Origin of the sequence: Rhodohalobacter sulfatireducens (assembly GCF_022012475.1) — a bacterium.
Lineage (GTDB): Bacteria > Bacteroidota > Rhodothermia > Balneolales > Balneolaceae > Rhodohalobacter > Rhodohalobacter sulfatireducens.
Map to the genome: position 1 here is coordinate 1 of NZ_JAKLWS010000032.1, position 49,975 is coordinate 49,975.

At 40.6% G+C, this 49,975-nt stretch carries 50 protein-coding genes and 1 tRNA gene; 30 read left to right on the forward strand and 21 right to left on the reverse strand.

The window, feature by feature from the left end:
- Positions 1 to 433 precede the first annotated feature (433 nt).
- From L6773_RS17470 to L6773_RS17520, 11 genes are all read left to right on the forward strand, one after another.
- Positions 434 to 1,651, forward strand: coding sequence for a tyrosine-type recombinase/integrase (locus L6773_RS17470; protein WP_237855774.1), 1,218 nt, complete (start codon positions 434 to 436; stop codon positions 1,649 to 1,651).
- Between the two features lie 6 nt (positions 1,652 to 1,657).
- Entirely contained in the window at positions 1,658 to 2,215 is a 558-nt protein-coding gene (locus tag L6773_RS17475) for a hypothetical protein (protein WP_237855775.1), read from the forward strand.
- 91 nt (positions 2,216 to 2,306) lie between these two features.
- Positions 2,307 to 2,516: a helix-turn-helix transcriptional regulator gene (locus L6773_RS17480; protein ID WP_237855776.1), complete on the forward strand. Its 210-nt coding sequence runs from the start codon at positions 2,307 to 2,309 to the stop codon at positions 2,514 to 2,516.
- 96 nt (positions 2,517 to 2,612) lie between these two features.
- The gene (locus L6773_RS17485) at positions 2,613 to 2,891 is read left to right on the forward strand and encodes a hypothetical protein (protein WP_237855777.1); all 279 of its coding nucleotides are present in this window, start codon (positions 2,613 to 2,615) and stop codon (positions 2,889 to 2,891) included.
- The gene (locus L6773_RS17490; RefSeq protein ID WP_237855778.1) at positions 2,888 to 3,631 is read left to right on the forward strand and encodes a hypothetical protein; all 744 of its coding nucleotides are present in this window, start codon (positions 2,888 to 2,890) and stop codon (positions 3,629 to 3,631) included. Before L6773_RS17485 ends, L6773_RS17490 begins: the two co-directional genes overlap by 4 nt.
- A 277-nt stretch (positions 3,632 to 3,908) precedes the next feature.
- A complete protein-coding gene (locus tag L6773_RS17495) occupies positions 3,909 to 4,616 on the forward strand; it encodes a hypothetical protein (protein ID WP_237855779.1) in 708 nt (235 codons plus the stop codon).
- Positions 4,617 to 4,858: 242 nt separating this feature from the next.
- Positions 4,859 to 5,047 (forward strand): hypothetical protein, encoded by a 189-nt coding sequence (locus tag L6773_RS17500; protein ID WP_237855780.1) that lies wholly within the window; start codon positions 4,859 to 4,861, stop codon positions 5,045 to 5,047.
- A complete protein-coding gene (locus L6773_RS17505) occupies positions 5,022 to 5,405 on the forward strand; it encodes a hypothetical protein (RefSeq protein ID WP_237855782.1) in 384 nt (127 codons plus the stop codon). Before L6773_RS17500 ends, L6773_RS17505 begins: the two co-directional genes overlap by 26 nt.
- A complete protein-coding gene (locus L6773_RS17510) occupies positions 5,402 to 5,716 on the forward strand; it encodes a hypothetical protein (RefSeq protein ID WP_237855784.1) in 315 nt (104 codons plus the stop codon). The genes L6773_RS17505 and L6773_RS17510 overlap by 4 nt, the downstream gene beginning before the upstream one ends.
- Positions 5,706 to 6,098: a hypothetical protein gene (locus L6773_RS17515; protein WP_237855785.1), complete on the forward strand. Its 393-nt coding sequence runs from the start codon at positions 5,706 to 5,708 to the stop codon at positions 6,096 to 6,098. Before L6773_RS17510 ends, L6773_RS17515 begins: the two co-directional genes overlap by 11 nt.
- A gap of 24 nt (positions 6,099 to 6,122) precedes the next feature.
- Positions 6,123 to 6,362 (forward strand): hypothetical protein, encoded by a 240-nt coding sequence (locus L6773_RS17520; protein WP_237855786.1) that lies wholly within the window; start codon positions 6,123 to 6,125, stop codon positions 6,360 to 6,362.
- Positions 6,363 to 6,372: 10 nt separating this feature from the next.
- Here the strand turns inward: L6773_RS17520 and L6773_RS17525 are convergent, their stop codons facing one another.
- From L6773_RS17525 to L6773_RS17540, 4 genes are all read right to left on the reverse strand, one after another.
- A complete protein-coding gene (locus tag L6773_RS17525) occupies positions 6,373 to 6,828 on the reverse strand; it encodes a zinc ribbon domain-containing protein (RefSeq protein WP_237855787.1) in 456 nt (151 codons plus the stop codon).
- Between the two features lie 406 nt (positions 6,829 to 7,234).
- A tRNA-Leu gene (locus tag L6773_RS17530) sits at positions 7,235 to 7,322 on the reverse strand.
- 113 nt (positions 7,323 to 7,435) lie between these two features.
- Positions 7,436 to 8,773 carry an APC family permease gene (locus tag L6773_RS17535; RefSeq protein WP_237855789.1) on the reverse strand — a complete coding sequence of 446 codons (1,338 nt, stop codon included), beginning with the start codon at positions 8,771 to 8,773 and terminating at the stop codon, positions 7,436 to 7,438.
- Complete coding sequence (locus L6773_RS17540) at positions 8,773 to 9,663, reverse strand: SAM-dependent methyltransferase (RefSeq protein WP_237855790.1); 891 nt, start codon at positions 9,661 to 9,663, stop codon at positions 8,773 to 8,775. Before L6773_RS17540 ends, L6773_RS17535 begins: the two co-directional genes overlap by 1 nt.
- 366 nt (positions 9,664 to 10,029) lie before the next feature.
- Between L6773_RS17540 and L6773_RS17545 the strand changes: the two genes are divergently transcribed.
- The 3 genes from L6773_RS17545 (at position 10,030) to L6773_RS17555 (ending at position 12,865) form a co-directional block, all read left to right on the forward strand.
- A complete protein-coding gene (locus tag L6773_RS17545) occupies positions 10,030 to 11,121 on the forward strand; it encodes an aldo/keto reductase (protein ID WP_237855791.1) in 1,092 nt (363 codons plus the stop codon).
- A gap of 163 nt (positions 11,122 to 11,284) precedes the next feature.
- Positions 11,285 to 12,223 carry an NADP-dependent oxidoreductase gene (locus L6773_RS17550; protein ID WP_237855794.1) on the forward strand — a complete coding sequence of 313 codons (939 nt, stop codon included), beginning with the start codon at positions 11,285 to 11,287 and terminating at the stop codon, positions 12,221 to 12,223.
- Between the two features lie 45 nt (positions 12,224 to 12,268).
- The gene (locus L6773_RS17555) at positions 12,269 to 12,865 is read left to right on the forward strand and encodes a short chain dehydrogenase (RefSeq protein WP_237855795.1); all 597 of its coding nucleotides are present in this window, start codon (positions 12,269 to 12,271) and stop codon (positions 12,863 to 12,865) included.
- Between the two features lie 148 nt (positions 12,866 to 13,013).
- Here the strand turns inward: L6773_RS17555 and L6773_RS17560 are convergent, their stop codons facing one another.
- From L6773_RS17560 to L6773_RS17590, 7 genes are all read right to left on the reverse strand, one after another.
- Entirely contained in the window at positions 13,014 to 13,358 is a 345-nt protein-coding gene (locus L6773_RS17560; RefSeq protein ID WP_237855796.1) for an L-rhamnose mutarotase, read from the reverse strand.
- Between the two features lie 119 nt (positions 13,359 to 13,477).
- Complete coding sequence (gene fucP / locus L6773_RS17565) at positions 13,478 to 14,737, reverse strand: L-fucose:H+ symporter permease (RefSeq protein ID WP_237855797.1); 1,260 nt, start codon at positions 14,735 to 14,737, stop codon at positions 13,478 to 13,480.
- A 138-nt stretch (positions 14,738 to 14,875) separates the two neighbouring features.
- A complete protein-coding gene (locus L6773_RS17570; RefSeq protein WP_237855798.1) occupies positions 14,876 to 15,661 on the reverse strand; it encodes an L-fucose dehydrogenase in 786 nt (261 codons plus the stop codon).
- 6 nt (positions 15,662 to 15,667) lie between these two features.
- Positions 15,668 to 16,498, reverse strand: coding sequence for an amidohydrolase family protein (locus tag L6773_RS17575; RefSeq protein WP_237855799.1), 831 nt, complete (start codon positions 16,496 to 16,498; stop codon positions 15,668 to 15,670).
- 2 nt (positions 16,499 to 16,500) lie between these two features.
- Entirely contained in the window at positions 16,501 to 17,355 is an 855-nt protein-coding gene (locus tag L6773_RS17580) for a fumarylacetoacetate hydrolase family protein (RefSeq protein ID WP_237855800.1), read from the reverse strand.
- Between the two features lie 141 nt (positions 17,356 to 17,496).
- Positions 17,497 to 18,243 carry an SDR family NAD(P)-dependent oxidoreductase gene (locus L6773_RS17585; RefSeq protein ID WP_237855802.1) on the reverse strand — a complete coding sequence of 249 codons (747 nt, stop codon included), beginning with the start codon at positions 18,241 to 18,243 and terminating at the stop codon, positions 17,497 to 17,499.
- 65 nt (positions 18,244 to 18,308) lie between these two features.
- On the reverse strand, positions 18,309 to 19,640 hold the full coding sequence (locus tag L6773_RS17590; protein ID WP_237855804.1) for an L-fuconate dehydratase: 1,332 nt from the start codon (positions 19,638 to 19,640) through the stop codon (positions 18,309 to 18,311).
- 204 nt (positions 19,641 to 19,844) lie between these two features.
- Between L6773_RS17590 and L6773_RS17595 the strand changes: the two genes are divergently transcribed.
- Positions 19,845 to 20,771, forward strand: a complete 927-nt coding sequence (locus L6773_RS17595) for a 1-phosphofructokinase family hexose kinase (protein WP_237855806.1) — start codon at positions 19,845 to 19,847, stop codon at positions 20,769 to 20,771.
- Positions 20,772 to 20,798: 27 nt separating this feature from the next.
- Positions 20,799 to 21,173, forward strand: a complete 375-nt coding sequence (locus L6773_RS17600; protein ID WP_237855807.1) for a VOC family protein — start codon at positions 20,799 to 20,801, stop codon at positions 21,171 to 21,173.
- Between the two features lie 13 nt (positions 21,174 to 21,186).
- Here L6773_RS17600 and L6773_RS17605 read toward each other — a convergent pair whose 3' ends face one another.
- Positions 21,187 to 22,470, reverse strand: coding sequence for a sensor histidine kinase (locus tag L6773_RS17605; protein WP_237855808.1), 1,284 nt, complete (start codon positions 22,468 to 22,470; stop codon positions 21,187 to 21,189).
- Positions 22,471 to 22,602: 132 nt separating this feature from the next.
- Between L6773_RS17605 and L6773_RS17610 the strand changes: the two genes are divergently transcribed.
- The gene (locus L6773_RS17610) at positions 22,603 to 23,517 is read left to right on the forward strand and encodes an endonuclease/exonuclease/phosphatase family protein (protein ID WP_237855809.1); all 915 of its coding nucleotides are present in this window, start codon (positions 22,603 to 22,605) and stop codon (positions 23,515 to 23,517) included.
- A 173-nt stretch (positions 23,518 to 23,690) separates the two neighbouring features.
- On the opposite strand, the gene galE is transcribed toward L6773_RS17610, so the two are convergent.
- The 6 genes from galE to L6773_RS17640 form a co-directional block, all read right to left on the reverse strand.
- The gene (gene galE, locus L6773_RS17615; protein ID WP_237855810.1) at positions 23,691 to 24,701 is read right to left on the reverse strand and encodes a UDP-glucose 4-epimerase GalE; all 1,011 of its coding nucleotides are present in this window, start codon (positions 24,699 to 24,701) and stop codon (positions 23,691 to 23,693) included.
- Between the two features lie 85 nt (positions 24,702 to 24,786).
- Positions 24,787 to 26,241 (reverse strand): sensor histidine kinase, encoded by a 1,455-nt coding sequence (locus L6773_RS17620; RefSeq protein WP_237855811.1) that lies wholly within the window; start codon positions 26,239 to 26,241, stop codon positions 24,787 to 24,789.
- Complete coding sequence (locus L6773_RS17625; RefSeq protein ID WP_237855812.1) at positions 26,234 to 26,962, reverse strand: response regulator transcription factor; 729 nt, start codon at positions 26,960 to 26,962, stop codon at positions 26,234 to 26,236. Before L6773_RS17625 ends, L6773_RS17620 begins: the two co-directional genes overlap by 8 nt.
- Positions 26,963 to 27,038: 76 nt before the next feature.
- Complete coding sequence (locus L6773_RS17630) at positions 27,039 to 27,386, reverse strand: taurine dioxygenase (RefSeq protein ID WP_237855814.1); 348 nt, start codon at positions 27,384 to 27,386, stop codon at positions 27,039 to 27,041.
- Between the two features lie 3 nt (positions 27,387 to 27,389).
- On the reverse strand, positions 27,390 to 27,761 hold the full coding sequence (locus L6773_RS17635) for an acyl-CoA thioesterase (protein ID WP_369431593.1): 372 nt from the start codon (positions 27,759 to 27,761) through the stop codon (positions 27,390 to 27,392).
- Positions 27,762 to 28,069: 308 nt separating this feature from the next.
- Positions 28,070 to 29,545 carry an esterase/lipase family protein gene (locus L6773_RS17640; protein ID WP_237855816.1) on the reverse strand — a complete coding sequence of 492 codons (1,476 nt, stop codon included), beginning with the start codon at positions 29,543 to 29,545 and terminating at the stop codon, positions 28,070 to 28,072.
- A gap of 211 nt (positions 29,546 to 29,756) precedes the next feature.
- Here L6773_RS17640 and L6773_RS17645 point away from each other — a divergent pair, with 211 nt between their 5' ends.
- The 11 genes from L6773_RS17645 (at position 29,757) to L6773_RS17695 (ending at position 45,095) form a co-directional block, all read left to right on the forward strand.
- A complete protein-coding gene (locus L6773_RS17645) occupies positions 29,757 to 30,797 on the forward strand; it encodes a glycosyltransferase family 4 protein (protein WP_237855817.1) in 1,041 nt (346 codons plus the stop codon).
- A gap of 226 nt (positions 30,798 to 31,023) precedes the next feature.
- The gene (locus tag L6773_RS17650) at positions 31,024 to 32,907 is read left to right on the forward strand and encodes a polysaccharide biosynthesis protein (RefSeq protein WP_237855818.1); all 1,884 of its coding nucleotides are present in this window, start codon (positions 31,024 to 31,026) and stop codon (positions 32,905 to 32,907) included.
- 174 nt (positions 32,908 to 33,081) lie between these two features.
- Positions 33,082 to 34,410, forward strand: coding sequence for a nucleotide sugar dehydrogenase (locus tag L6773_RS17655; protein ID WP_237855819.1), 1,329 nt, complete (start codon positions 33,082 to 33,084; stop codon positions 34,408 to 34,410).
- Positions 34,411 to 34,499: 89 nt separating this feature from the next.
- Positions 34,500 to 35,522 carry an NAD-dependent epimerase gene (locus L6773_RS17660; RefSeq protein ID WP_237855820.1) on the forward strand — a complete coding sequence of 341 codons (1,023 nt, stop codon included), beginning with the start codon at positions 34,500 to 34,502 and terminating at the stop codon, positions 35,520 to 35,522.
- A 193-nt stretch (positions 35,523 to 35,715) separates the two neighbouring features.
- Positions 35,716 to 37,584: a polysaccharide biosynthesis protein gene (locus L6773_RS17665; protein WP_237855821.1), complete on the forward strand. Its 1,869-nt coding sequence runs from the start codon at positions 35,716 to 35,718 to the stop codon at positions 37,582 to 37,584.
- A gap of 84 nt (positions 37,585 to 37,668) precedes the next feature.
- A complete protein-coding gene (locus tag L6773_RS17670; RefSeq protein ID WP_237855823.1) occupies positions 37,669 to 38,949 on the forward strand; it encodes a Wzz/FepE/Etk N-terminal domain-containing protein in 1,281 nt (426 codons plus the stop codon).
- 2 nt (positions 38,950 to 38,951) lie between these two features.
- Entirely contained in the window at positions 38,952 to 40,754 is a 1,803-nt protein-coding gene (locus L6773_RS17675) for an ABC transporter ATP-binding protein (RefSeq protein WP_237855824.1), read from the forward strand.
- 58 nt (positions 40,755 to 40,812) lie between these two features.
- Entirely contained in the window at positions 40,813 to 41,751 is a 939-nt protein-coding gene (locus L6773_RS17680; RefSeq protein WP_237855825.1) for a glycosyltransferase family 2 protein, read from the forward strand.
- A complete protein-coding gene (locus L6773_RS17685) occupies positions 41,727 to 42,971 on the forward strand; it encodes a glycosyltransferase family 4 protein (RefSeq protein ID WP_237855826.1) in 1,245 nt (414 codons plus the stop codon). Before L6773_RS17680 ends, L6773_RS17685 begins: the two co-directional genes overlap by 25 nt.
- A 61-nt stretch (positions 42,972 to 43,032) precedes the next feature.
- Complete coding sequence (locus L6773_RS17690; RefSeq protein ID WP_237855827.1) at positions 43,033 to 44,115, forward strand: glycosyltransferase family protein; 1,083 nt, start codon at positions 43,033 to 43,035, stop codon at positions 44,113 to 44,115.
- A 53-nt stretch (positions 44,116 to 44,168) separates the two neighbouring features.
- Complete coding sequence (locus tag L6773_RS17695; protein ID WP_237855828.1) at positions 44,169 to 45,095, forward strand: glycosyltransferase family 2 protein; 927 nt, start codon at positions 44,169 to 44,171, stop codon at positions 45,093 to 45,095.
- 7 nt (positions 45,096 to 45,102) lie between these two features.
- Here L6773_RS17695 and L6773_RS17700 read toward each other — a convergent pair whose 3' ends face one another.
- Positions 45,103 to 46,530 (reverse strand): T9SS type A sorting domain-containing protein, encoded by a 1,428-nt coding sequence (locus tag L6773_RS17700; protein WP_237855829.1) that lies wholly within the window; start codon positions 46,528 to 46,530, stop codon positions 45,103 to 45,105.
- 258 nt (positions 46,531 to 46,788) lie between these two features.
- Between L6773_RS17700 and L6773_RS17705 the strand changes: the two genes are divergently transcribed.
- Positions 46,789 to 47,565 (forward strand): sulfotransferase family 2 domain-containing protein, encoded by a 777-nt coding sequence (locus tag L6773_RS17705; RefSeq protein ID WP_237855831.1) that lies wholly within the window; start codon positions 46,789 to 46,791, stop codon positions 47,563 to 47,565.
- A 13-nt stretch (positions 47,566 to 47,578) separates the two neighbouring features.
- Here L6773_RS17705 and L6773_RS17710 read toward each other — a convergent pair whose 3' ends face one another.
- Positions 47,579 to 48,847 (reverse strand): alginate lyase family protein, encoded by a 1,269-nt coding sequence (locus tag L6773_RS17710; protein WP_237855833.1) that lies wholly within the window; start codon positions 48,845 to 48,847, stop codon positions 47,579 to 47,581.
- Between the two features lie 355 nt (positions 48,848 to 49,202).
- Here L6773_RS17710 and L6773_RS17715 point away from each other — a divergent pair, with 355 nt between their 5' ends.
- Entirely contained in the window at positions 49,203 to 49,697 is a 495-nt protein-coding gene (locus L6773_RS17715) for a class I SAM-dependent methyltransferase (RefSeq protein ID WP_237855835.1), read from the forward strand.
- Between the two features lie 83 nt (positions 49,698 to 49,780).
- On the opposite strand, the gene L6773_RS17720 is transcribed toward L6773_RS17715, so the two are convergent.
- On the reverse strand, positions 49,781 to 49,975 hold a 195-nt coding region (locus tag L6773_RS17720; RefSeq protein WP_237855837.1), incomplete at its 5' end, for a hypothetical protein.

Here is a 49,975-nt window from a genome sequence, read left to right on the forward strand (position 1 = left end):
CCGGCTGGTTGCTATCAAATAAAAAAACCCTTACGAGTATGGAAGCTCATAAGGGTTTTGGAAAAGTACCGTGGGCCGGGCTTCCCGATTCGCTTCACTCATTTCCCTTCGGCGGGACAGGCTTCTCGCCCGGCGTGCTAATATCAAAATAAAAAAACCCTTACGAGTATGGAAGCTCATAAGGGTTATGAAAAAGTACCGTGGGCCGGGCTCGAACCGGCACTGGCATTTTGATGCCAATTGGATTTTAAGTCCAAAAAAGGTGCATTTCATAGTATTTCAGGTTTATTGCAAAAAACTGCCAATCCGTTGTAAATAAGCCGTTTAACCCTTACTTTAGATTACAGTTGAAACAACGTTCACGGCTTAAAATGTTGTGCCATTGTTGTGCCGGGATCGCTGGCACAACAAAACCTGAATAAAATCTGTTACTATGGAAACCGAAAAAAAACAGTTGAATCACAAACGTTTAAAATTCTATCCTAAACCAGACAAGAGAGTTACTCTTACCGATCATGAAGTAGGTGGCCTTTCTGTTCGTATCTATCCATCTGGAAACAAGGCTTTTTACTACCGTTACCGATGGAATGATTCAGTGATTGATTACAAAGTTGGTGACTATCCAGATACCAGCCTCTCAGATGCCAGAGAGGAAGCGAGAGAATTAAAAGGCAAAGTACAGGATGGCTTAAATCCAATGGCTGAAAAGAAAGCCAGGAAACAAGCTCCAGACGTTATCACAGTTCGCGATCTAATCGAAGATTTTAAAAGGGATTATCTGCCAAAGAAAAAAGCATCAACTCAGAGTTCATACAAAAGCAGAATCAATAAAATTGAAAAGAAATTTGGCAAAAAGTCCATTGAAGAACTTACCAGACGAGATGTAAAACGGTGGTTAAAAAAAGTTGCTAAAAAACACCCTGTTAACGCCAATCGAATACAAGCTATATTTTCAAAGATTTATAGCTATGCAGTTAAAGAAGATTACACAAACAACCATCCAATAAAAGGATTGGACAAGGTTGGTGGAAAAGAGAAAAACAGGGAATTGAACTACACTCATGATGATATTCGCAATTTATGGAATGCATTTGAGACACAACGGGAACCGATGCAAAGCGTTTTAAAAATGCTACTTCTTACTGGCCAGCGATTAGGGGAAACATCCCGGATGAAGTGGAGGGATATTGACCAGCACAATGCGTTATGGATTATTCCGAAAACAGAGACAAAAGGCGGTGAAACTCATATTGTACCATTAACTGAAATGGCTATTGAATTACTTGAAAATGTTCATCAAATAACCGGAAAGAAAGATTATGTTTTTGCCAGTCCGAAAAAGGAAAATTCACCTTTAGCCTTTTTTGGCAATGTAACCGATCGAATCAGACCAATAGCAGAATTACCAGATTTTAAAATACATGACTTACGGCATATCGTAATTACCGGAATGATAAGTTTAGGCGTTGATATGGTTCATGTTGGTAAGGCCGTATCACACAAAGGATTAGCCAAAGAGTATGCTATCACTAACCGATACAGCCATTATGAGTTTCTGGATGAAAAACGAAAAGCCCTGGAGCGTTGGAATTTCCATCTTAAAGAGATCCTGGAAGGTGAAACTGAAACGAAATTTTTCAAAATAGGGTAAAATGTTATGAAGCCTACAAATTATAAAGAAACGGATCATTTTTTGGCTGATGAATCTATTCCTTTAAATGAAAAAATAGACTATCTGGAATCGTTTATTATTAAGTATAAATCAGATTTAGGGGAACTCAGACAACAATACGATAACTTTAAATTTTATGGGCCGAATACACCATCTGATGATGATTTGGAGTTATGGGAGGGAGATATTGAAAAGGCTGAATTTCATCAGAAAGCCAAATGGGAAAGCAAGGTTAGAAGTATTGAAAGGCAAATAAAAAATAAAGAGAATGCTATTTATAAACTGAATGTAAAGCTGAAATACTATCAGAAACTTAAGCGAGATACTAACGAAACTATAAATAGCTCTGTAAAGCCACACAAAGATGATATTTATAGAAAATATGGAGCCTTGAAGGGGGAATTTGGAGTTGATAATGCCTTTTACAAGCTATGTGATTGGATCAAGAATTTAGAATGTGATGTAGGTGTAACTGATTACATAAAAACGGACACTCCACAAAACTTTGATAAATCATATCGGGTATGGTTGAAAAGGAAATAGCTTTCCTAATTTTCGGAAACCCAATTCTCTAATCTTTCGCACCTCTTGCACTATCATTCAAGTGTAATCAATCGCAATAAACACTTGAAAGATGGAAAATCAACTCTCAATAATTCGGCCATCCCAATTGGCTGAAATCCTATCTGTAAACCCCGTAACCGTTTGGAGAATGGAAAAACGGGGGGAACTGCCACCCCGGAAGAAAATTTCTAACCGCTGTGTAGGGTGGCTGGAATCTGATATAAGGGAATGGCTTGAAAACAGGCCCAATGCAACCGAACCCGAACCCGCAACGGCATAAAAAAGCCCGACTGTTGGAAGCAGTCAGGCAGGAAGCGACACTGTTTAAAAATAGTGAAATCGCTTCCGATATGCACATAATCATTGAGGCGACACTATGGATCAACAAACTTTCAATAACCAATTAGAAGAGACTAACAGAGCTTTTAGGAATGCACCAAAAACGATGAAGCAGGTTTCTGTTGAAACTGGTATCGACCGGCCAAATATCTGCCGTTACGTTGCATATTTGAGGAAACGAAACAAGATAGCAGTTGTAAAAAAAGACATTTGCCCGGTTACCAGGCATTCAGCTCAATTTTTTTCAACCGATCCCGAATTAATTCCGAAACCGGGTCAGGCAGAACTTTTCAAAGCTGAAAGGTGCAGAGTATGATAATCCCGGTTGAAATATCGCATTTCGCATTGAGTGAGGGTAAAGAATATCCCATTCATTGCTTTCACCTGCTAAAACACGTAACCCCCGGCCATACCTATTTGAACAAACGTCAAATTTCCGTTTTAAGCGCTTATCTCAATCGAAGCAATAGAACGGTAAGGCGTTACCTTCAATATCTTGAGGGAATAGGCTGGATTGAGCCTAACGGCAAGGTGCACGTGATTAAGTCCTGGAAAAAAGTATTTCACCAGATGGGATTTCGATATGTGATTGGTGTAGAAATCAATCCAAAGATTATTAAGAATCCACGTGCTTTTTTTGCAGGTGTAGTATTAGGCAGGCTTACGAACTTTCAAAAATATAAACGGAATAGCACGGGCAAGGGTAAGACCGCAATTTCAAGCCACGGTGGTTCTGCCAGGCCCGGCTATTCCAATTATTTTCCCGTTGCAGATCGGGCATTGGCTTCAATTTTAGAAATAAGCAGATCGAAAGCAAATAAGCTAAAAAAACTGGCTAAGCTACATGGTTACATAGAATTGAAGTACAATTTTTATCCGTATGAACTAAATGGCAATTTCATCAAAATTGACAACCTGGATAAACATCTTTTCAGGAAAATATTTGAAGATGTTGGCCACAAAATGAGAATTGACAAGGCAGGCCGTGTAACGGTTCAGGATTCAGATTTAGTCCGGGCAAATTTGAAGTATAAAAAGAGCTGGAATTACCTATGACAAAAAAAAGGCAATACATGTACCACATGTTCCAAGTACTCTAAAACTCATTAATAATACATCTGCATAAATGATGATTCAGAAAACAAATTATAGAGTGTTATTGGATATTAAATCCAATTGGAGTTAATCAATCAAAAAAAATTATTTTAATGTAAACTATTGATAATAAACCGATTACAAATAAAACTGATTAAAGATTATTCAGAGACATTATTCTCTGGCACAACAATAACCCAACAAATAACTAAGTAAAACTAAGATAATGGCTAAACCAATGGAACAGAAATCAGCAATATCAGAAATCCCAAAAACTCCGTTGCATTTGAAAGCGGAGGGAATCCGTAGCGAATTACCAGAAAATCTCAAAGTTAACTCAACGATTAGTACAGGACTGAAAGCTCTTGAAAAGGCAGATCAGATCATTCAGGAGACGTCGGAAACGATTCAGAAATTGAACCAGGATCGGACCAGGAACTCGATTGATAAAAGGGTGACGGCATACGAATATTCAAGTAAGAAACTGGAAAAGATCCGAGACTTTGGGAGCCGGGCTGAGCGAGACCTTCGAGATGTAGTGAACTCCATAAACAGCCGAATAGAGGAAGGAATTGAAGATAACGCCTCGCGGAAGCCTCTTGCAAAAGAGACGCGAGCCCTCTTCCGTGAAATGGATGACTCCAAGAAACATAGTTTCCTGAACAAGGCCATCGACAGTGGTAAGTTTGAACTGGCTGAATATGTGCTTGGAGTACCTTCAGAATTGACCGGATTTGATGACGAAACACGAGACCGGTTTATCGAACACTTTAAGCAAACCAAGTTCAAAGATGAGATCGAAAAACGCGACCACATAAAATCGGTTGCAGATAGTGTTGGACAACTTTCCAATTATTTTGGCCGGTATGTTCAAAAGTTGGACAACTACGAGGTTCAACAATCATTGAAGTTGAGAAATGACGTTGATACAGCACTGAAAAGATAATGTTTTAGGCCAGGTGCCCGGTTGGGGTTATCGCACCTCAGCCGGGTTCTTTTTAAGCTCCAGCCCCTCTAAACTAATTTTCAAGCGGGGGTATAATGATCCTATTTAATTGTTAAAAAACAGTTATTTACAATTATTTCAACCCTTGTTTGAATCGAACTTAATAGCATAAAAGAATGGCAAAATCTTATAAATACAGTAGATCCAGAAAGCCCCTCACATTAACAGAGGCAAAGCTACGCATGACTGACTCGATAAAAGCCATTGAGAAAATCGTACTTACCAGCGACGACGACGAGAAGCAGATCCGAAGCGCGTATGCAATGGCTGGGCTTATCGGAAAATATCAAAAACTAATCGAAACAACGGATCTTGTGGAAAGGATCGAAAAACTTGAGCAAAATTATGAATCTATCAAACAGAGTAAATAAAATTGAAGAACAGGCTGGACTAAAGGATTTCTACCAGGAATCGTGCAACCTCATATTTGATTTAATGTACCCGGCTGTTAATGAATACGAGCATTCACCAGCCATGACCAAAGAAGAGGCCCGGCAATGGATTCAAACGCGGAAAAAAATTCATGAACATGAACAAAACTATCACCACGGCACATTCTTTAAATTAATGCTTGAACTTAATGACTGGATGCATGGTGAATTGTTAAGCGAGATAGCTCCCCGATTTCCACAATGGCCCAATCATCTTAAGCCGTACCGCGATGAAATCGAATGTATACTTACTGCACACTTACTTCACAAACACGAACTCAAATTCTCAGAAATATGAACCTGAATAAACGCGTTGACAAGATCGAACAGAAATCAACCATAAATGAAACCTCTACATTTTTGGTAGTGACACTTGACGAAAAGGGTGTTCATATTCCAAATGAACCCCAGACCAGAGATAAGGCTATTCATGCCATTCGTAGAATGAGAACAGCCACAGGCCCTGCTAAAAGGTTAGTCTTAAAAGGTGTTGGTGTTGATGCATGGCCCGCGAACCTCTTACCGTACAAAGAAAGAACCAACGATGTTGTGGAAGCCTATTTAATGCATAAATTCAAAATTACAGAGGCAGAGATCAATGCAGTATAGTAAAGAAGATATTGTCACAGTAGCACCCTCACGCGGTAGCTGGACCGGGATAATTATTCAGGTAACAACCATTGGCGACAGGTGGGCATATCTTGTCCAGCCTCTTGAATTATTTCATGAACCAGAGGCAGAAAAAGCCCGGACTGCTCAAACCGTTCTTGAAGATGAGATTGTTTCAGCGAACCGAAATTACCCGGAATTTTCAGTTGGTGAACAGGTCTTTCTGTTTGGCCTTGCTGGAGAGATTAAAAGTATTAATGGCGACATTTACAGGGTTAAAACCCAAACTCCAAAGCGACATTATACACAAATACGTCACCACAATGTTTACAGGTGGCAGTTAATGATATGGAACTCCGATTTATACGAACCTCCAGCATAGTAGAACCTAAAAAAACCTAAGATTTTGGAAACCTCAACTATGCTTCAAATTGCAGAAATCCGGAAACTTAGAGCCAAAGCAATAAGGTGTATTCCTAACCCTTCCACAATCCTTCGAGAGATCGACAAAGCAGAGATTAAATACATCATTGAAAAGAACCATAAAGAAACCGGCGTCTGCTTACCTAAAATGCTTCGAGAAACCTTAGCCAAAAAGTATAATTACAGTGAAAAACTTATTGAGAGAATAGCTTACGGTGGTTAGCCCGATCTTATCATTCTATTCTAAGCTCTAAGAGCTTCCAGTTATCTTCTGATGTTTGTTGAATCCTTGCAAAAAAAGGAGTTCGTACCATGGCGCCCATTTGGTTTTGAGAATCAACGTAGCTATCTATTTCATAAATCTGATCTGGAAGTCTTGATATGTGATCCCGATACTCAAGCGTTCCGGGAAATTCTGCCGTTGACGGGCTTATCAATCTATCCTTTACCCAATTTTCAGCCATAATATAGGCCATTGTTGAATTATCCCGTTCGTTCCAAGGCTTTTCATTAGAAGAAGATTCAGGCCAAAAGTAAAACCCAGCAATAATAATGAACACTACAATTAAGCATCCTATTGCAGATTCTTTTTCTTCACGTTCTTTTTTTATTGAATATCCGCAATGAGGGCAAGTATCTGCATCACTGCTAATTTCTCTTTCACATTCTTTGCAATTCACTAAAGCCATAATCCCCTCTTTTAGATAAGTGTTTATACCAACTGCAACATTAATTACTAAAAAACTGCTACTCTAAAAAATTAGAATCCTTGAATATAAATTTTTTGGGGTACTTTCTGATTTTGAAGAGACGGAGGATAATAAGTAGCAAAAAAAAATTTTGTAAGGGATTCCGTTTTTTCGGTTCATACAAGTAATGATGAATAGTCCTGGCCGTGTGAGTTGATAGCTTGTACGGCCAATCTTTTTGATGCTCAATTTCCTTTACTTGGAGCGCTTATAAAGAAATTCCAATATGTTTTTACGGCTTAAAATGTTGTGCCATTGTTGTGCCGAAAAAGATATAGCCTATCATATCTACATGAAATAAAAAACCCTTGCAATCCATAAATCATTGAACTGCAAGGGTTTAAAGTACCGTGGGCCGGGCTCGAACCGGCACTGGCATTTTGATGCCAATTGGATTTTAAGTCCAACGCGTCTACCAATTCCGCCACCACGGCACATCATTTTAAGACCTCAAATATAAGGGTACACCCGGTTCTTCTACAAGAATGATTTTGGTTAATTTTGTAAGCTAATTTCTGCCGAAAGATAAAGATTACGAAACAAAGTTTTATGGAGTTCTCTTTCTTGCAACCAGGAAAACAGGAACTCCAACAGCAAGTACCGCAATACCCACAAGGGCTCCCATCCCGGTAAAGGCGAGACTGGAATAGAGCATGTAGGAGCATGCAAGAAGGAAAAGAATCGGTGTAACGGGATAAAGTGGTACTCGGAAGGGCAGAGAATCTTTTCCTGATCGGGCACGAAATATGAAGAGTGTAATGGTTGTCAGTAAAATAAAAAACCAGAACACGGGAGCTGTATAATCAACCATTGTACTTACAGCTTCCTGGGACCAAACACCTAAACCGACTAAAATTAAAGCAATAATTCCCTGAACTATTAAGGCATTTGAGGGAGTGTTATTATTTTCACTCCACTTTCCTAAAAAACGCAGCAGTTTAAAATCACGCCCTAAAGCATAGTTTGTTCTTGCTCCCGTGATGATTGTGGCATTGGCCGTTGAAAGTGCAGTTGCTATGACAATAAATGCCACAATCAGCGAGCCTTCAGTACCAAAGATACGATCGGTCAGGTCAGCCCCGACGGTTTGCGAATTTTGAAGAGCTTCCAGTCCCATAACATGGAGATAGGCAACATTTACTAGTACATATAGCCCGGTTATGATTACGATTCCGAACAGAAGTACTTTCGTCATATTCCGTTTAACGTCTTGCAGTTCTCCCGATAGATATACTGCTTCGTTCCACCCTCCATAGGTTAACAAGACAAAAATCATGGCAGAGCCGGCAGCACCACCTGTAAATAACCCGTCATCAGAATTTGACAAGTCCGGTAGTGATTCAGCCGGTGCAGAGAACAAACCGGAAAGTGCGAGAAGTATCAGCATCAATACAATTAAACCTGTAAAAAGGTTTTGCATTCTGCTGGAATGATGAGTGCCAAGTAAGTTAAGTCCGGTCAGAACAATAATTGTTATAACAGCGTAAATCGCTGAACTGTTAGGCCCCAGGTCAAGAATGAGGGAAGCATAATCACCCAGGATAAAAGCAATCAAAGCGATGGAGCCGGTTTGAATGACGGTCATACGCCCCCAGGAAAAGAGGAAACCAACCGGTGCACCAAATCCTTGTGTCAGGAAGTGATACTCACCGCCGGCATCCGGTTTTGAGGATGCGAGTTCGGCATAGCACAAAGCGCCCATCAGGGATATGAAACCACCGGCTACCCAGAAGGATATAAATTGGAATTCATTCGCAGAATTTGCGGCCACGATGGGAGGGAGGCGGAATATTCCAATCCCCACAACAATGCCCACCATTACGGCTACGGAGCTTAGAGTTGTAAATGTGGGGAGTGGTTTATTTCCCGAAAGAGTCTTTTCCATTAATCACTCAGCGTTGCAGACCATTCTTCAATTGATTGCGCATCTTTAGTATGAACCTGGACAGTTCCACTGACGGTATGATTCTCTACAACACCGCTGTAGATATATCGGGTATTGTTTTCTTCATCCATTACAATCAGATTGATCCGCTTGCCCTTGAGAGTAGCTTCCTCAGTTATGAGAGAACGATTTCCGCTATTCAACTCTACGCTGATTTCCTGGAATTCCTGTTCAGCATTCATGGAAAAATTTTCTCCGTTGATGCTCCAATTCCAACTTCCATCTATATCAGCAGGTATAATCCAGAAGTAAAGATCGCGATTTGCAATCTCCACGGATTCATCGGGTCTCCACTCACCCATATCAAAACTATGTGAAACAACTCGTGTACCCGGTTCAAGATTCTCCAGCAGTGAAGGACGTAATTCCAGGTTTACAGAAGTTAGAAGGTAAAGTGTGATGACGGAAGCCTGGCTGAAGTCGGTTTCAAAGATATCGCCCTGCATAAACATAATCCGATCACTCACGCCTTCTGTTTCAGCATTCTCCCGTGCTTCTGCAATCCGTTCAGGATCGAGATCAACCCCATGGCCGACCGCACCGCGTTTGGCCGCTGCAATTACAATACGTCCGTCACCTGAACCCAGATCAATTACATAATCACCAGGTCCAACATCAGCCATGTCAAGCATTCGTTCAAGTACATCGTTGGGAGTGGGTACATATGGTACATCAAGGTTCTGTGCATTCAATTGAGAAAAGAAGAACAAGAGTAACACAGGTATCAAAAATACGGATCGTTTTATGCTGTTCAACTTTCTGATGCGTAAGATCACATCAACTATAAAATTTTTCTCTTCAAATGTGGAGTGTTTCTTTCTTGTATTCATTCAATAAGCTCCTGTTAAATTGCGATTCGCTTGAAATTTATATGGCCTACTGTCAGCGTTATATCTAATAGAGTGAATGGAATTTATGAAACCATTTAAATTCATTCCTGCTTCTATTATAAATAAAACATAATCAGGAAATGATTTATAAATATTTGTAACGATTTTAATTGAAATAAAAGGCAATTCTGGTTGATTATACAATCAAATTGACCGGATTAGATTGTCTTGAACAAGACAGGCCGGAATATCAAAACAGTGAGGTTGTTGAATAGCATTGAATAGATCTGGAAGGAACCGAATTTCCTGATTTTTCGTTCTAATAAGTTGAGGAAAATGAATTCTATAATAAAATAATGGGGACGTATGAAATACCGAACATTGGGAAACAGTGGATTAGTAGTAAGTGAAGTAGCGCTTGGAACGATGCAATTTGGTGAAGCGATGCAGATGGGAGGTCTCGGCCAGGAAGAGACCAATGAAATGGTAAAATTTGCTTTGGATCATGGTATCAATTTCATCGATACGGCGAACGTGTACAGCCTTGGTGAGAGTGAAACATTGTTGGGAAATGCTCTGAAAGATGTTCGTGAAGATATCGTTTTGGCCACGAAGTTTCGATTGCCAATGGATGAACATCTAATCCACAGTGGAGTCACACGTGGAAATATTATGCATTCCGTTGAAAAAAGCCTGGAACGGCTTCAAACTGATTATATCGACCTTTACCAGGTACACAGCTGGGATCCTTACACACCAATTGAGGAAACGCTTCGGGCTTTTGATGACCTGGTAAAACAGGGTAAAGTTCGATATATCGGACTGAGTAACTATATGGCCTGGCAGGCGGCAACCGCACTTGGTATCCAGGAAAAAGAGGGACTTGAAAAATATGTAACTGCACAGATGTATTACAGTCTTGTCGGTCGCGATTTGGAGGATGATTTCATGTCATTTGCGAAATATCATAACATGGGAATACTCGTTTGGAGTCCTCTTGCGGGCGGATTTCTAAGTGGAAAGTACGACCGTGACAATCCACCACCCGAAGGAACCCGTTTTGCGGAAGCCGGACAGTTTGTTCCATTCGATATCGAAAAGGGATTTCAAATTGTCGACACACTTAAGGAAGTAGCAGACCGACATGGTGTGAGCCCGGCCCGTACAGCTTTAGCATGGACACTCTCCAGGGAAAATATAAGCAGTGTATTGATTGCCGCCCGTAAATTGGAGCACCTGGAAGATAATATCAAAGCAGTGGACCTTGAACTGACTGATGAAGATATCCAACAACTCGATGAAGTTTCCGACCGTGGTGTTCCTTACCCGCGTTGGATGGTACTTCAGCAAGCGATGGCTGAGGATCCGAGAGCCAAAGCACTTGAACCCGGTAAATTTAAAGATGGCGGTCCCTGGGAAGATCTCAGGTTTAAGAAAATGCCTCTGGAAGGAGAATAGAGAGTTCCAATTAATAATGAGTAAAAGTTTTGTAAAACCCTCGATTCGTAGTCATTGAATTGTGCTTAAGATCTATAATCGGAGATCTGCATTTAATTCAGGATGACCGATGAGGGTTTGCAAAGTACTCGAATTGAAATCTTAAAATAAATATTAACCTCTTATGAAAGCAGTATTTGTAGAAGAAACAGGAAGTCTTGATTCACTAAAATTTGGAGATATTGATACCCCTGAAGTAGGTGAGGGAGAGGTCTTGGTTCGAATTAAAGCCGCAGGTGTCAATCCTGTTGACGCCGCTGTGGTTCAGGGATACCTTGAAGGCAGAATACCTCATGATTTTCCACTTATTCCAGGCTGGGATCTCTCGGGAGTTGTAGAAAAGTGCGGATTTAGCTCTCGAAGATTTAATGAGGGAGATGAAGTTTATGCTTATGCCCGCCGGCCGATGGTACAATGGGGTACGTTTGCAGAATACACTGTTATCCCGGAAAGCTATCTGTCTCAAAAACCCAACAGCATTTCTCACGAAGAATCCGGGGCGATCCCGTTGGTTGGATTGACCGCATATCAATCTTTGTTTGATGCGGGAAATTTGCAAGGAGATGAAACCGTATTAATTCTCGGGGCATCCGGCGGTGTAGGCTCTTTTGCGATTCAGCTGGCGAAAGCGAAGGGTGCGAATGTGATAGGCGTTGCAAGTGAAAGAAACTTCGAGTACATGAAAGAGTTAGGTGCTGATGAAACGATCTCATACGAAGTCTCAAATATTGCGGAATCAGTAGAAAATGTAATACCCGATGGCATTGACTTGATTTTTGATTGCAGTCGGGGAGATGCTCTGCAAAAAAGTATAAACGTATTGAAAGATGGTGGCAAGCTGGTTTCCATTACAAAAAGTAAGCCGGACATCCGTTCAGATATTGCCTTTGAATACGTCTTTGTGGAACCAAATTCTAAACAGCTGGACCATTTGAGAGAGCTGGTAGATGAGGGGAAAGTTTCAGTTCCTGTCTCAAAAACATTTTCACTGGAAAATACAGAAGAGGCACTGAAGCAAATTCAAACACTTCATACAAGAGGTAAGATTGTAATTACGCCTTAAAAAATTCAGAGTTCATAAAAGCTAATCAATAAGATTGATTCAAGAATGAAAATTATCATTGCAGGTGCTACCGGAACAATCGGCAGCAAGATAACTGAAGATCTTGAAAGTGATCACGAGGTTATAAAAGTTGGATCGAACAGCGGTGATATCCATGCAGATATTACCGATTCAGAATCCATCGAAAATCTGTTTGAGGAAGTGGATTCTTTTGATGCACTCGTCAGCGCTACCGGTGTCGGACATTTTGGCCCCATTAGTGATATGAAAGAAGAGGATTTCCGGGTGGGGTTAAACAGTAAATTGATGGGGCAGATAAACCTCGTTTTGATCGGTCAAAAGTATATCAATCCCAACGGTTCATTTACATTAGTTTCGGGAATATTGTCGGAAGATCCTGTATTTGCATCCAGCAACCTTGCAGCAGTAAATGGGGCTGTCAACAGCTTTGTAAAAGCGGCATCTATGGAACTGCAGAATGGAGTTCGGATTAACGCCATTAGCCCCGGTGTTGTTGAAGATTCACCTGAATTCTTTGGCGCATTTCCGGGTCATAAACCTGTAGCTATGGAGGATGTGGTCAGAGGTTTCCGGAAGAGTGTGCTTGGCAATATTAATGGGGAAGTGGTGAAAGTTTATTGAACGATTAAAAAGCAACCTGCAAGAGCATCTGTGCTTTTCATCCCGACCTTTCGGGACTGGCAGAGTTGCGTCAGCGTGAATAAAGTTACTCACGTTTTAAAGTGAAAATCCGAACTCTGACAGGACCTACGCTTCGCTACGGACTCTGTCAGGTTCTCTGTTTGTTCAGCGAAAAAATCCGATTCATTTGCACCCATTTTTGATGTTCTTTCGCAAATGGTAATCGTTTTTGATAGTTATTCATCAGCGATTCCCATTCCTGTACTTTCGGGTTGTTTTGATCGGCTTCTGCTTTCGCTTCAGGGTCAAAATCATCGGTGGTTTCCATGATCATAAAAAGCCGGTTGCCAACATTGTAAATCTCCATATTTATGATTCCTGCATTGGTGATACTATCCAATATTTCCGGCCAAACATTCTCGTGTTGTTTGATATACTCGTCAATCAGTTCCGGATCATTTTTCAAATCCAAAGCAAAACAGAATCGTTTCATCGTGGATGGTTTCAAGTTTCAGGTTCAAAGTAGCCCGGCTCGCCTAAGCCGGAGTTCACTGAACTGCTCATTTTCGGGTTTCCCTATGGGTCAGCGACCCGTGCTACAAATTTTCTGTTTCATCCAATCGTCATTTTTCTATTACTAAACCCAAAGTAAGCTACCACGAGAAAGCAGATCATCGGGATGAAAAAGGAGAGATGAATACTGCCGCTGATATCGGAAACTTGTCCCTGGATAGCCGTTAATACCGCTCCCCCCAGAATTGCCATAATCAAGCCGGATCCGGCAATCTTTCGGTCCTGGCCCAAGCCCTGGGAAGCCAATCCAAATATGGTTGGAAACATTAGCGACATGCAACCCGAAATTCCAACAAGGGCAAGTACGCCGACAAATCCTCCCACAAAAATAACGATAAGTAAAAATCCAACAGCTACGAATGCGCTCCAAATTAAAAGAATGGAACCACGGAAACGTTTGAGCAATCCCGTAAATGCAAATCGCATGACGGTAAAAAGAATCAAAGCCGCTAAATAATAATTCGAAGCGCCACTTTCATCAAGACTCAGTTCAGCCATCACATAGCGAATTGTGTACGACCAAACTCCAATTTGTGCTCCCACATAGAAAAATTGTGCTACCACTCCCCATTTGTAATTAGAGTTTGCAAAGAGTTTTTTCAGGGAATCTCCAAGATGGATGCTCTCGGTATGATGTGAAAATGTGGGCATTTTTATAACTGAAATTGTTACCCAAATGACAAGAAGCAAAAGAGCAACTCCCACATAAGGACCCATTACCGCTGATAACTCCTGTTGCTGCATGACTTGCAATTCCCCCGCACTGAGTCCGGCGCGGGCGGTGGCGTCGGCTGTATTCAGGTTTTCGAGGATAAAAAATTTGCTCAGCAATACTCCTGAAATCGATCCGATTGGATTGAATGCCTGAGCAAGGTTGAGCCGTTGCACGCTGCTTTCATCCGATCCCATCGCCAAAATGTAGGGATTCGCTGTTGTTTCAAGAACGGATAACCCGCCGGCGAGGATAAACAGGGCTGTTAAAAAATGTCCATAAACCATCGTTTGGCTGGCAGGGTAGAAGAGTAGTGCTCCCAGAATGAAAAAGCCCAAACCAAGAAGAATGCCCGATTTATAGGTGAATTTTCTGATGAATATAGCAGCCGGAAGGGCAAGGCAGAAATAGGAACCATAAAATGCCACCTGGATCCATGAGGTCTGGAAATCAGTCATACTCATGATGCGCTTGAAGGCAGCGAGGAGCGTATCCGTCATATTATTGGCCAGTCCCCACATAAAAAACATGCTGGTGACAAGGATAAAGGGGATCAGGTATTTTCTTTCAACAACGGAGCTTCGCATAGATTAAGTTTATGGTTCAAGGTTAAGATATCTCGGCTCGCCTGAGCCGGAAAACATTATGATTTCTTCTATGAATTCATGTCCTGTGGATCAGTGATCCGTTTTATATATAATAAATCCCGTATCCTGGATCTTGTCTCAAGCATTATACGCCCGATCAAAGTGTACATACCCACCATCCACAAACAGCCACTGTCCTGTGGTATGGGAGCTTCGGTCACTGAGAAGGAATACGGCTGTATCGGCAATCTCTTCTGAGGTTGTAAACCGTTTTTCCAGCGGAATGCGGTTTTCAATTTCTTTGAGTCGTTGTTCGGGATTATTAAACGAGTTGATCCATTTTTTATAGAGTGGTGTCATCACTTCAGCGGGAACAATTGCATTGACACGAATTCCATATTGAGCTAACTCCACGGACCATTCACGGGTCAATGCAAGTTGAGCACCTTTGCTTGCAGCATAACCCGAGGTGCCACCCTGTCCTGTAAGAGCCGTTTTAGAGCTTATATTTACAATGGCTCCTTTGGTTTTCTTGAGATAGGGTAGCGCATAGTGCACTAAGTCAAAGTAGTGCATCAGGTTCGTTGTAACGGAATTTCGAAATTCTTCCGGACTGCCTTCTTCAAGACCCACACCATCATTTACTCCGGCATTATTCACAATTCCATGCAGTGCTCCATAATTTTCGACTGCTTTCTGAACTGTTTGCTTACAAACTTGCGGGTTCGGTAGCTCTGCGATTACGTTCAAACATCTACCGCCCTTCTCTTTGATCTTTTTTTCAAGTTCCAGGCTTGGTTCATTCGATCGGCCTAAGATTACGGGGATTGCCCCTTCATTCACTAACCCCCAAACGATGGATTCCCCAATTCCTTTGGCTCCACCGGTTACAATGAACACTTTATCTTTGAGATGCAGATCCATAGAAAATCACTCGTTTAATTGATAAAATTCAACAGCTGTTTTCCCCATAATGTCATCATATTCCTCTTGGCTCAAGCCATCAAGAAAATCTTCGATAATGCCGACTACTTCTCCATATTCGGCGGCCAGCAGACAGACCGGCCAATCGGAACCGATCATCAGCCGATCGGCCCCAAAATGTTCAAGGCAAGTTTCAAGGTAGGGGGTAAAATCTTTGGTTTGCCAGTGATCCCAGTCAGCTTCGGTTACCATTCCCGATAGTTTGATATGAAGATTGGGAAAATCTGAAAGTTTCTTCATCGAGTCAGCCCACTCATCAAAAGAACTTTCTTTAATCACGGGTTTCGCGATATGATCGACAACAAAATGCATCTCCGGGAAATGCTCAACGAATTTAATGCACTCCCGCAGTTGATTTTCGAAGATCAGGATATCATAACGAAAACGTGTTTTTTGCAGTGCTTCGATACCACTGATAAACCGTTCATCTAACATAGATCCCGGAGGTTCACCTTGCAAAATTTCTCTGAAACCTTTCAGTTTTTTAAACTGATCAAAATGAACAAGTCGATTCTCCAGTTTTGGAGATGTCAGATCAACCCAACCCACTACACCTTTGATGAAGTCGTGATTCTCTGCAAGTTCAAGAAGAAAATTAGTTTCCCGTTCGGATGGGTCAGCCTGCACCGTAATACAACCATCAAATCCGGCATCCGATAGATGGGGTTCCAGGTCTTTTGGCATGAAATCTTGTTTCAGGATCTCCATGGAATCATCAATCCACTCATCCCGAACGGGGTCGTACTCCCAAAAATGCTGATGTGAATCAATTTTCATGGTCAACCATTTTCTTTGTAGGCAACTGCGGTTTGCTTCGAAGTGCCGAGTCCGTCAATTCCCAATTCCATTACATCACCGGGCTTGAGATAACGAGGTGGATCAAATCCAAGTCCAACGCCTTCGGGAGTTCCGGTTGAAATGATATCTCCGGCTTGAAGACTCATAAATTGGGACAGGTAACTGATGACCTTAGGAATGTTAAAAATGAAATCACTTGTATTTCCATCTTGCAGGGTCTCATCGTTTAATTTCAGCCAGAGCCGCAGATTGTGGGGATCGGCAATTTCATCTTTGGTTACCAGGTATGGGCCTATGGGCGCAAACGTATCACAGCTTTTGCCTTTTACCCATTGACCTCCTCTTTCAAGTTGAAATTCGCGCTCACTTACATCGTTGTGAACAGCATATCCCGCAACGTAATCCATTGCTTCCTCTTCGCTAACATAACTGGCTTCTTTGCCGATGATAACGGCCAACTCAACCTCCCAATCGGTTTTCTTGCTGTTTTTGGGTATGACGACTGAGTCAAACGGGCCGGTAATAGATGAGGTTGCTTTGAAAAATACAACAGGCTCTTTAGGAATATCTGACCCACTCTCTTCTGCATGCTTGATATAGTTCAAACCAATACAAACAATTTTACCCGGTTTTGAAACGGGAACCCCGATACGCTCAAACTCATCCACTTTCACAGCATCATCAGGGTCGAAATCGGACCGTAACTTTTCCAGACCTCCGTTGTTGAAAAATTCTTCGTTATAATCATTTATTAGATAGCTGGCATCGTATTTAACGCCATCTACTTCAATACCGGGCTTTTCGGCTCCCGGCTGGCCATATCTGAATAATTTCATTGGAAAATTATAAAGTGTTGCAGGTTTTTTTGTTAGAACGCTGCGAGAGTGCTCCCGAAGCGTCGGGATCGCAGAGTTCGGAATTAAGGCAAAACAACTCTTTCATACCAATTTCTCGGGATGAAAGGATGTTTTACACCGTTAGTTATTTATGTTTATAAATCCACCATCAATTGGATAGTCGGTTGCGGTGATGAAATCAGCTTTATCTGAGCAAAGAAACAAAGCAAGATTTGCTACCTCCTCCGGTTTAGCCATCCGTCCAATAGGTTGTGTTTTTGATAATTTCTCAAACATCTCTTTCTCTTTTCCGGGATAATTTTGAGCCAGGTAACCATCTACAAATGGTGTGTGAACCCGGGCCGGCGAGATGGAATTACATCGAACTCCATCATCAATATAATCTTTTGCTACCGAGTAAGTCATTGTCAGAACGGCGCCTTTCGTCATGGTATAGGCAAAACGGTCGGGGATGCCCACATGCGAAACAACTGAAGCCATATTCAGAATACAGCCTTTCGTTTTTTTGAGCGGACGAATGCAAGCCTGGATACAGTTAAAAATACCTTTAATGTTTACACTGTAGAGTCGATCGAGATCCTCTTCAGTAGTCTGTTCCACATTTCCGATGTGGGCAATACCCGCATTATTCACTAAAATATCCAACGGTTCTGCTTCGGTGATTTTACCAATCACGTCGTGAACTTGTTGATGGTTGGATACATCGCACTGGTGGATCTCAATATCCTGATCGCCTTCAATTTTAGCTCCTTTCTCGATCTCTAAAACGTGAACTTTTGCGCCATTAGCGGCAAATACATTGGTTATTGCCAGGCCAATTCCACTGGCTCCTCCGGTTATGATTGCTGTTTTGTTCTTTAATTCCATAGGTTTTGTACTTCTAATTTGAAGTTAATTTAATTCACAAATTGTTCTTTTCTCGATTCAACAGATCATCCCCCTGAGCCCCCTTCAAAGGGGGAATTGTCTTGCTCTTGCCAGATTTTTCCGATTGGGAATTCATAATCTTTGAGTGATTCTTTCTTTATTTCAATGCTATAACCCGGTTTTTTTGGTGGCACGTACGCTCCATTTTTGATTACGACCGGATCCAAAAAATGCTCATGCAGGTGATCCACATATTCAATGACACGGTTCTCTTTACTGCCACTAATTGCAATGTAATCAATCATCGATAGATGTTGTACATATTCGCAAAGTCCAACGCCTCCCGCATGCGGACAAACCGGGATTCCAAATTTAGCGGCCATCAGCATTATCGCCAGGTTTTCGTTGACTCCGCCCACCCGGCAACTATCAATCTGGCAGATATCTATCGCTCCGGCTTGCATCAATTGTTTAAAAACAACCCGGTTCTGGCAGTGTTCACCGGTTGCAATTTTTACGGGCCGGATCTCTTTACCGATGGCAGCATGTCCTAAAATGTCGTCAGGACTTGTGGGCTCCTCAATCCAATACGGATTAAAATTGGCAAGAGATTTCATGTTGGAGATCGCCTCATTCACATCCCATCTCTGATTGGCGTCCATCATCAATTCCATATCCGTACCAATCACCTCACGAATGATGCCGGCGCGTCTCATATCATCTTCCAAATCTGATCCGACCTTCATTTTCAGGTGTTTAAATCCATCCTCTTTAGCTTCACGGCTTAAACGACGAATTTTTTCATCAGAATATCCCAGCCATCCGGCGGATGTTGTGTATGCGGGGTAACCGTTATTAAGTAATTCTTCAACTCTCTCGCGCTTTGTAGCTTCATTCTTTTGAAGTATTGACAAAGCCGCATCCCGTGTTATGGCATCGGTGATATAAGTAAAATCCACACATTGCACGAGCTCTTCGGGAGACATATCCGCCAAAAGCTTCCAAAGAGGTTTGCCTTCCACTTTCGCATAAAGGTCCCAAACGGCATTTACAAGAGCTCCCGTTGCGAGATGAATCACACCTTTTTCAGGGCCAAGCCAGCGAAGCTGACTGTCGCCGGTTATCATCTTCCAGAAAGCTCCCATATCAGATGTAAAATCCGACAATTTATTTCCAATTAGCAGGTAAGACATCGATTCAATAGCCCGGCAGCAGATCTCATTGCCGCGGCCAATTGTAAATGTGAGCCCGTGCCCCTCATATTCCGAATCGGTTTTTAAAATGACATATGCAGCCGAATAATCCGGATCGGGATTCATCGCATCCGAACCGTCAAGCGATCGGCTGGTGGGAAACCGAATATCTTTTACATCGATGGCAGTTATGGTAATATCCATCTTCAATACTTTTAGAAATTAGATCAATAAAAAAATAGAGCATGGATGAAGTTCACCCACAAAGAGTGTAGGAAAAAGTTGTTAAAAATGTTAACCATATCTTGTCATTTCCTTTGTAGAGTTTTGCTTTCAGTTCGGTGTTCAGAAGTGAGAGAACAATCTTTATATTTAAGGTTAAATATCTGCTAACATAATCACCAATTCATGTCAAAACGTGTATTAACTATCACTATGAATCCAGCTGTGGATGTAAACAGTATGGCTGACGAAGTAATGACTAATCAAAAAGTGAGATGCGAAAAGCCTGATTACGATCCAGGCGGCGGCGGAATAAATGTGGCCCGAGTTTTGACCAGGCTGGAAGCTCAAGCCAATGCGATTTACCTTGCAGGCGGTATTGCAGGTGGACTTTTAACGTACTTATTGGATTCGGAGAAGGTTCCTCATGAACAAATTGAGATCAGCGGTATGACAAGGGAAAACACTTCAGTTATCGATAAAAAAACCGGTGAACAGTATCGATTTGTATTCCCGGGGCCCGAAATTCAGGAGGCAGAATGGAAAGAAGCGCTGAAATGGATCGAAAAAAATATTGATGATTACAATATTGTTGTAGGCAGTGGCAGTTTGCCCCCGGGGGTTCCAACTGATTTTTACAGCAGGGTTGCAAAACTCGTTCTTGAAAATGATAAAGCGTACATTTTAGATACATCAGGTGATTTTTTGGTCGAGGGGCTGAAAAACGGTGCTACATTCATCAAACCAAATCAGGAAGAGTTCGAGCAATTAAAAGAACAAACGGGTTCAACAACGAAAGATGAACTGATCCAAAAGTTGTTTGAATCGAATATCGAGAATATTGTGCACACGATGGGGAAAGTGGGTACAATACTGATCAATAAAGAAGGGAAGAAAGAGTTCAAACCGCCGGAAATTGAAGTGAACAGTTCTATTGGTGCCGGTGATAGTTTTGTGGGAGGGCTGGTTTTCGGGTTGTTAAATGAAATGAAGGCACAGGATGCTGTTTGTTACGGTATCTCTGCGGCCGCAAGTACTCTGAAAAGTGCAGGAACAGATCTATGTGAATTGAAAGATGTACAAGCGATCCACGCAGAACTTTGTGGGTCATAGAAATATTAAAAGATTAATTGTTGATTTATGCCTAAAAATGCTATTCAAAATTTTCAAATACCTGTCATCGATTTTGACAGGGCGCTATCCTTTTACAGTAAAATTATGAATTACGAGCTTGAACAGCTGGAATTACAAGATGTAAAACTTGGGGTTTTTCAGTGTGATGAGGAGGATGGAGTAAGTGGTACGATTATTTTGGGGAATGGCCAATTGCCTTCAAAAGAGGGTGCCCTTGTTTATCTACATTGCCAAAACGATTTGAATGTTCATCTCCAACAGGTGGAGGAGGCCGGCGGAGAAATTTATATCGGTAAAACTGAACTTGGCCCCGAAATGGGTTACTTTGCCATTATCCACGATACTGAGGGTAACAGGATAGGATTGTTCTCGAATGAGTGATTCAGTTTATAATTCAAGATGTAGGCTGAATATGTGATCCGGCTCCTTTCCAAACTCCTTTTTCAAAAACAAGTTCAAAAATTTCGATATCATCATTAGTTGTTAAGCTGACTTCTCCATTAATCTGCTTAACCAAAGCATGCATAATTCGTGCGTCAAGAGATTGTGAATCGTTTATATCAGCCTGTCCATTTGCCGGTTTACCGTTGTTTTCCACTGAGAGTTTTACTCGGCCGTTTTCTGCCGTTAACTGAATGTTTATAAACGAATTTTCAATATCGGTAAACTCCCTTGTATATGCGTGGATAAGTATTTCATTACAAATCAATCCAACAGGAATCGCTTGGTTGATGTTTAACTCTATATCTCTATTTGTTTTACGATACTCGATTTCGGTTTCGCTCATGTCGAAAACATGTTTTAAATAATTGTACTGTTCATTCAGAAACCACTTAAAATCGATATTTGGCTCTTTCTCAACTCCTTTGAAGTTGTCATAGATTAGTGAGAGCGATTTAAGGCGGGTTTTATAGTGATAAAGAACCTCGTTTAGATAATTAGAATCAGAATTCATTAATTGCAGTTCAAGGAGCGCTGACATAAGGGCGATATTATTTTTTACGCGGTGGTGAACCTCTGCAAGAAGAATCTCTTTTTCCTCGAGGGTCTGTCGTAATCTTGCCTGATCTTTTTTCTGCCGGCTGATATCCTCAATGATTGCAATCAGGTACTTCACGTCTCCATCTTTATCTCGAACAGATCCCTTTGTTAGTTGAATATCTATGAACGATCCATCTTTTCTTTTGTACCTCTTCTCGTCTTTATAGCTTGAAATCACACCATGAATAATATCCTGGTCAAGTTGGCGCCCTCGTTGGAGGTCTTCAGGGTGAATAAAATCATCGAAGTTTAGTTGGAGTAGTTCATCTTTTTTATAGCCCAGAATGTTGCAGAGGGTTTGGTTTACTAACATCCATTTTTCATCGGGCTTGTGATGAGCAATACCGACAGGTGCTTTCTGGAAAGTAGCCTCAAATTTATCTTTCTCTTTACGAGTATCATCGAATAAATTTTTGACTAAAACATTACTTTGATACACCAGGAAATAGATCAGTATACTGCTGGCAAGGACATAAAACCAACCTTTAAATGATTGGATCTGGGTGATAGTGTCGCTATCATCAAACATAGCGAGAACAGCCTGATCTGAGTATTGGATCCACAAAGCTCCAACTATTAAATAGATGAATGCAATGATAAATGGACTGCTCTTGATGATTGTTTTAAGTTTATCCATACGTAGTCTTTTTTGTAGGATTCAATTAAATCACGGAATTTTATGAATCAATTCAAAACGAAGAGCAAAATTGTGTTCTTGATTAGAATAGAAAGCTTTTAATTAATTTTTGAGTCTAAAAAATCCTAAAATATGAAACCAATTCTATCACTTTTAATTTTTTTTCTGTTAAACTTTACAGTAGTGATTACAAGCGACGATCCGTTTATTGATAATGAATCAGAGGTCTTCCAGGATTCCCCAGATACTATTCGGGTAATGACATTTAACCTCCGATTGGATACACCGAGTGATGGTTCAAACGCATGGCCGCACCGGAAGGAGATGGTGGCTCAAACAATGCGATTTCACAGTGCTGATTTTGTAGGAATACAGGAGGGACTGCCACATCAGTTGGAACAATTGGATGAAATGCTCCCGTACTTTGATCGGATTGGAGTCGGACGAAATACAGAAGATGATCCTGGGGAGTATTCGGCAATCTACTACAAAAAAGATCGGTTTGAGTTGATCGACAAAAACACTTTTTGGCTTTCGGAAACTCCTGACGAAGTTGCAAGCGTGGGGTGGGATGCGGCTCTCCCCAGAATTGTAACGTGGGGGGAATTCAGGGACTTACATTCAGGGGAAACCTTTTTTGTGTTCAACACTCATTTCGATCACATCGGCGAAACAGCTCGCGAAGAAAGTGCATCGCTGATTTTGGAAAAAATTGATGAGTTAGCGAGTAATTTTCCCGTAGTTGTTATGGGTGACTTCAATACAACCGAGGAGGATCCGCCATACAAAGTGCTAACCGGTGAGATAGGAGAGCATGAAAATGTATTGGATGATGGATTTTACGCTTCCGAATTTGGTCATCACGGGCCCACATCTACCTGGAATGGATTTGAGGAGATAATTCCAGGCAGAAGAATTGATTTTATATTCACAAATTCCGGGTTTGATGTGATTCAACACGCAATATTAGCTGATCAATATGAAGGCGGGCGGTTTCCATCTGATCACATGCCGGTTGTGGCTGATGTTAAATTTGAAAAGGAATAGATAAATTTAAAAAGGGCACAAGCGGGGACGCTTGCGCCATCACCAATCAGTAAATATTTTAACCTCAAGATCGAAATATGAGCGTCCTTGGCCAACGAAGCTTTAGCTTAGTTGACTCGCTCTTTCTTTGCTTCAATACTTAATTCTATGAAATGTGCCCGATCACGTAGATTTCAGTAACCATTGGGGTTTTTCTGTTGCCAGTTCCAGGCATCGCGGCACATCTCCTCCAGGCCTCGTTCAGTTGTCCAGCCAAGTTCTTTTTCCGCTTTGGAAGGATCGGCAAAACAAGATGCTGCGTCACCGGGACGTCTTGGCGCAATTTCGTAGGGCACAGACACTTCATTAATTTTCTCAAACGTTTTTACCAATTCAAGAACGGTATATCCGCTGCCTGTACCGAGATTATAAACGACCAGCCCTGGGTTCTCTTCAAGTTTTTTGAGCGCTTTCAGATGGCCGATGGCAAGATCTACTACATGAATATAATCGCGCTCCCCGGTTCCGTCACGTGTCGGATAATCGTTTCCAAACACGCTTAGTTTTTCTCGTTTACCGACGGCAACCTGGGTCACATACGGCATCAGGTTATTGGGAATTCCGCTGGGATCTTCACCGATTTCTCCGCTTTCATGCGCGCCGACGGGGTTAAAATATCGAAGGAGCGCCACATTCCAGTCCGGATTAGCGGTTTGAAGATCTTTCAAAAGATACTCGGTCGTCAACTTGGTTTGGCCGTATGGATTTACGGCGCTGAGCTCAGAGTCTTCAGTTAGTGGAGATTGGGAGGGATCACCATAAACCGTTGCTGAGGAGCTGAATACAAAATTATTAACCCCGGCTTCCTGCATAATTTCACAGAGATTTATCGTCCCGCTGATATTGTTTCTGTAATATCGCAGCGGTTCTTCAACCGATTCACCAACTGCCTTCAGTGCAGCAAAATGGATAACGGCATCAAATGAGTAGGCATTGAATACCTCTCTCAAATCTTTTTTATTCAAAAGATCCATCTGGTAAAAGTCGATCTTTTTCGAAGATAAGGACTCAACCCTCGAGATTGCCGTGAGTTTGCTGTTGCTTAGATTATCAATGACTACAACTTTATACCCGGCATTTAAAAGTTCCAAAGCAGTATGGCTTCCTATAAATCCCGCTCCTCCTGTTACAAGAATACTCTTCATTCTTTATTTCTGATTTTTTTGATCACTGAATTCTTCGCCCAAGATAAGCCCTAAATGTGATAAGCAAAAAAGGATCTGCAGGAGATTACCTGGGCATCATGATTTTGAAGGTAGTTCCTTTATTCAGTAAGCTTTGAACTGTAATCTTTGCACCATGGAGTTCCAATATTTTTTGAGCGATTGAGAGTCCTAATCCCGCACCCGAACTGTTTGACCGGCTTTTATCTACCTGGTAAAAGCGATCAAAAATATGAGGAATGTCCGATTCCGGAATCCCTCTGCCTGAATCACTGATCTCCAGGCTGATATCTTTCCCGTTCTGGATGGATTTGATAGTCACCGTTCCGCCTTCCGGAGTATGCTGTATAGCATTGTCAATGAGGTTCGAAAGTGCACGATCCAGTAAGCCTATATCTGCGTAAATTTGTGCATGAGGATTTTCGGGATAGATGGTTTTAATCTGGATATTCTTCTGATCTGCAATAGGAGTGAACTGCTGTACCAGGTCCTGTACCAATTCAGCAAGAGAGATGTCTTCCAGGTTGGGTGTTACATTTTCCGCATCAAGCTTCGAGAGATCGAAAAGATCGTCGATCATTCGATTTAGTTTTTTGGTATTTGAAAGCACCGGTTCCAGGTACCTTTGTAGTTCTTCTCGAGTGATCTCATCACCTTTCATCTGGATCGTTTCAACATATCCTTGGATGGAAGAAAGCGGATTGCGCAGATCGTGTGAGACATTTGCTACGAGATCCCTGCGAAGTTTGTCGGCTTTTTTCATATCGTTCATGCTTTCGACTACTGTATCCGCCATTCTGTTAAAGCAAAGCGAGAGATCTGTAATTTCATCATTACTTTTGATGGGAATTCTCTTATTCAGTTCACCTCGCTCAAAATCTTTTACAGTTCTTTTAATTACATCCAAACGCCTGGTAAGCATTCTAAAGATGAAAAATCCAATGGCCAATCCAATCAACAGAATAGTGCCGATAAAAATGAGAGATCCGCGAAGAATATAGCTGTCTTCAATCATATCAGCAGTTTCAGTGAACTGATTTCCCTCCAAGACCACGTAAATAAAGCAGTCTTCTTCACCCATAATAGTTATGTTAGCCGCGCTGAAAGGCTTCAGCAGATTGGGATTCCTGGGATCCATGCCGAGAATAGGAAGAGGCTCACCGGCTATGAACTGATTGAGTGGTTTAACATCTACCATAGGGGTTTCAGGTTCCCTTCCATTGTTTTGCCCCTGGATAAAACTTTTTATCATCCCCTGACGGCTGAGCAGGTAAAAATCGAACTGGGGATTTTCTCCACTCAGTTCCCTCAGCTTTTGGGCAATTGCCTCTTCATCAAAATTGTCGTCAACGATAGGCTGAAATTCCGGTACAAGTCTGCTCGCCAGGTCTTTATTTGTTTTCTGGATCGATTCCTGGATGATTCGTGAAGACGCCCGGATACTTGTATATGCTACAAGTGCCCCAAAGAGAATCATTATTCCCGAAAAGATGGCAATCAGTTTAAAGTAGAAACTACGCATTGTCATCGGGGTCTTGATGCTCGGTAAACCTGTACCCGACTCCCCAAACCGTTTTTATGAAATGCTGGTTGGAGGGATCCTTCTCAATTTTACTGCGCAACCTGTTAATGTGTGAATTAACAGTATGGCTGTATCCCTCATAGCTGTAGCCCCAAACCTTATTTAAAAGTTGTTCGCGGCTGTATGCTTTACCCGGATTGGAACTGAAAAGCAATAAAAGGTCATACTCTTTGCTTGTCAGGTCAATGGTTTTACCAGATAACGTAACTTTCCGTTTATTTGGATAGATTTTTAAATGATCATACACCAACTTTTCGGGAAGTTTTTCATCTTGATCTTGATCAACCTTAATTCGCCTGAAGATCGCTTTTACACGTGCGGTTAATTCCCGAACGCTGAAAGGTTTCGTCATATAGTCATCAGCTCCGAGTTCCAGTCCGAGAATAGTATCTACCTCCTCGGTTTTGGCTGTAAGCATCATAATTGGAACTTTTTGGTCCTCTTTTCGGATGCGTTTACAAACTTCAAACCCATCCAATTTTGGGAGCATGATATCAAGTATAACAAGGGAGGGTTCCTTTTTCTCAAAAATTTCCAGGGCTTCTAAGCCGTCTAGAGCTGTGTGTACAAGATATCCCTGATCTTCAAGATTTATTTTTATGAGTTTAACCAGGTCACGGTCGTCTTCGACAATCAGTATAGAGTTGGATGGTTCCTGCATAGATAATGGTTCTATATTTGAGCAGGAAAAATGTCCCGTTCAGTTACTGTTTTTCATCACAGAATAGTAACATCTGCTACTCAAGTTGTTTTAGTTCCTTTATGAGTTGTTTACAGAATTTATTCATGCTTTCAGCCAGTTTCTTAATCTCTTGGTCAGATGCATCCTCTTCAAGCATGATTTTGGATGTTTCGTACATGGTAACTACGTCATCCAGTTTCATCATCTGGGCAACAGGTTTAATTTTGTGCCCGGCTTGACGGAGCGTTTCCATATCCCTCTGTTTCAATGATTTTGAATATTTTGTCTTAAACTCGGTAAATGATTCGATGGAGGCTGATGCAAATTCGCTCACATAATCTTCATCTCCATATAAAAGATCTACAATGACCTGTTTTTCAATAATAGGTGTTGGTATATCCATGGGTTATCTGTTTACAGGTTTTTTAATTCCATGTGGTTTAGGTCGTCCATCCTCATCGAGGTGAACAAAAACTATTTTGTCAATTCGAATGATCGGTTTTCGGGTGAATTTATGCCGTACTTCGCATTTTACAGTGATAGATGTTTTTCCAAGAGAAACGGTTTCCATACCGATCTCTATGATATCACCCAGTTTAGCTGAACTTACAAAATCAATCTCAGACATAAACTTGGTTGCAATATTTCCCTTTCCAAGCTGACAAATAACATAGATAGCCGCTTCTTCATCAACCCAGGCCAGTACGGATCCCCCAAATAGAGTTCCATGTGCATTCAAATCCTCTGGTTTGATGAGTTTCCTGCTGAAAAAACGCATCTTTGGAAAAGTATCTTCCATGAAAAAGCCAGATTTAAAGTTATAATTTCTAAGGATTTATGAATATTCGTGATTTTTTCAAATGATCTTTAAAGATAGGAGGATTATCTCAATTCTGACAACATAATCATTTGCAAAAAGATGAACTTCTCTGACTCTTTGTTTCTTTTTTTTAATAATGCATTAACATTTAGTTAATGAGGGATGAATATGTTCTTACCAGTAACTCCAAAGCGTACTATCGACAATCATATAACGGCAAAAGAAGCCCTCTTGACTGAGGGCTTTTTTTATTTCCGGTCTTCTCTCTAAGACCAGGGCTTAATATCGAGGTAGAGTTTTGCCTCGAATCCTTTTTTGGATGATAGTGGAATATAAATGCCTTTATCATCGGAGAGTACATCTTTTCCAAGTTTTTCACCCCACTGTTCATCCGTTAGAATATACCGGATGTTCCAGCCATCATCTGCAATTGTAGCCCGGACGGTGAGTTTATCACGGTATAAATTCTCCTCTGGAATTCTTTCATCAAAGAAGAGAAAATTATCGATTCGGTACTCTGTAGTTCGAACCACAATGTCTATTGTAAACACGAGTGTCCGTCCATGGGTAATTTTGCTGCTGTCAAGGAAAACTGAAAATAGTATGGGGAACCTGGGTTTACTGCGGTCGAGGTTTTCCGGTCGCAGAAGTTCATCAAATGTTCGAAAAACGGCTGAACTGTGATCTATTTTCCGTTCGGTGAGTTTGTATGTAAAAGAACCGCGCGGGGCTACGGTTGACTCAAAAAAGTAGGATGCTTTAATATTTTTCCCTTCATCATATGCTTTTTGAACAGATGGGGGGAGTGGCAGCGAAGTGGGTTCCAGAATTCCTTTTACCCTTGTATTTCCAAACAGAAACCTGACCAGATTTTGATATCCTTCCTCGGAATTCACCATCCCAAAATGACCGCTGTGGCTATGGTGTGTATAGGCTCTTGGTGATCTGTCGACCGTTGCATTTTTAATTTTCACAAGTCCGTCGCTCATTGGGCCAACGGCGTATTTCGATGCATTATAGTCTTTGTGATTGGTTCCTACCAGGCAGAAAAATCGAGAGGAGTCGAATTTTCCATCCAGGGTGTTTACATCCTCAGAATTTTTATCAAGATCAAGATAGGAGGCCATCTTGTCCCGATTGAAATTGTTCATGTCCCAGATTCCAAGAAAGCCGGGTACGTTTGCTCCTCCAACCTCGATACCGTTGTGCGGTGTTCCGTATGTGAACACTTTATCAACTAACGATTTAATATTTAGAGTACTCACGTCATCGTTCTGCAGGAGGCAGCGGCAGATCAATCCGCCCATGGAATGAGCCACCAGGTACACTTTAAAATCATCTAAAGCCTTTTGATCCTCTCCACAGACAAGTTTCCTGGTTTTTTCAATCAATTTCCCGAGAGCTTTGGCAGCATCAATAATGGATGGAGTGTCGCCTGCCCCAATATCCTCGGATGCAACATCATAATATCGATGAATGATGATACTTTTTGCCGGAATGGAGTCTTCAATTTCGGTTCCGTTTAAGTAGTTGTCTGCATAACCATAATCTTTCATAAGGCGCACGAGCGGGGACTCAAAAATATGCTTCTTAATTTCTCCGTCCCACTCTTGTCGAATTTTAGTGGAGCCAAGGTTAAAACCCATATATGGTGTTGCCACGGTATCTTCAATTTCAGATTGCCGCATTGCATAGCCGCGTACATAGATTATTGGATAGAAAGGTGGATTGATAGCTGGCATAATAGTCTCCCGGATTTTAAATAAAATGATTATTGATTGAATCTAAATAAATAAATGAAAAACAATAATGATTTACTATTTTTGATCGGATAATTGATTTATTTGATTCATCAGATCTAAGACAAAACTTATATCTTGGGTTCTGGTAGAATTATTTGGATTATTTCGCATGTAGAGAAGAGAAATATCATCTGAACTAAACAGTTACACGGTGCCAGATTTGACAATAATTGTTGGTATTATTTTTATCGCCGGGTGTAATTACCTTGCAACCGGTTGGTTCATCAAGTATGCACGAAAAAATAACATCACAGATATTCCCACAGAACGAAGTTCTCACAGTACCCCTACACCAAGAGGTGGGGGACTGGGATTTGTTCTCACGTCGATCATCGCATTTGTTGTTTACTTTGCCCGGGAAGGGTTGCTGACCTCAAGTGGATACCTGGCCTTCATCGTTACGATAAGCATTGTTGCATCTCTTGGCTGGTTTGATGACAGAAAAAATCTCTCTCAAATCATTCGATTTACAATACAGGTGATAGCCGCTGCATTTATTTTATTTTTTATAACCGGGCTGAAAACATTTTCTTTGCCCTATGTACAGGAATTCTCACTGGGATTTTTCAGTCCGTTTTTGGGAATTCTTTGGATTACAGGTGTCACAAATATTTATAATTTTATGGACGGGGTCGATGGAATCGCTACAGTGCAGGCTCTTACAGCTTCAGGGGGTTGGGTAGTATTTGCGCTTTTATGGAGTGAACCTATTCTATTCACGTTAAATTTGATTGTATTTGCAACTGTACTCATTTTTTTGATTTACAACTGGGCGCCGGCAAAAATATTTATGGGAGATGTTGGCAGCCTGTTTTTGGGCTTCTTTTTTGCCGTAATGCCCTTTATTGCAGCTTATGTTTCAGAAGAGACGACTATAGCATCAACATTGTGGATCGGAGTTATTTTGCTTTGGCCATTCCTTTTTGATAGTTCATCAACCTTGGTTCGAAGGCTTAGAAATGGAGAGAATATATTTAAAGCCCACAGGTCTCATCTTTACCAGAGGTTGAATATAGCAGGTTGGAGCCATTCAGAAATTTCAACCCTCTACCTGGCTTTTGCATTATTTTGTTTGATTATTGCTCTTTTTTATTATTATGAGAGTGATATTGTACAAATTTTACTTCTTCTATTTTTACTAATATTGTCATTCCTGTATTCATGGGGAGTTCAAATCATAGAGAAAAAGTAAAAAATAAGAATCAAGAAATTATCAATACTTACTTAAAATTAGTTTATACAATTAAATAGATAATATTTAAGTACCCGTCAGACAGTTTAATTGCAATTACATCAATTTAAAAGTGCTTTGCATCAATTTTAAATTAGTTAATATTTGCTATATTATTCCTGTGGCTGAGGGATTATTATATAATTGACTTGATTCTACTTAAATAGTAGACTTTTAATAGAATAAAATGGCAACACTAAAGGGATATTCGCGACGTGCGTTGTTTTTTATTGCAGGAGATGCAGTTGCTATTTTATTGGCTTCATTCATATCTGCCTTTATTTTAACATCCATATCTGGTTATTCAGGTGAGTTATCGCTCCTTAACTTGCTGATTTATATAACACTTTCCCTTTTATTTCTAGGTCTTTTTAAAATGTATAGGGTGAGCTGGCGATTTACCAGTTTACGCGAGTTGTTAATGATAGTAAATGCATTAACAATAGCAGCAGTAACTTTTACTGGTTATTTAATTATTTCAGGTCAAGCAAATAGTATGGAGCTTTCACTGCTTGCTATTACATATCTGCAGAGTATCCTGTATGTCGGTGCTTTTCGAATTAGTAAACGGGTTAATCTTGAAATTTTCCAGAATCAAAATCACGAAAAGAGAGCAATTGTATTTGGCGCTGGAAATGCGGGCGACCAGATCATGCGGGATATAAAACGCCATAAACACTGGAATCTCAACATTATTGCAATTTTTGATGATGATGAGCATTTACACGGTCTCTCAATGCATGGTGTACCAATAAAGGGTGACCGCAATAAAATGATCCAGTTTTTGAGATATACTGATATTGATGAGTTGATCATTGCAATTCCCTCACTGCCCAAGCAAGAATTGAAATCAGTTTTAAATCGAATAAAAGATTTAAAACCAAATTTAAAGGTAAAAGTACTTCCATCATTTCACCTTTTGTCTGATGACCCGGTTGGAGTTAAAAATATTCGTGAAATTAGTATTGATGACATACTTGGCCGGGAGCCTGCAAAAATTGATATGGATACAATCCGCAGCAGTGTTGAGGGGAAAACTGTATTAATTACCGGTGCAGGCGGGTCTATTGGGCGTGAGATAGTCAGACAATGTGCCAGCCTGAATGTCGGTAAACTGATTGCACTGGATATAGATGAAACCGAGGTTTTTCATATCCAAAAAGAGTTTCAAGACGGGGACGTTAATCTTGTTCCATATGTAGCAAATGTTATAGATGAACAGAAAATGAGCAGGCTTTTAGAAACGGAAAAGCCCGAGATTATCTTTCATGCTGCTGCTTACAAACATGTACCAATGATGGAAGATTTTCCGGAAGAAGCGATTAAAGTAAATGTGCAAGGAACAGATGTTCTTGCCAGGTTATGCTGCATGCACGATGTAGAAAAATTTGTGTTGATCTCCACAGATAAAGCCGTGAATCCGACGAATGTTATGGGAGCGACCAAACGGATTGCAGAAGAGGTTTGCCTGGCTCACAACGACCTTTGCATAACCAAGTTTATAGCGGTTCGTTTTGGAAACGTATTAGGATCGCGAGGCTCCGTAGTTCCAATTTTTATAGATCAGATTCGAAATGGTGGCCCCGTTACGATCACTCACCCCGAAGTAAAGCGTTATTTTATGACAATACCGGAGGCTGTGTTACTTGTAATGCAGGCCGGTGAGATGGGTAAAGGCGGAGAGGTATTCGTATTAGATATGGGAGAACCGGTTAAAATTTTAGATATGGCCAAACAGCTTATTCAGCTTCACGGTTTGGTTCCTGATAAAGATATTCCAATAGAATTTATTGGTTTGAGACCCGGTGAAAAAATGTTCGAGGAACTGTTAAAGGCTGAAGAGGGCGTGGAGGATACCTCTCACGAACTGATTCATAAAGCTATTTGCAGAAAAGATGTAAATACCGATGAACTCGAAATGGTAATTTCACAACTATTAGAAAATATAGAGAATGGGGATACTGAGACATTGCGGAATCACATTAAGAAAATCGTACCCACATACTCTTTTAAAGAACCACAAACAATTACAAAGAATGGACAAAAATCAGTAAAGGAATATGTTGATTAAACATTATTATTTTCTAACCATTTAGTTTAATTAACGAAACCAACACCAAATCTGCTTTTTATGATACAAATAAGCAGATAAATAATATTATTCATCAAGCTATTTACATTTCTCAATTCCTATAGGAATCTTATATTCCATGTTGCACAAATTAATTATTTATTAAAAAGATAAATGAGCAATAAACAGTTACTACAAAAAATTCATAAAAGAGAGTTTAAAGTTGGCATAATCGGACTTGGATATGTAGGGTTACCATTAATGTGGACCTTCCATGACAAGGGCATGCCTGTTATTGGATACGATATTGATGAATATAAGGTGAAATGTATCGAAGAAGGTACCCCTTATATAAAGCATCTCGGCGTTGATAAAATGAAGGTACTTTCAGAATCGGAGAGGTGTTTCGCTACAGCAGATTTCTCCAGGTTAGTGGAAGCCGATGCTCTCTTGATGTGCGTACCGACACCGCTCAATACTCACAGAGAGCCCGACATGACATATGTTGTTGAAACAACCAAGGTTATTGCTAAACACCTAAGAAAAAATCAGCTGGTGATACTTGAATCAACAACCTGGCCCGGTACTACCCAGGAATTGATTATTCCTATTTTGGAAGAGGAGAGTGGATTAACATCCGGTGAAGATTTTTATGTGGCATATAGCCCTGAACGTGAAGATCCGGGAAATGCAGAATTCAATACATCCAAGATACCTAAAGTTGTAGGGGGGCATGGTGAAGAAGCGGTAGAGTTGGCATGCGAGCTCTACAATACATCTATTGTAAAAACTGTCCCGGTCAGCGATACAAAAACCGCTGAAGCTGTAAAATTGACTGAAAATATTTTTCGATCCGTGAATATCGCTTTGGTAAACGAGTTAAAAGTGATCTACAAAGAGATGGGGATTGATGTCCACGAAGTTTTGGATGCGGCCGAAACCAAGCCATTTGGATTTATGAAATTTACGCCGGGGCCGGGTTTAGGCGGACATTGTATTCCAATCGACCCTTTTTATTTGACATGGAAAGCGCGTCAATACGAGCAAAATACAAGGTTTATAGAACTTGCCGGTGAAATTAACACTGAGATGCCGAAATATGTGGTAAACCGGACTTTACAGGCACTCAACTCTCATAAAAAGGCAGTGAATGGAAGTAAAGTGTTAATTCTGGGTTTGGCTTATAAACCCAATGTGGATGATGACCGTGAATCACCGAGTTATAAACTAATGGACCTTTTCGACTCCATGGGGGCGGATGTTTACTATTATGACCCATTTGTTCCGGTTATAAAGAAATCCAGGGAACATGCACATTGGGCCGGAACGAAATCTGTTGAATGGAATAAAGAAACAATTCAACAGTTCGATGTCGTTGTAATTTCAACAGATCACGATGAAGTAGATTACAGGGAATTATCCGAATGGAATAACCTGATCGTTGATACTCGTAACTCAATGAAGCATATACTTTCTAAAAACGGTAAAGTTTGGAAGGCTTGATGTTGCTTTTTGGGCCAATATTTATTGGTTTATTCGCAAAACGCAGAGACTTATCTTTTCTTGAACGAAATCTCAAATAATATTAAGAAATGAAAATTCTAATCACCGGGACAGCCGGGTTTATTGGATTCCATTTAACACGACGTTTACTTGAGGAAAATCATCAAATAGTGGGGTTGGATAACATCAACGACTACTATGATGTGGGACTAAAAAAAGATCGGCTAAAAGAAACAGGTATTGTTGAGATAAAAGAGAATGAACTTGTAAAGAGTTCAATAGATGATAATTATCGTTTCATCAAAACGGATCTTCAAAACAGGGAAGTCGTAGAACAGCTTTTCGAATCTGAAAGATTTGATGCTGTTATTAATCTGGCAGCCCAGGCCGGGGTACGATACAGCCTTGAAAATCCACACACATATGTTGAAAGTAATATTGTTGGGTTTCTGAATATTCTTGAAGGTTGTCGCCATACAGATGTATCACACCTGATGTACGCTTCATCCAGCTCCGTGTACGGTTCAAACAAAGAGATGCCTTTTAAAACAACGGATAATGTAGATCATCCGGTAAGTTTGTATGCAGCAAGCAAAAAATCTGATGAGCTAATGGCACACACCTATTCTCATCTTTATGACATTCCAACAACCGGACTTCGATTCTTTACTGTCTACGGACCATGGGGCCGGCCGGACATGGCACTGTTTCTATTTACAAAGGCAATGATTGAAGGACGTACAATAGACGTTTTTAATCATGGGGATATGGCCCGCGATTTTACATATGTAGATGATATCGTAGAGGGAATGAAAAGGTTACTTCATAAAGCGCCTTCTAAATCGAGCGAGAAATCCACAGCTCCATACCAGTTATTTAATATTGGTTATGGGAGTCCGGTAAACCTCATGGATTTTATACATGAAATTGAGAAAAATCTTGAAATCGAAGCAGAAAAGAATTTTATGGATATTCAGCCGGGGGATGTTCCAAAAACCTGGGCAGATGTTGAACCGCTTAATAATTTAACGGGATTTCGTCCGCAAGTATCGGTCAGAGAAGGAGTTAAAAAATTTATAAATTGGTATAAAAAGTACTATACTCACTCATAATCATCTGCAAATTGTTGGCTAAGAAACATCAGACTAACTTTTGAGTTAAAAAAGGGCGCAAAAAGGTATAAGGCGTAGTATGTAAATTGAAAAAATACAAAGATTTAAATCTATATTAATTCTTAGTTTCTACTTGCCTTGATGCGAAATTAACTGTATAGTTTTTCTTTTTTTAAATTTTTAACCGTTGGTAATGTTAAAAAGAATTATTGATCAAAGGGATTTTTGGAAGTTCTTTTTAGAGCTTGGGGTTTGGACATCCATCACAATCGTTGCATTTGCGCTTCGTCTTGAAGGGGAGTTTAATGGCTATATTCAGGAAATTGTACTGGTAACTGCTGTACTTGCCGTTTTTAAAGCAATTTCTATTTATCTGTTTGGAACTTTCCGGCAATCATGGAGAAATATCGGCTTTCGAGATCTTTTTTCGCTTTTGAAGTCCATTTCCCTTGTCAGCATTTTATTCCTTGCCTCAGCATTTCTGCTCCGTAATGAATTCGTTATTCCTTACTCCGTTCCGGTTATTGAATATTCTTTATCTCTCCTGATTCTTTCAGGTATGCGAGTGAGCACACGCTTTTATCTTGTTTATTGGAATCCAACATATGTTCGAAAAAAAGGAAAGAATAAGTACAGGGTTTTAATTGCAGGTGCCGGAGAAAGCGGAAACATGGCGGCCCGCGAAATGTTTAGACACCCGCAAGCCGGAATGCATCCCGTGGCATTTTTAGATGATGATAAATCCAAACAAGAGCAAAAGTTTTTGGGAATCCCTGTCGTTGGTACTATCGACGATATGGAAGAGGCAGTCAAAAAATATAAGATCGATGAAATTTTAATTGCCATGCCCTCTGAATCGGGAGAAGTGATTCGCAGAGTAGTTGAGCAGGCGAGAAAAACGGACGCCAAATACAGAATTATACCAAGCATATACGATTTAATCAGCGGAAAAGTATCGATTAACCAGATCAGGGATGTCGATGTTGAAGATCTGCTTCGCAGGAAACCTGTAGAGTTGAACACCGGTTTGATTAAAGATTACACGGAAGGTAAAACGATTCTTGTTACCGGCGCCGGCGGATCAATCGGTTCAGAAATTGTACGACAACTCTCCAGATTTAACCCCGGGGAGGTTGTGTTGATGGGGCGTGGTGAGAATAGTATTCACCAGTTGATAAATGAAATTAATTATCATTTCAGTAACCTTAATTACGCTATAGAGATCGGAGATGTAAGAGATTCTGAAACTCTTGAACGTCTTTTTAAAAAGTACGAACCGCAAGTTGTTTTTCACGCTGCTGCCCATAAACATGTACCGCTGATGGAAGCAAACCCCGAACAGGCAATTTTCAACAATGTATGCGGAACACGAAACCTGGTTCAGATTGCTCTTGAATTCAATGTTACCCACTTTGTAAATATTTCAACGGATAAAGCTGTAAATCCCACTTCTGTGATGGGAGCTACCAAAAGAATATCAGAGCAAATTGTCCAGTGGGGGGCAAATCAAACAAAAAATGGTGAAGTTTTTGTGTCCGTAAGGTTTGGGAACGTGCTCGGAAGTCGTGGAAGTGTAATCCCGAAATTCAAAGAACAAATTAAAAGGGGGGGACCCATTTCTATTACTCATCCGGACATGGTTCGGTATTTCATGACTATCCCGGAAGCCTCTCAACTTGTTATGCAGGCAGGTGCTTTAAATATGAATGGTTCTGTGTTTGTACTGGATATGGGTGAACCGGTTAGTATAGAAACCATGGCAAGGGATTTGATTACCTTGTCGGGCTTTGAACCGGATAAAGATATTGAAATTGAGTATACCGGCATGCGCCCGGGTGAAAAACTCTTTGAAGAACTTTTAACGGCTGAGGAAGGAACGGATATGACTCAGCATGAAAAAATTTACGTAGCTAAAAGTATTGATGTAATAAACGATCTTTCAAATAAGCTTGATCAACTCGAGAAAATAGCGTCTGGCGGCAATCACGAACAGATTAAATCGGCTATAAAAGATATCGTACCAACATATCAATTCGAGGCTAAAGAAGTCTTAAATTATTAATTTTCTGTCTGCCATTATTCGGGTAGATTTATTAAGAAGTCAATCATTTCTATATTACCCTAAAATTTCAACTAATTTAGCCTCGTGTCAGATTATAACCATAGTGAGCCGGATCTTCCCGAAGAGGATAACTTAGGAAAGGAAGGTGGAAGTCAGCTCCAGAAAAAGTCAATTAAAGAGGAATACAGGCTTATTCCGGTAACGGAGAGTGGATATGAAGACCCCGAAGATCAAGTTTTTATTGATCTGGTAGGCATTTTTAAAGATTTGTGGGTAAATAAGAAAACAATTATTACCTCTACAATAGTCGTTTTCTTAATTGGAGTGGGTATCTATATGGGCAGTGATCCAATATACTATTCCGAAGCACAATTAATGCCTCAATCCAGCTCAAGCCAATCTCAAATAGGGCGCCTATTCCAGCAATACGAAAATTTCTTTGGCATTCAAGGCTCTCAAGAACAGAATGATATTGAGGTAACCATGTATCCGCATATTGTTGAAAGCCTGAACTTTCAAATAGAGTTAATGCAACACGAGGTATATTTCAGCAACCTGGATAGTACGATCACAATTTTTGATTATTTTAACGATCATCACCGACCCGGGTTGATTGATAGAACCACCGATTTCATTTGGAATTACACAATTGCGCTTCCATTTACGCTTTGGGATGGAATAAAGAGTCTTTTCTCAGATGGAAGCCGAGAACGCGCTGAGATAGATTTTTCAAGATTTGAGGAGTTTGATGTACCCAAAGAAGTGGATAGCCGGATTAAGCGTGCGGCAAATACAGCCAGTGAATTGATAACGATCAACCGTGAAGCTCAGACAGGATTCGTGAATATTGGCGTTTCGCTGCCGGATCCCCAGGCATCAACAGAAATGGTTATTTTGGTTAAAGACCTACTTCAGGAATATGTAACGGATTACCGAACTGAGAAGGCGATAAATAACCTGGAATTCATAAAAGAGCGGTATGAAGAAGCGAAAAAAACATTCCAAATGCGCCAGGATTCGCTGGCACAGTTTCGTGACCGAAACGTTAATCTAAACTTAGAAAGTGTAGCCGTCGTTGAACAACGGCTTCAATCTGAATACGATTTAGCGTTTAGCCTGTATAATACACTGGCCCGAAGATTGCAGGAAGCGGAGATCCAGGTTCAGGAAGAAACACCGGTATTCCGGGTCCATGAACCCGCAGTTATTCCGGGAAGTCCTTCTGAACCCGATCCGCTTAGGATTTTTGGTGGAGCCATATTTGTAGGACTATTTTTTGGTGTTGCTTTTATATACCTGAGAAGGTGGTTTTATCACTTTTGGGAAGAATTTAAAAATAAAGATCCAAAACCTTACTTGAACTGAGTTTGAAGTTATTTGAGAGTATTACTTACTATTTTGGAGTTTATAAACATTTTATCGGGAAGAGGCTCTACATTGTTTTCGCCCTGACAGCGGCAGCGGCTATCACCGAAGCTTTTGGAATAACCCTTATCTTACCGTTGATTGAAGCAGCAGACGCCGGTGACGGCGGCCTTGAGCGAGGAGGGAGAGCCGTACAGTTTTTATATGCTACTCTTGAACTGATTGGGATTCAAGACTCCGTCGTGGGAATACTTATCTTCATTGGCGCTATTTTTATCGGTAAAGGATTTTTGAAGTTCGTGGAGGGAGGATATGCAAGTTATCTCCGTGCTCAATTGATGAAAGAGATTAAGGGAAAGATGTTTAATGCCTACCGGTTTATGGATTATCGATATTATGCCGATAATAACACCGGTCATTTTATAAATGTGATAAACGGGCAAATCAACAATTTTATACGAACGTTTGATACATTTACCCGCTTTCTCACAATGATCATCATTACGGCTTCGTATCTCTCAATAGCATTTTTACTTGCCTGGAAATTTGCACTGATGGCCATTGCCGTAGGTTTCGTTCTCCTTTTTCTATTCAGGTATCTTAATAAGTATGTCCAGGACCTTTCAAGGAAAACCTCCAAAGAAGAAAGTTTACTGAATAAGTTTTTAGTTCAAACCATTCAATCTTTCAAATATCTTTCATCTACAAACCAGATGCAGTATTTGAAGGGCGGTGTGATGTCGAGCATTAAAAGACTGGCTTTCTACATGTTTCGACAGGGAGCTGCCAGCGCATTTACCAAAGCCATTCGCGAGCCCGTTTCCGTAATCTTTCTGTTATTTGTAATTATTGCGCAGGTCGTTGTTTTTGATTCACCCATTGCCCCGATTTTTGTGGCTTTATTGCTTTTTCACAGGGGGATGCAACATATGATCGGTATCCAGGACGACTGGCAAAAAACAATGGAAAAAATCGGCTCGCTTGAGATGGTTGTCAATGAATTTGAGGTTCTCGAAAAGCACCGGGAAGAAAGTGGTGAACGACCCATTGGAAAACTTAGAGAAGGGATAGAGTTGCATAATGTTAGTTTCCGCTATGAAAATAAAGACGAGGATGTTTTAAAATCGATTAATATCAGGATTCCCATCAATAATATGATTGCCGTTGTGGGAGAATCCGGAGCCGGTAAATCTACTCTGATAGATACATTAACTCTTCTCTTAAAACCACAGGGAGGTAAAATCTATATTGACGGGATAGATTCTTCGGAAATTGAAGTCGGTTCCTGGCGGTCACAAATTGGTTACGTTTCGCAGGAGACGGTTGTTTTTGATGACACAGTTGCAAACAATATCTGTTTGTGGAAAGGGGATTATGAAAATGATCCGGACGTGAAAGAACGGGTGGAGGAAGCAGCCAAAAGAGCTTATGCCGATGAATTTATCCGGGAGATGAGTGATGGCTACCAAACTGTTGTAGGCGACCGGGGCGTACGTCTTTCAGGCGGGCAGCGTCAAAGGCTTTTTATCGCACGAGAACTCTACAAAAATCCGAATCTGCTTATCCTCGATGAAGCCACAAGTTCCCTGGATACTGAATCGGAGCGATACATTCAGAAAAGCATCGATGCACTGAAAGGATCAATTACAGTCGTGATTATCGCCCATCGTCTTTCAACCATAAAAAACTCAGATTTAATCTACGTACTTGAAAAAGGAGAGATTATTGAGAGCGGCACTTATGATGAACTTTCGCTCAACTCCGAGTCGAAGTTTTCACAAATGGTTGCCATTCAGAGCCTCTAGTTTGCAAATCGATATTTGCCGCTATACATTTCCATTTCTCAATTTAGCAGAGTAAAGAATGACTCCAAACCTGGCGATTGTAATACCTGCCTACAAATCAGATTTTTTATCGGAAACACTACAAAGTATCCGTGATCAATCAGATCAGCGATTTTCATTATACATTTTTGATGATGCCAGCCCAGACAACATCAAGGAGATTCTTCAACAAGCTTCATTTGATGATTCTGTTACTTTTAAACGTTTCGATACAAATGTTGGTAGTAAATCTCTGACAAAGCAGTGGGAACGTTGTATTTCAGAAACGGCAAATGAAGATTGGATCTGGCTTTTTTCTGATGATGACATCATGGCCCCGGATTGTGTGGAATCTTTTTATAAGTCCATTGAGTATGATTCTGATTTTTCTGCATACCGGTTCAATACAAAAAAAATATCTGCAACCGGAGAAGTGATTCGAGAAAATGAATTTCCGAATTCGTTTGACGGGGCCGGTTTTTTAAATCAAAAACTTTCCTATAAACAGGAAAGTTATATCGTTGAATATATATTTTCCCGCACGGCTTATCACGAAATCGGTGGGTTTCCAAACTTTCCTCTTGCATGGACATCAGACGACCTCTTCTGTTTAAAACTCGCTGAACACGGGCGCATTTCATCTATTGACGGAGGTTGCGTTTTATGGAGATACAGCGATTCAAACATATCAGGCAGTACCAACCGGGAAAATGCAAAACTGAAATTGAAGGCTGCAGCCGAATTTGTAGATTGGATATCAGATAGGCCAAGAATAGTTAAAAAGTTGCAACCAAAAGATCTGCCTCTCAGGTGGTTTGTACGACAGGTTCGATCGATGGCAGACCAACTAATGCTATTTGATGAACTTTTGGCTATCAAATCTGTATCCCGACACGACAACAAAATCTGGAAGTATTACTTTAAGATGAAAAAGAACAGAAGCAAAATTCTCGGATGGCTGAAAAAATTCTCATTATAAGCCCGGTTCCACTTTTTCCAGGACACGCCGGAAATCGCGAGCGAATTCTGGCGATCTGTACAGAATTGATGGAGAGAGGGTATATCCTGGACTTCTTCTATACAGGTTTTCATTCTGAGATTTCAGAAGATCATCATTCTTTTTTTAATGGGTCTGTTTTAGATCATAAACTTGAAACTGAAAGAGTTCAATTTGGAAAAAATCCAGTCTCAAGACTTCAAGAAATTGCCAATGGGTTAAAAATTAAGATAGAGAACTGGCTCAGGTATTTGCAGGATGGTTCAGCATCAGCTCGTTTTAACAGGAGTTTAACCGAATACAAAAATTTTGGTAAATGGCTATTGTTAATGGGACAAACAGATCAATCTGCATACAAGGCAGTTATTATAAACTACGCTCCATATTCATTTTATTTTGACCTTTTTGAGGATGATACGATTAGAGTTATAGATACTCATGATCGTTTAACAGATCGATTTAAACTGTTTATCAATAGCAGCAGAGAGCCGGTGGACTGGCACAGCCTAACCCGGGAAGATGAAAAGAAAGCTCTCTCAAAAGCTGATGTTGTTTGGGCTATCACGAGCGAAGAAAAAAAGTTTTTTGAAGAATTGATTGAATCAAATGTAACCAAAGTTTACACTCTTCGGCATTTGATTCCTTTTAAGGAGATCAAGAATCAAGAAAAGGACCCTAAAATTGTTATGATCGGTTCTGGAAATCGTTTGAATATTGATGGGCTAACCTGGTTTTTAGAGCAGGTCTGGCAGAAAATCAGGCATTATGGGCTTGACCTGAAATTTCTTGTTGCCGGTTCAATCTGTGAAGCTGTAGATGAATCTATACTGGATGATGATATTGAACTTTATGGGCGGTTTGAATCAGACGATGAGATCTATTCGAAAGGTGATCTTTTTATCAACCCAATGCAGGAAGGCACCGGTTTAAAAATTAAAACTTTTGAGGCACTAGCGAATGGTAAATTTGTTCTTTCGACAGAAGCCGGCGCTACAGGATTGAATGAGCTTGTTGGGAATGGGCTCATATGTTCAGACGATCCCGCAACCTGGATCCAGGAGATCAAGCAATTTTTTAAAGACAATTCAATCAAACAGGGGCAACGGGAAAAAACGGCTGAGATCATTTCCCAAATTTACCGGCAAAGTCTTGATGTGATCAGTGAATCATTGAATACCAAATTGGAATCTAATGAGTTGTGACACAGATCATAACTTTTTCTACCTTACATAAGATTTAATTGCAAAAGCTGAAATCTCATCCATGAAAATATTAGTTCCTTACGAGGTTTCTACCACCGGAATGAAGAATCCTTACCTGTTCCTGTTGCTCAGAGAGCTGAATAAGCTGAAGGATGTCCAAAAAATTCAACATGGATTCGGGTGGTTATTTGAACCGGGGCAATGGGATGTGATACACCTGCACTGGCCTGAACTGCTTGTAAAATATCAATTGCCGGATATGTCACGAACGGATCTTCTACAAGGCCGACATTTTCAGAAGGTATTGAGTGCAATCAAAGAGCATAAGGAGAAGGGGGCAAAAGTAATGCTGACCATTCACAACGAAAAACCCCATAAAGATCAGTCAGGAATTTTTGATCATTTTTACCGGGAGATCTATCAGATTTCCGACGGGTTTATCCATTTAGGTAAGTTTTCGGGAAAAATATTACGAAATGAATACGATGATGAAACAGGTGGGAAGCCTTCATTTATAATTCCGCATGGAGACTACAGTTTCTTTCCGAATGATATGGAAAGAGCTCAGTGCCGTAAAAGGCTGAAAATCAAGGAGCAAGAAAAACTGCTGTTGTCATTCGGGGCTGTTCGATCCAAAGATGAACTTGAGCTTGGAATTGATGCTTTCAAACAAGCGGATGTCGAAAAAAGTATCTACCTGATTGCCGGGTCCATTCCAAACCCGTATCGATCGGAGCCGGAACACTACATTGTTCGGAAGAAATTATATACCAATATGTTCAACAACCGAATCAGAACGGATGAAAAAACGGTCGCTTTTGAGGAGGTCCAGGTTTATCTGAAGGCGGCAGATCTTGTATTTGTACCACGGTTCAATACCCTCAATTCTGGAAATGTAGCTCTTGGATTCACCTTTGGAAAAGTAGTTACAGGACCGGGGTACGGGGTAATTGGAGAGACATTAAATAAAACCGGCAATCCCGTTTTTGATCCTGTGGATTTAAACTCTGTATCTGATGCTATTTCTGCCGGTTTCGAACTAGCCGAGGCGGGTCATGGAATCAAAAATAAGGAGTATGCCAATCATCACATGCAGTGGGGAGATATCGGTGTTGACACCTTGAAAGCGTATCAAAAGTTGTAAGCGATTTGTTATGATTCACATCGCATCCCAAAATCAACAAAGCGTGTAAGTAAATGGCTAAAATAAATGCTAAAACCGAACAGCCATTCGTTTCAGTGATCATACCCTTCTATAATAATCAGGATGAGGTAATAAGAATTGAAGAAGAACTCCGGAATCAAACCTATCCGTCTGACAAAACGGAACTAATTTTTATTGATAACGGATCTGAAAAACCGTTTAGCTTTCCCGATTCATTTTTGTCACGGAATATTCTTCTTGAAGAAAGCAAACATCTGAAGAGTCCTTATTCAGCGAGAAATCGGGGGATTGAACAATCGAAAGGAGAAGTCATAGCTTTCATAGATGCAAATTCAACTCCCGAAGCGAATTGGCTTGAGGAGGGTATATCTTGTCTTTTAACTTCAAAGGCTGATTTGGCCGGGGGTAAAGTACTTTTTGATTTCCAGGATCAAATAACCGGGGCAAAAATTGTGGATGCATTGACCTCCATCAACATGGAAAGATCAATAAAAGAACGTGGGGCTGCTTTTACTGCCAATCTGTTCGTAAAGAAAAACGTTTTTAATGAAATGGGTTTATTTGAAGAGGGGGTACGCTCCGGCGGGGATGTACGATGGACTCTCAAAGCTAAAGAGAATGGATATTCTATCAGTTATTGTGATCAGGCAGTTATCAGGAAGTTTGCGCGACCCGCCGATAAATTATATCAAAAAAGGATCCGCACCGGGAGGGGGTATTATTACACGTGGAGAGAGGAACCGGAACGAAGGATATGGTTCTACAATTTATTACGCTCCCTGAAGCCGCCTTCTTTTTCAAAAATCAGGAGTTTAAATTCTGATCGATACCAAGCCGGGTTTGATGATTATTTGATGGGTATTTGGTTCCATCTCTATGCTTCCGGGATCGTGGAGCAGCTCTCATTTATAAATGAGTACTTTCAATCAAAAATTTTTATGAATTCAAGGAATGAATGAGCTCGCTCTATTCAACTAAAATCATTTTTTTAGTTGAAGCCCGGCCATTTACTTTCAACCTGTATAAATAAACGCCTGAGGACAGCCCGGAAGCGTTAAAATCGATTTGGTAAGTACCTACGGATCGAAAACGGTTTTCCAGAGTTTGAACCTTTCGACCGGCAAGGTTATAGATTGAAAGATCTACTTCACCCTCTTCTTCAATGGAATAGTAAATTACGGTAGAGTTGTTAAAAGGGTTGGGATAATTTTGATCCAGGAAAAAAAGCGATTCTTTCTGAATAACAGGAAAATTAGCATTTGTAAGTTCCCTGTATCGAACAATGGATTCAAGAAAGTAATAATCGGCATATGAAGTACCCAGGTTGCCCTGCCCCCGCTGTCTGGTGGATCTCTTCAGGATTGAACTGATATTTGAGTTCTTTGTCATATATGCATCGGAAGAGAGAGAGCCCAATATTTCGACCGCAGTATTAAAATAGTTTTCATTATTTGTAAAGGTATATAATTCAAACAATCCTGAAGCTGCGATCGCTGCCGCTGAAGCATCTTTTGTGCGTACGGAGGGTTCAGGTTCAAGAAAATCATAGGGAGGTACAAAATCTTCCGGTAAATTTTCGATAAAATACTCAGCACTGGCTCTGGCTGCATCTAAGAATTTCTTTTCTCTTGTGAACCTGTAGATCATAGTAAATCCATACACAGCCCACGCTTGTCCCCTTGCCCAAACCGATTCTGCACCATAACCCTGGAACGTATTTTTCCAGTTTACTATACCGGAATCTGTAAAATCAACAACATGATATGTACTGCCATCAGCGCGAAGATGGTGTATCAGGCTGGTTTCTGCATGGGCAAGTGCAATGTCATACCATTCATCTTTGCCCACAACTTCAGCCGCCCAAAACAAAAGTTCCAGGTTCATCAAATTGTCGATGATAACAGGGTAATTTCCTACCCACTCCCAGGATTTGATAGCGCCTATATCCGGATCGTACCGTTCGGCTAATGTGGCTGCGCCCTGGAGTGTAGTTTTAAAGTAATACCTGGCCTCTTCAATTTTATATGCATTTCCGAAGCTGTTAAAAATTCGGAATCCTGTATCGTGGTCTGAAGTATTATACGCCTCTGATTCCAGGTCTTGAGTCCATTGAACGGCGTGCTCTCTCCAAAAGGGATCCCCTGTCAGTTTATACAAATACCACATTGAGCCGGCAAAAAATCCACTCGTCCAACGTTCCCGTCCAAGGTATTCCTCAACCCATTGCCCGGTTTCCCTGTCTGTATGAGCCGGGTGAAGTTTGGGATTATAGGAAAGCTCTTGCAGTGTTTCCCTCATCTTTTGATCTGCATGATCCAATACATCTTCGTTCGATGAAAAATTCTTTAAATTTACATCCGGGTTACTCTGTGCAAACAACGAGTTATTTTTCACGACACAGAACAATAAAATTGCACATATGTACAGAAGAAATCTCATGTGGAGCTCAAGAACAGTTTAGTATTCAAAATAGCCATCGATCTTCAATCAAATAAACAGTTAATTGCCAAATAGTAAATGAAACCAGAAATTAATAAATAAATGTTCAACAGATGGTAAAAGTATTTTTAACGGCATCTAATTTCTTATGAATCCAAGTCGTTAATCCCTATAATCACAGAATATAAACCTGTTAAAGGTCAACGGAATTCAATGGATTTAAGATATATAACTGACCGATTAAAAAATCTACCCACAAGGAATAAACCTCATATCTTTTATCTGCATATTCCTAAAACAGGCGGAACATCCGTGATACATGCTCTTCGGAAAAAATATCCATTTAACTTTTTTAAGATAGAAGCGGGGAGTTCTCTGCGTGCTGCGGAGTTAAAGTTTGGTGAGAATTACAAGAGTTTTAAACAGTGCTATGACCTTCGCGAATCTGTGGCTGCCTATGCCATTGAAGCAGGTTATAAATGTATTGCCGGCCACGTTCCATACTCAACAAACATTTTTGATGATCCAAGCAACAACTACCATTTGATGACAATTCTCAGGGACCCGGTTCAACGATACATCTCGAAATACCTGTATAACTATCATAAGTCGAGTGATCACTGCAAGTTTGAAATGGATTTCGAAGATTATCTTGAGTCCGATATCGGAAAGCAATCAGGGCGCGAGTACCTTCGATATTTAAGTGGTTACTCTGTTGATGAAAGTCGAAAACCTGATGAAGAGCTGATCCAGATTTCTGTGGAAAACCTTCAAAAAATAGACCTGCTTGGGGTACTTGAAGAGCTCGATAAATTCAAGGCTCTTTTTTACAATGAAACCGGGATAAATCTTCGAATTCCTCATAAAAACAAAACAGAAGATTTAACAGAGGAGCAATCATTTGATAAAGCAACCTTGAATCGCGTCAGAGAGATTTGCAAGCCTGACATTGACCTCTACAACTTTGCCAAAGCCCGTGTTGATTTATAAAACGAATTGACAATTACCTAAATACCGTTCTTTCGATATCCGAAAGTTTTGGATACACGAGCGTTAAGTTCGGATCACTGCAACCGCTGTCGAGCAATTGCTGCGCTATCATATCATACTCTTCTGATTCAAAAGCAACGGCAGCAGGTTTAAATACATCCAGGTACCGGCAATTATCAAAGCTGTCTGACTCGCTGAAATACTGAGAAGCATCGGCGCCATTCAGGTAAGAAATCAGCGATTGAAGTGCGGGTTTAAGCCCCCCGTGATCCTGTGAAGCCAAGTCCGGCCAGTCTCTGTCTTGCCCTGTTCTGTTTTTTCGAACCAATGCCAGGTTCATATATGCCCGCATGTTGTAATAAACATAATGCTGAGACCGAACCCGTGATTTTTCATTCGGCAAAGCCCCATCGGAGGTCAATTGTGTGTCGATTTTTTTCTTAACGGGAGTGATATGGGAAGATGAATTCAGAAACTCTGTTTGTTCCGTAAAAAGAAAATAAACCGCTCGTTGAACATCCATCCAGGTGGATACATTGGTCGTTTCAAAGGCATCGGCATTATAATTCCTGGTTACCCATTTCATGAATTTATAGAACCATTTCTTCATTTCAATGTGGTCCTCACTGGTCCAGTGGGGGCTGTCGTAGAGAAGGCTAATCGCTTCAATTACCTGGATAAAATCGTTTGCATCAATAATACCCTGGGCTGAACCATTATTAACACCAAAAGCGATCTGCGCGTGATTCATATTCGGATTCATATGTGTCTCGGGATCCAGGAACCATCCATGGATCAATTCTGAAGCTTTTTCAGCATATTTCTCCTCTTCACTGAAAAAATAAGCAAGGCTGAGCGCATAAACGGCGGATGATAACCGTGCCAGTTTGGGGCGATCATAATCATAAATTTCCGGGTTGGTTTGTCCATCTCTGATATCATCATACACACCTGTTGAATCATTCGGCCAGGCGTACCTTGATAGACTCATGTAATCGTGGTTGTCTCCGCTTGGGGGTAATTTGGTCTTTTCAGTTACGTATGCGAACTCTTCGTCCAACAGTTGATCTACACCGCTGATTAACTGATCATAATCTCTTGACACGATGGGAAGGGAATCACGGTGTTCTTTGATAAATTCCATGTGCCGAACATTCAGAATATATGGCCCTGTGTTTGATTCTGTAAAGTCCGGTATATTTAATGAATCTTTGCAGGAAGGAAATACGAATCCTATGATAATGGCAAAAAATAGAACAGTAAACCAACGATGTTTATCCATCAGTGCCAACTTTTGCCATTTATTCTAAGTTTCAGTTGTAAAGCCAAGATTAATATATAATTCGTTCTTCATATTTTCGAACATATCATGTTACATAATTATAACAATACTGTTCGTATAATTTGGTCTGGTGAAAAAAAATCCAAAAATTGACCAAACTAATTTGATGCGAATATCTCTTATCGGTAGATTCATCCTCTTTTGATCCTAATTTATTTGAATGCTTCAAAATATATATAACAGATTTCGGATTTTCTTCTCCTCAATGGCCCATCGGAGAGAGGTTTGGCCGTTCACGAAAAAGCTTAAAACCAGGCATATTAAAAATTGCAGTTTGCTTGAAGACCGCATTAAAATGTTAGAAAAGATTCCAAAGGGCGGGGTTTGTGCAGAAGTTGGAATTTTAAAAGGCGATTATTCACGCTACATCCTCGATATCGTTAAACCTCAGAAACTTCACCTGATCGATATCGATTCCAAATCTATCAAGATAGCCAGGAAGCGGTTTGAGGATGAAATTGAGCAGAACCTTGTTGAAGTTCACCGGGAAGATTCGTCAACCTTTTTATCCACAGTGCCGGACGCAACGTTCGACTGGATCTATATTGACGGTGACCACAGCTATGAAGGTGTAAAGAGAGACCTTGAGGCCGCACACAGCAAGATAAAACCGGATGGGTTGATTTCACTGAATGACTATATCTTTTTTGGATCTTCTGATCTCACAAAATACGGTATTATAGAGGCCACTAATGAATTTTGTATAGAGTATGATTATGAATTGGTTCATTTTGCTCTGCACGGCCGAATGTACAATGATGTAACCATCCGGCGCATCAAGAAGGGTTAATTATCTTTTCGGTCATTTAATACTAATTTGTTTACTCGTTCCTAGGTCCCAACTGGCGAATGTGTTCAGCGAAGCGTCCTCGGTCAACGAAGCCTTCTGGCGTAGTTGACCCACTTGTGTCCATTTTTCGGGCTTTTTTCCCATTTTAGTCGTTCCAAAGTCCTGCCTCCATTCCAACGGTTAAGGAATCCATACATCATTTTTTGTAAAACCCCTCGATAAAAATCAAGCTTTTTCAATATTCCCTGCCTCGGGGTATATGGTTTAGAGTACATTCC

Bases quoted from the DNA above. Each gene is read 5' to 3' on its own strand.
- L6773_RS17470 (WP_237855774.1), top strand. From the start codon at position 434: ATGGAAACCGAAAAAAAACAGTTGAATCACAAACGTTTAAAATTCTAT.
- L6773_RS17475 (WP_237855775.1), top strand. From the start codon at position 1,658: ATGAAGCCTACAAATTATAAAGAAACGGATCATTTTTTGGCTGATGAA.
- L6773_RS17480 (WP_237855776.1), top strand. From the start codon at position 2,307: ATGGAAAATCAACTCTCAATAATTCGGCCATCCCAATTGGCTGAAATC.
- L6773_RS17485 (WP_237855777.1), top strand. From the start codon at position 2,613: ATGGATCAACAAACTTTCAATAACCAATTAGAAGAGACTAACAGAGCT.
- L6773_RS17490 (WP_237855778.1), top strand. From the start codon at position 2,888: ATGATAATCCCGGTTGAAATATCGCATTTCGCATTGAGTGAGGGTAAA.
- L6773_RS17495 (WP_237855779.1), top strand. From the start codon at position 3,909: ATGGAACAGAAATCAGCAATATCAGAAATCCCAAAAACTCCGTTGCAT.
- L6773_RS17500 (WP_237855780.1), top strand. From the start codon at position 4,859: ATGACTGACTCGATAAAAGCCATTGAGAAAATCGTACTTACCAGCGAC.
- L6773_RS17505 (WP_237855782.1), top strand. From the start codon at position 5,022: ATGAATCTATCAAACAGAGTAAATAAAATTGAAGAACAGGCTGGACTA.
- L6773_RS17510 (WP_237855784.1), top strand. From the start codon at position 5,402: ATGAACCTGAATAAACGCGTTGACAAGATCGAACAGAAATCAACCATA.
- L6773_RS17515 (WP_237855785.1), top strand. From the start codon at position 5,706: ATGCAGTATAGTAAAGAAGATATTGTCACAGTAGCACCCTCACGCGGT.
- L6773_RS17525 (WP_237855787.1), bottom strand. From the start codon at position 6,828: ATGGCTTTAGTGAATTGCAAAGAATGTGAAAGAGAAATTAGCAGTGAT.
- L6773_RS17535 (WP_237855789.1), bottom strand. From the start codon at position 8,773: ATGGAAAAGACTCTTTCGGGAAATAAACCACTCCCCACATTTACAACT.
- L6773_RS17540 (WP_237855790.1), bottom strand. From the start codon at position 9,663: ATGAATACAAGAAAGAAACACTCCACATTTGAAGAGAAAAATTTTATA.
- L6773_RS17545 (WP_237855791.1), top strand. From the start codon at position 10,030: ATGAAATACCGAACATTGGGAAACAGTGGATTAGTAGTAAGTGAAGTA.
- L6773_RS17550 (WP_237855794.1), top strand. From the start codon at position 11,285: ATGAAAGCAGTATTTGTAGAAGAAACAGGAAGTCTTGATTCACTAAAA.
- L6773_RS17555 (WP_237855795.1), top strand. From the start codon at position 12,269: ATGAAAATTATCATTGCAGGTGCTACCGGAACAATCGGCAGCAAGATA.
- L6773_RS17560 (WP_237855796.1), bottom strand. From the start codon at position 13,358: ATGAAACGATTCTGTTTTGCTTTGGATTTGAAAAATGATCCGGAACTG.
- fucP (WP_237855797.1), bottom strand. From the start codon at position 14,737: ATGCGAAGCTCCGTTGTTGAAAGAAAATACCTGATCCCCTTTATCCTT.
- L6773_RS17570 (WP_237855798.1), bottom strand. From the start codon at position 15,661: ATGGATCTGCATCTCAAAGATAAAGTGTTCATTGTAACCGGTGGAGCC.
- L6773_RS17575 (WP_237855799.1), bottom strand. From the start codon at position 16,498: ATGAAAATTGATTCACATCAGCATTTTTGGGAGTACGACCCCGTTCGG.
- L6773_RS17580 (WP_237855800.1), bottom strand. From the start codon at position 17,355: ATGAAATTATTCAGATATGGCCAGCCGGGAGCCGAAAAGCCCGGTATT.
- L6773_RS17585 (WP_237855802.1), bottom strand. From the start codon at position 18,243: ATGGAATTAAAGAACAAAACAGCAATCATAACCGGAGGAGCCAGTGGA.
- L6773_RS17590 (WP_237855804.1), bottom strand. From the start codon at position 19,640: ATGGATATTACCATAACTGCCATCGATGTAAAAGATATTCGGTTTCCC.
- L6773_RS17595 (WP_237855806.1), top strand. From the start codon at position 19,845: ATGTCAAAACGTGTATTAACTATCACTATGAATCCAGCTGTGGATGTA.
- L6773_RS17600 (WP_237855807.1), top strand. From the start codon at position 20,799: ATGCCTAAAAATGCTATTCAAAATTTTCAAATACCTGTCATCGATTTT.
- L6773_RS17605 (WP_237855808.1), bottom strand. From the start codon at position 22,470: ATGGATAAACTTAAAACAATCATCAAGAGCAGTCCATTTATCATTGCA.
- L6773_RS17610 (WP_237855809.1), top strand. From the start codon at position 22,603: ATGAAACCAATTCTATCACTTTTAATTTTTTTTCTGTTAAACTTTACA.
- galE (WP_237855810.1), bottom strand. From the start codon at position 24,701: ATGAAGAGTATTCTTGTAACAGGAGGAGCGGGATTTATAGGAAGCCAT.
- L6773_RS17620 (WP_237855811.1), bottom strand. From the start codon at position 26,241: ATGCGTAGTTTCTACTTTAAACTGATTGCCATCTTTTCGGGAATAATG.
- L6773_RS17625 (WP_237855812.1), bottom strand. From the start codon at position 26,962: ATGCAGGAACCATCCAACTCTATACTGATTGTCGAAGACGACCGTGAC.
- L6773_RS17630 (WP_237855814.1), bottom strand. From the start codon at position 27,386: ATGGATATACCAACACCTATTATTGAAAAACAGGTCATTGTAGATCTT.
- L6773_RS17635 (WP_369431593.1), bottom strand. From the start codon at position 27,761: ATGCGTTTTTTCAGCAGGAAACTCATCAAACCAGAGGATTTGAATGCA.
- L6773_RS17640 (WP_237855816.1), bottom strand. From the start codon at position 29,545: ATGCCAGCTATCAATCCACCTTTCTATCCAATAATCTATGTACGCGGC.
- L6773_RS17650 (WP_237855818.1), top strand. From the start codon at position 31,024: ATGGCAACACTAAAGGGATATTCGCGACGTGCGTTGTTTTTTATTGCA.
- L6773_RS17655 (WP_237855819.1), top strand. From the start codon at position 33,082: ATGAGCAATAAACAGTTACTACAAAAAATTCATAAAAGAGAGTTTAAA.
- L6773_RS17660 (WP_237855820.1), top strand. From the start codon at position 34,500: ATGAAAATTCTAATCACCGGGACAGCCGGGTTTATTGGATTCCATTTA.
- L6773_RS17665 (WP_237855821.1), top strand. From the start codon at position 35,716: ATGTTAAAAAGAATTATTGATCAAAGGGATTTTTGGAAGTTCTTTTTA.
- L6773_RS17680 (WP_237855825.1), top strand. From the start codon at position 40,813: ATGACTCCAAACCTGGCGATTGTAATACCTGCCTACAAATCAGATTTT.
- L6773_RS17685 (WP_237855826.1), top strand. From the start codon at position 41,727: ATGGCTGAAAAAATTCTCATTATAAGCCCGGTTCCACTTTTTCCAGGA.
- L6773_RS17690 (WP_237855827.1), top strand. From the start codon at position 43,033: ATGAAAATATTAGTTCCTTACGAGGTTTCTACCACCGGAATGAAGAAT.
- L6773_RS17695 (WP_237855828.1), top strand. From the start codon at position 44,169: ATGGCTAAAATAAATGCTAAAACCGAACAGCCATTCGTTTCAGTGATC.
- L6773_RS17705 (WP_237855831.1), top strand. From the start codon at position 46,789: ATGGATTTAAGATATATAACTGACCGATTAAAAAATCTACCCACAAGG.
- L6773_RS17710 (WP_237855833.1), bottom strand. From the start codon at position 48,847: ATGGATAAACATCGTTGGTTTACTGTTCTATTTTTTGCCATTATCATA.
- L6773_RS17715 (WP_237855835.1), top strand. From the start codon at position 49,203: ATGTTAGAAAAGATTCCAAAGGGCGGGGTTTGTGCAGAAGTTGGAATT.